At 51.6% G+C, this 57413-nt stretch carries 56 protein-coding genes and 1 pseudogene (2 of these 57 running past the window's edge); 22 read left to right on the top strand and 35 right to left on the bottom strand.

The features are described from left to right. A protein-coding gene (locus tag DUT67_RS00760; protein ID WP_113632506.1) for a GPO family capsid scaffolding protein crosses the window boundary here: on the bottom strand, positions 1 to 658 show its 5' portion. It extends 188 nt beyond the left edge of the window; the window shows 658 of its 846 coding nt (coding positions 1-658); its start codon is at positions 656 to 658; its stop codon lies off the left edge, out of view. A 146-nt stretch (positions 659 to 804) separates the two neighbouring features. Between DUT67_RS00760 and DUT67_RS00755 the strand changes: the two genes are divergently transcribed. Together DUT67_RS00755 and DUT67_RS00750 are read left to right on the top strand one after the other, a co-directional pair. Next, complete coding sequence (locus tag DUT67_RS00755; protein WP_113632507.1) at positions 805 to 2517, top strand: terminase family protein; 1713 nt, start codon at positions 805 to 807, stop codon at positions 2515 to 2517. Between the two features lie 2 nt (positions 2518 to 2519). Then, the gene (locus DUT67_RS00750) at positions 2520 to 3587 is read left to right on the top strand and encodes a phage portal protein (protein WP_113632508.1); all 1068 of its coding nucleotides are present in this window, start codon (positions 2520 to 2522) and stop codon (positions 3585 to 3587) included. Between the two features lie 410 nt (positions 3588 to 3997). Here DUT67_RS00750 and DUT67_RS00745 read toward each other — a convergent pair whose 3' ends face one another. From DUT67_RS00745 to DUT67_RS00705, 9 genes are all read right to left on the bottom strand, one after another. Beyond that, positions 3998 to 4990, bottom strand: coding sequence for a hypothetical protein (locus tag DUT67_RS00745; protein WP_211027432.1), 993 nt, complete (start codon positions 4988 to 4990; stop codon positions 3998 to 4000). A gap of 113 nt (positions 4991 to 5103) precedes the next feature. Next, positions 5104 to 7632 carry a replication endonuclease gene (locus DUT67_RS00740; RefSeq protein WP_113632511.1) on the bottom strand — a complete coding sequence of 843 codons (2529 nt, stop codon included), beginning with the start codon at positions 7630 to 7632 and terminating at the stop codon, positions 5104 to 5106. Next, on the bottom strand, positions 7632 to 7898 hold the full coding sequence (locus DUT67_RS00735) for a hypothetical protein (RefSeq protein WP_113632512.1): 267 nt from the start codon (positions 7896 to 7898) through the stop codon (positions 7632 to 7634). The genes DUT67_RS00740 and DUT67_RS00735 overlap by 1 nt, the downstream gene beginning before the upstream one ends. After that, positions 7891 to 8733, bottom strand: a complete 843-nt coding sequence (locus DUT67_RS00730) for a Dam family site-specific DNA-(adenine-N6)-methyltransferase (RefSeq protein WP_113632513.1) — start codon at positions 8731 to 8733, stop codon at positions 7891 to 7893. The genes DUT67_RS00735 and DUT67_RS00730 overlap by 8 nt, the downstream gene beginning before the upstream one ends. Then, on the bottom strand, positions 8730 to 8963 hold the full coding sequence (locus DUT67_RS00725) for a DUF2732 family protein (RefSeq protein ID WP_113632514.1): 234 nt from the start codon (positions 8961 to 8963) through the stop codon (positions 8730 to 8732). The genes DUT67_RS00730 and DUT67_RS00725 overlap by 4 nt, the downstream gene beginning before the upstream one ends. A 78-nt stretch (positions 8964 to 9041) precedes the next feature. Then, entirely contained in the window at positions 9042 to 9245 is a 204-nt protein-coding gene (locus DUT67_RS00720; protein ID WP_145984879.1) for a hypothetical protein, read from the bottom strand. A gap of 38 nt (positions 9246 to 9283) precedes the next feature. Continuing rightward, positions 9284 to 9481: a phage filamentation protein Fil family protein gene (locus DUT67_RS00715; RefSeq protein WP_113632515.1), complete on the bottom strand. Its 198-nt coding sequence runs from the start codon at positions 9479 to 9481 to the stop codon at positions 9284 to 9286. Beyond that, positions 9478 to 9714, bottom strand: coding sequence for a hypothetical protein (locus tag DUT67_RS00710; protein ID WP_113632516.1), 237 nt, complete (start codon positions 9712 to 9714; stop codon positions 9478 to 9480). The genes DUT67_RS00715 and DUT67_RS00710 overlap by 4 nt, the downstream gene beginning before the upstream one ends. A gap of 1 nt (position 9715) precedes the next feature. Then, positions 9716 to 9988, bottom strand: coding sequence for a Cox family DNA-binding protein (locus tag DUT67_RS00705; protein WP_039541990.1), 273 nt, complete (start codon positions 9986 to 9988; stop codon positions 9716 to 9718). A gap of 238 nt (positions 9989 to 10226) precedes the next feature. On the opposite strand from DUT67_RS00705, the gene DUT67_RS00700 reads away from it, so the two are divergent. The 3 genes from DUT67_RS00700 to DUT67_RS00690 all read left to right on the top strand — a co-directional run bounded on the left by DUT67_RS00700 (position 10227) and on the right by DUT67_RS00690 (position 12302). Beyond that, a complete protein-coding gene (locus DUT67_RS00700; RefSeq protein ID WP_113632517.1) occupies positions 10227 to 10694 on the top strand; it encodes a hypothetical protein in 468 nt (155 codons plus the stop codon). 261 nt (positions 10695 to 10955) lie between these two features. Next, positions 10956 to 11249, top strand: coding sequence for a DNA-binding transcriptional regulator (locus DUT67_RS00695; RefSeq protein WP_113632518.1), 294 nt, complete (start codon positions 10956 to 10958; stop codon positions 11247 to 11249). A 69-nt stretch (positions 11250 to 11318) separates the two neighbouring features. Further along, positions 11319 to 12302 (top strand): tyrosine-type recombinase/integrase, encoded by a 984-nt coding sequence (locus DUT67_RS00690; protein ID WP_113632519.1) that lies wholly within the window; start codon positions 11319 to 11321, stop codon positions 12300 to 12302. Between the two features lie 254 nt (positions 12303 to 12556). On the opposite strand, the gene cpxP is transcribed toward DUT67_RS00690, so the two are convergent. Next, entirely contained in the window at positions 12557 to 13081 is a 525-nt protein-coding gene (gene cpxP / locus DUT67_RS00685; RefSeq protein WP_048263107.1) for a cell-envelope stress modulator CpxP, read from the bottom strand. Positions 13082 to 13234: 153 nt separating this feature from the next. Here cpxP and cpxR point away from each other — a divergent pair, with 153 nt between their 5' ends. From cpxR to DUT67_RS00665, 4 genes are all read left to right on the top strand, one after another. Continuing rightward, positions 13235 to 13933 (top strand): envelope stress response regulator transcription factor CpxR, encoded by a 699-nt coding sequence (gene cpxR / locus DUT67_RS00680; RefSeq protein WP_048263111.1) that lies wholly within the window; start codon positions 13235 to 13237, stop codon positions 13931 to 13933. After that, positions 13930 to 15300, top strand: a complete 1371-nt coding sequence (cpxA, locus tag DUT67_RS00675) for an envelope stress sensor histidine kinase CpxA (RefSeq protein WP_011095776.1) — start codon at positions 13930 to 13932, stop codon at positions 15298 to 15300. Before cpxR ends, cpxA begins: the two co-directional genes overlap by 4 nt. 164 nt (positions 15301 to 15464) lie before the next feature. Beyond that, positions 15465 to 17639: a hypothetical protein gene (locus tag DUT67_RS00670; protein WP_113632520.1), complete on the top strand. Its 2175-nt coding sequence runs from the start codon at positions 15465 to 15467 to the stop codon at positions 17637 to 17639. Then, the gene (locus DUT67_RS00665; protein ID WP_113632521.1) at positions 17609 to 18418 is read left to right on the top strand and encodes a DUF3142 domain-containing protein; all 810 of its coding nucleotides are present in this window, start codon (positions 17609 to 17611) and stop codon (positions 18416 to 18418) included. The genes DUT67_RS00670 and DUT67_RS00665 overlap by 31 nt, the downstream gene beginning before the upstream one ends. A gap of 30 nt (positions 18419 to 18448) precedes the next feature. Here the strand turns inward: DUT67_RS00665 and DUT67_RS00660 are convergent, their stop codons facing one another. Then, complete coding sequence (locus DUT67_RS00660) at positions 18449 to 18913, bottom strand: tRNA (cytidine(34)-2'-O)-methyltransferase (RefSeq protein ID WP_113632522.1); 465 nt, start codon at positions 18911 to 18913, stop codon at positions 18449 to 18451. 321 nt (positions 18914 to 19234) lie between these two features. Between DUT67_RS00660 and DUT67_RS00655 the strand changes: the two genes are divergently transcribed. Beyond that, complete coding sequence (locus DUT67_RS00655) at positions 19235 to 19531, top strand: hypothetical protein (protein ID WP_113632538.1); 297 nt, start codon at positions 19235 to 19237, stop codon at positions 19529 to 19531. Positions 19532 to 19546: 15 nt separating this feature from the next. Here the strand turns inward: DUT67_RS00655 and DUT67_RS00650 are convergent, their stop codons facing one another. From DUT67_RS00650 to DUT67_RS00595, 12 genes and pseudogenes are all read right to left on the bottom strand, one after another. Further along, a complete protein-coding gene (locus tag DUT67_RS00650; RefSeq protein WP_048263120.1) occupies positions 19547 to 20503 on the bottom strand; it encodes an AEC family transporter in 957 nt (318 codons plus the stop codon). 280 nt (positions 20504 to 20783) lie between these two features. After that, positions 20784 to 21533, bottom strand: a complete 750-nt coding sequence (gene ugpQ, locus DUT67_RS00645) for a glycerophosphodiester phosphodiesterase (protein WP_113632523.1) — start codon at positions 21531 to 21533, stop codon at positions 20784 to 20786. Further along, on the bottom strand, positions 21533 to 22606 hold the full coding sequence (locus tag DUT67_RS00640; RefSeq protein ID WP_113632524.1) for a sn-glycerol-3-phosphate import ATP-binding protein UgpC: 1074 nt from the start codon (positions 22604 to 22606) through the stop codon (positions 21533 to 21535). The genes ugpQ and DUT67_RS00640 overlap by 1 nt, the downstream gene beginning before the upstream one ends. Positions 22607 to 22880: 274 nt before the next feature. Beyond that, on the bottom strand, positions 22881 to 23726 hold the full coding sequence (gene ugpE, locus DUT67_RS00635; protein WP_113627061.1) for a sn-glycerol-3-phosphate ABC transporter permease UgpE: 846 nt from the start codon (positions 23724 to 23726) through the stop codon (positions 22881 to 22883). Positions 23727 to 23752: 26 nt separating this feature from the next. Beyond that, positions 23753 to 24640 (bottom strand): sn-glycerol-3-phosphate ABC transporter permease UgpA, encoded by an 888-nt coding sequence (gene ugpA / locus DUT67_RS00630; RefSeq protein ID WP_005976454.1) that lies wholly within the window; start codon positions 24638 to 24640, stop codon positions 23753 to 23755. Positions 24641 to 24712: 72 nt separating this feature from the next. Then, on the bottom strand, positions 24713 to 26047 hold the full coding sequence (ugpB, locus tag DUT67_RS00625) for a sn-glycerol-3-phosphate ABC transporter substrate-binding protein UgpB (RefSeq protein ID WP_113627062.1): 1335 nt from the start codon (positions 26045 to 26047) through the stop codon (positions 24713 to 24715). Positions 26048 to 26179: 132 nt separating this feature from the next. Beyond that, a complete protein-coding gene (locus DUT67_RS00620; RefSeq protein WP_048263129.1) occupies positions 26180 to 26662 on the bottom strand; it encodes a GNAT family N-acetyltransferase in 483 nt (160 codons plus the stop codon). Further along, complete coding sequence (locus DUT67_RS00615; protein ID WP_039521400.1) at positions 26653 to 26931, bottom strand: DUF1778 domain-containing protein; 279 nt, start codon at positions 26929 to 26931, stop codon at positions 26653 to 26655. The genes DUT67_RS00620 and DUT67_RS00615 overlap by 10 nt, the downstream gene beginning before the upstream one ends. A 109-nt stretch (positions 26932 to 27040) precedes the next feature. Beyond that, on the bottom strand, positions 27041 to 27457 hold the full coding sequence (locus DUT67_RS00610; RefSeq protein ID WP_113632525.1) for a hypothetical protein: 417 nt from the start codon (positions 27455 to 27457) through the stop codon (positions 27041 to 27043). Position 27458: 1 nt separating this feature from the next. Then, a pseudogene (locus tag DUT67_RS00605) lies at positions 27459 to 28153 on the bottom strand (hypothetical protein). A 116-nt stretch (positions 28154 to 28269) separates the two neighbouring features. Continuing rightward, positions 28270 to 29031: a DNA-binding transcriptional repressor YgbI gene (ygbI, locus tag DUT67_RS00600; RefSeq protein ID WP_113632527.1), complete on the bottom strand. Its 762-nt coding sequence runs from the start codon at positions 29029 to 29031 to the stop codon at positions 28270 to 28272. Then, the gene (locus DUT67_RS00595; protein WP_113632528.1) at positions 29028 to 29216 is read right to left on the bottom strand and encodes a hypothetical protein; all 189 of its coding nucleotides are present in this window, start codon (positions 29214 to 29216) and stop codon (positions 29028 to 29030) included. Before DUT67_RS00595 ends, ygbI begins: the two co-directional genes overlap by 4 nt. A 151-nt stretch (positions 29217 to 29367) precedes the next feature. Here DUT67_RS00595 and ltnD point away from each other — a divergent pair, with 151 nt between their 5' ends. The 8 genes from ltnD (at position 29368) to DUT67_RS00555 (ending at position 40892) form a co-directional block, all read left to right on the top strand. Further along, complete coding sequence (gene ltnD, locus DUT67_RS00590) at positions 29368 to 30282, top strand: L-threonate dehydrogenase (protein ID WP_113632529.1); 915 nt, start codon at positions 29368 to 29370, stop codon at positions 30280 to 30282. Continuing rightward, on the top strand, positions 30279 to 31553 hold the full coding sequence (gene otnK, locus DUT67_RS00585; RefSeq protein WP_113632530.1) for a 3-oxo-tetronate kinase: 1275 nt from the start codon (positions 30279 to 30281) through the stop codon (positions 31551 to 31553). The genes ltnD and otnK overlap by 4 nt, the downstream gene beginning before the upstream one ends. After that, positions 31550 to 32206, top strand: coding sequence for a 3-oxo-tetronate 4-phosphate decarboxylase (otnC, locus tag DUT67_RS00580; RefSeq protein WP_113632531.1), 657 nt, complete (start codon positions 31550 to 31552; stop codon positions 32204 to 32206). Before otnK ends, otnC begins: the two co-directional genes overlap by 4 nt. 33 nt (positions 32207 to 32239) lie before the next feature. After that, positions 32240 to 33028 carry a 2-oxo-tetronate isomerase gene (gene otnI, locus DUT67_RS00575; protein ID WP_113632532.1) on the top strand — a complete coding sequence of 263 codons (789 nt, stop codon included), beginning with the start codon at positions 32240 to 32242 and terminating at the stop codon, positions 33026 to 33028. A gap of 190 nt (positions 33029 to 33218) precedes the next feature. Then, a complete protein-coding gene (locus DUT67_RS00570) occupies positions 33219 to 34577 on the top strand; it encodes a GntP family transporter (RefSeq protein WP_113632533.1) in 1359 nt (452 codons plus the stop codon). A gap of 300 nt (positions 34578 to 34877) precedes the next feature. Beyond that, positions 34878 to 36557: a methyl-accepting chemotaxis protein gene (locus DUT67_RS00565; protein WP_113632534.1), complete on the top strand. Its 1680-nt coding sequence runs from the start codon at positions 34878 to 34880 to the stop codon at positions 36555 to 36557. A 277-nt stretch (positions 36558 to 36834) separates the two neighbouring features. Further along, positions 36835 to 38505, top strand: coding sequence for a methyl-accepting chemotaxis protein (locus DUT67_RS00560; RefSeq protein ID WP_113632535.1), 1671 nt, complete (start codon positions 36835 to 36837; stop codon positions 38503 to 38505). Between the two features lie 716 nt (positions 38506 to 39221). Next, positions 39222 to 40892, top strand: a complete 1671-nt coding sequence (locus tag DUT67_RS00555) for a methyl-accepting chemotaxis protein (protein WP_113632536.1) — start codon at positions 39222 to 39224, stop codon at positions 40890 to 40892. A 77-nt stretch (positions 40893 to 40969) separates the two neighbouring features. Here the strand turns inward: DUT67_RS00555 and DUT67_RS00550 are convergent, their stop codons facing one another. Beyond that, positions 40970 to 42298: an IS4 family transposase gene (locus DUT67_RS00550; protein ID WP_113628163.1), complete on the bottom strand. Its 1329-nt coding sequence runs from the start codon at positions 42296 to 42298 to the stop codon at positions 40970 to 40972. Between the two features lie 624 nt (positions 42299 to 42922). On the opposite strand from DUT67_RS00550, the gene DUT67_RS00545 reads away from it, so the two are divergent. Continuing rightward, the gene (locus tag DUT67_RS00545) at positions 42923 to 44569 is read left to right on the top strand and encodes a methyl-accepting chemotaxis protein (RefSeq protein WP_113627072.1); all 1647 of its coding nucleotides are present in this window, start codon (positions 42923 to 42925) and stop codon (positions 44567 to 44569) included. 421 nt (positions 44570 to 44990) lie between these two features. Here the strand turns inward: DUT67_RS00545 and DUT67_RS00540 are convergent, their stop codons facing one another. From DUT67_RS00540 to DUT67_RS00515, 6 genes are all read right to left on the bottom strand, one after another. Beyond that, on the bottom strand, positions 44991 to 46181 hold the full coding sequence (locus DUT67_RS00540; protein WP_048263157.1) for a PLP-dependent aminotransferase family protein: 1191 nt from the start codon (positions 46179 to 46181) through the stop codon (positions 44991 to 44993). A 29-nt stretch (positions 46182 to 46210) separates the two neighbouring features. Further along, the gene (livF, locus tag DUT67_RS00535) at positions 46211 to 46912 is read right to left on the bottom strand and encodes a high-affinity branched-chain amino acid ABC transporter ATP-binding protein LivF (protein ID WP_107168658.1); all 702 of its coding nucleotides are present in this window, start codon (positions 46910 to 46912) and stop codon (positions 46211 to 46213) included. Between the two features lie 5 nt (positions 46913 to 46917). Beyond that, positions 46918 to 47688, bottom strand: coding sequence for a high-affinity branched-chain amino acid ABC transporter ATP-binding protein LivG (gene livG, locus DUT67_RS00530; protein WP_113627073.1), 771 nt, complete (start codon positions 47686 to 47688; stop codon positions 46918 to 46920). Further along, complete coding sequence (locus DUT67_RS00525) at positions 47685 to 48959, bottom strand: high-affinity branched-chain amino acid ABC transporter permease LivM (RefSeq protein ID WP_048263164.1); 1275 nt, start codon at positions 48957 to 48959, stop codon at positions 47685 to 47687. Before DUT67_RS00525 ends, livG begins: the two co-directional genes overlap by 4 nt. Next, positions 48956 to 49882 (bottom strand): high-affinity branched-chain amino acid ABC transporter permease LivH, encoded by a 927-nt coding sequence (gene livH / locus DUT67_RS00520; RefSeq protein ID WP_011095804.1) that lies wholly within the window; start codon positions 49880 to 49882, stop codon positions 48956 to 48958. Before livH ends, DUT67_RS00525 begins: the two co-directional genes overlap by 4 nt. Positions 49883 to 50038: 156 nt before the next feature. Continuing rightward, entirely contained in the window at positions 50039 to 51151 is a 1113-nt protein-coding gene (locus DUT67_RS00515) for a branched-chain amino acid ABC transporter substrate-binding protein (RefSeq protein ID WP_113627074.1), read from the bottom strand. Between the two features lie 404 nt (positions 51152 to 51555). On the opposite strand from DUT67_RS00515, the gene panM reads away from it, so the two are divergent. Next, entirely contained in the window at positions 51556 to 52002 is a 447-nt protein-coding gene (panM, locus tag DUT67_RS00510) for an aspartate 1-decarboxylase autocleavage activator PanM (RefSeq protein WP_113627075.1), read from the top strand. An 89-nt stretch (positions 52003 to 52091) separates the two neighbouring features. Here panM and rpoH read toward each other — a convergent pair whose 3' ends face one another. The 4 genes from rpoH to ftsY form a co-directional block, all read right to left on the bottom strand. Continuing rightward, a complete protein-coding gene (gene rpoH, locus DUT67_RS00505; RefSeq protein ID WP_113627076.1) occupies positions 52092 to 52949 on the bottom strand; it encodes an RNA polymerase sigma factor RpoH in 858 nt (285 codons plus the stop codon). 332 nt (positions 52950 to 53281) lie between these two features. Further along, positions 53282 to 54250: a permease-like cell division protein FtsX gene (ftsX, locus tag DUT67_RS00500; RefSeq protein ID WP_113627077.1), complete on the bottom strand. Its 969-nt coding sequence runs from the start codon at positions 54248 to 54250 to the stop codon at positions 53282 to 53284. Then, positions 54240 to 54911 carry a cell division ATP-binding protein FtsE gene (gene ftsE, locus DUT67_RS00495; RefSeq protein WP_012772843.1) on the bottom strand — a complete coding sequence of 224 codons (672 nt, stop codon included), beginning with the start codon at positions 54909 to 54911 and terminating at the stop codon, positions 54240 to 54242. Before ftsE ends, ftsX begins: the two co-directional genes overlap by 11 nt. Positions 54912 to 54916: 5 nt before the next feature. Then, positions 54917 to 56362 (bottom strand): signal recognition particle-docking protein FtsY, encoded by a 1446-nt coding sequence (gene ftsY, locus DUT67_RS00490; protein ID WP_113627078.1) that lies wholly within the window; start codon positions 56360 to 56362, stop codon positions 54917 to 54919. 348 nt (positions 56363 to 56710) lie between these two features. Here ftsY and rsmD point away from each other — a divergent pair, with 348 nt between their 5' ends. Then, positions 56711 to 57286, top strand: coding sequence for a 16S rRNA (guanine(966)-N(2))-methyltransferase (gene rsmD, locus DUT67_RS00485; RefSeq protein ID WP_048263168.1), 576 nt, complete (start codon positions 56711 to 56713; stop codon positions 57284 to 57286). A gap of 29 nt (positions 57287 to 57315) precedes the next feature. Beyond that, positions 57316 to 57413: the 5' end (the start) of a DUF1145 family protein gene (locus DUT67_RS00480; RefSeq protein ID WP_167389298.1), read on the top strand. It continues 178 nt past the right edge of the window; 98 of the gene's 276 nt are visible here — the first part of the coding sequence; its start codon is at positions 57316 to 57318; its stop codon lies beyond the right edge, outside the window.

Here is a 57413-nt window from a genome sequence, read left to right as displayed (position 1 = left end):
GCAGTTCACGTTGGCTTTTGGCGATCAGTTCAACCGCCTGCTTCAGCTCGCCGTTTTCTTTACTGAATCGTTGCTGACTGCCGGTTAGCAGCTCGGTGATGCGGGAAAAGAAGTTTCGGCCAGCGTCGCCATTTGGCGCATCGTCTTCAAATTCCAGCGTGATCGGCGTATCTGCGGCAGTGAAGAAACACTCAGGGCTAGTTTTTCGCCCGTCCAGCGGGCCTTTGCCGCCGCACTTGGCGTTAAACTCCAGAATGCCGACGCCCAGACTGGCGGGATCGTCTGTCATTCCCAGCCCCATCAAATAGGCCTCACCGGTGTCAGCGAAAGAGGGGTGAATTTCAATGCTGGGGTAAATCTTCTGGCGCTTGGTGTTCAATGCCACCATGTCATCAGTGGCATCAATCTTGATTTGTAGCGCTAACTTGCCTTTAAGCGGCCCGTCTTGGATCTCAAATTCACTCACTTCTTCCACGTCGCCATACGCCCGAAAATCGCTGGTTGGCGAGTAACCGCGAATGTGTTCAAGGTTCACGCGAGCACCGCGCACCTGTTTGTTGAAGTTTTTCGCCATCTGCGAAATGTGCGCACGTTCAAGAGTGCGCCCGTCGCAGGTCGCGCCTTCAACAGCGGCAAGAAACGGTTTTGAAATCGGCATGGTAATGCTCCGGTGATAACAGGGTGTCTGTCTGATACCTCTATCATCACCATGCTTCAGCACAGGCGCTATCGGTGCGGGTTGTTGCGGAACCACGACAACGGGAGCCGATATTTTGCCGCGCGCGGGCGCGATAGCCTGTATGTATGAATCTACTTCCCGATATCCGCACAGAAGCCAAAAGCCTTTACTGGCAGGCCTATAGCATCCCTCAAATCGCTCAGCGGCTGGGGGTGAGCAACAACACGCTCTATTCATGGCGACGGCGCGATAAGTGGGATGACAGCACGCCGATCCAGCGGGCACAGGAGCGCACGGAAGTCCGCTATTTACGGCTGATAGAGAAAGACGACCTCACGCCGCATGACTTTAAAACCATCGACCTGTTAGGCCGTCAGATGGCGCGTTTTTCACGCGATGAACGAAAAGATCAGGAAAAGGAGACACGGAAGAAAGCGCCGAAGAACCATTTTACGGACGAACAGATCGCAGAGTTGCGCGCCCTGGTACTGGAATCACTCTACGAGCATCAAAAACGCTGGTACAAAAAACGCAAGCAGCGTAATCGCGCGATACTGAAAAGCCGCCAGATAGGCGCGAGCTGGTATTTTGCTCGTGAGGCGCTGTTAGATGCGCTGGAAACCGGCACGAACCAAATCTTTCTGTCGGCCAGTCGGGCGCAGGCATACCAGTTCAAGCGGTTTATTCAACTGCTGGCGTCCAGCATTGGCGTGGAACTGAAAGGCGGTGACGCGATAGTGCTGTCGAACGGCGCAACGCTGTACTTCCTCGGCACGTCAGCGGCAACCGCACAGAGTTATACCGGCAATCTGTACTTTGATGAATTCTTTTGGGTTAGCAACTTTCTTAACCTGCGTAAAGTCGCGGCGGGGATGGCGACGCAAAAAGGGTTGCGCCGCACGTACTTTTCTACACCATCCAGTGAAGAACATGAAGCCTACACGTTCTGGACAGGGGATTTCTTTAACAAAAGCCGCCCTAAAGCGGAACGGGTAGAAATCGACGTCACCCACAAGGTTCTAAAGAAAGGGCTGTTGTGCGGCGATAATATCTGGCGGCAGATCGTCACCATTCATGACACGTTAGAGCAAGGTTTTGACCTGGTTGATCTGGATGAAATTAAATCTGAAAACAGCCCCGACGATTTTGAAAATCTCTACGCGTGCCGCTTTGTCAGCGTCGGTGAGCGTGCCTTTGACTATACCGCGCTGATTAACTGCGGTGTTGATGGCTATAACGATGATGTCTGGCCGGACTGGCGACCCTACACGCAGCGGCCGTTAGGTAACCGCCCCGTATGGATAGGCTACGATCCGAGCGGCGACAGCGGCACAGGTGACAGCGCAGGCCTGTCTATCGTGTCCCCGCCCGCCGTTCCTGGCGGTAAGTTCCGCGTTATTGAGGTACGGCAATTACGCGGCATGACCTTTGAAAAACAGGCTGAGGTCATCAAAGAACTGACCCACCAATACAACGTGCAGTTTATCGGCATTGATAGCACCGGCAACGGCAGCGCCGTGCATCAGCTTGTCGTTAAGTTTTTCCCCGCCGCCGTGAAATATCAATACTCGCCCAGCGTGAAACGTGAACTGGTACTGAAAGCCCAAATGCTGATCCGCGCGGGGCGTTTTGAGTATGACGCGGGGATGATGGAGCTGGCCCGTTCCTTCATGACGGTACGGAAATTTGTTACGCAGGGCGGCATGACGTCGTATGCATCAGACAGAACAAAAGGCAGCAGCCACGGTGACATTGCCTGGGCAACCATGCACGCGTTACACAATGAACCAATCGGCAGCGAGTCGGGCGGTAATGATGGATTTGTTGAGGAATTTTAACCATGTCACGTAAGAAACAGCACCCGCGCACGGCCAATCTACGCACCCCAGCCGCACAGGCCCCCGCAACGGGGGAATTGATCCAACAGCCGATTGAGTCACTACAGTCTTTCTCGTTTGGCGATGCACAACCCATCATGGACAGACGCGACCTGTTGGACTGCATGGAGTGCGCCAGAAATGGCCGCTGGTATGAGCCACCGATCAGCACCTACGGTCTGGCGCGAATGTTTGACGTTGCCGTGCATCATCAGTCACCGATACTGTTCAAGCGCAATGTCATCATGTCCTGCTACGAATCGCACCCGCTGTTATCGCGGCAGGATGCCAACGCGTTTGTACTCGATTTTTTGGTGTTCGGTAATGCCTATCTGGAACTGAGAAAGAACCGCATCGGCCAACCGCTGAAGCTAAAGCACACCCATGCAAAGTACACCCGACGCGGGGAGAATCTGGATCAGTACTGGTTTGTGACGTACTACGCCAACGATCACGAATTCGAGCCAGGCAGCGTGTTCCACGTTAAAAGCCCCAGCATTCACCAAGAGATATACGGCACACCGGAATATATGGCGGTGATCCAATCAGCGATGCTGAACGGTGAAGCCACGTTGTTCCGGCGTAATTACTACATCAACGGTAGCCATGCAGGGGTGATCGTTTACCTCACCGATCCCATAACTAACAATGCCGACGTCGAGCAACTGAAGAAGTCACTGAAAGATGCACGTGGTGGCGGGGCATTTAAGAACCTGTTTGTTTACGCGGCAGGCGGGAAGAAGGACGGCCTGCAAATCCTGCCGTTTAGCCAGATTGCGGCCAAAGATGAATTTACCGGTATTAAAGATGCAACCCGCGACGATATGTTAGCCGCGCACCGTGTACCGCCCAACTTAATGGGGATTATGCCGAACAATGCAGGGGGATTTGGTGACGTGGAGAAAGCCGCGAAGGTGTTCGCCATCAACGAACTCATGCCGATAATGGAAAGCCTGAAAGAGCTTAACGACTGGCTGGGGATCGAGGTACTTCGGTTCAAGCCTTATGCCCTGGCCGAAGGTGCAATGTAACCGCGAAAGTCATTCAAAACCATTCACCTAGCTATCAAACAGCAGACCGGACAGCCGCAAGGTTGCCCGGTTTTTTTACATCTGCGTAAAAGCGCATGAATGCCATTTTAAGCACATCAATAACCGAACAACGCCGCGATTGACCGAGATCGATACAGCGTAATAGCGACGTGATGAGGATGCAGCAGCATATGAACCAACATACCCCTCTTATCCCCCTCAGCGCGCGAGGGTTCCCCCGCCACGCCCGCACACGAAAATAGTGCGTTTTTATGCAGTTGTGCAGCAGGGGTAAACCCGCGCCAGATCTGGTGCGGGAAGGGGATAATAGCATCAATAAATTTGTGCATTGGTGTGCGGGGTTGTGCATTTCTTACGACTATGTACATTTTGCTATGCGCCGGCTGTTTTCAACTCAAGGAATCTTCCCATTTCATTGCTTGAAAGCCTCTACTTCTCAAAGAGTAAATGAAAAGATCACGGTATATGTCTTGTACAAACCCTTGTGTGTCGGAGTCTTTAATTACCACTTTTGCAACATTTTCCTGTGGATAATTTTCGATGACAACAATCACTGTTGAAAAACGAGAATGGTAATTGAGTAGTTCTAAAAGCGGTTCAAGAGACGCCTGAGTCTCTTTTACTTTTTTTTCCAGATCCTCGTATCTAGATTCGAACTGATACTCCACTTTTATTTCATGCTTAAAACTTCTGAATTCAGAGACAAATGCTGATGATGCTCTTTTGAGGTGTCTAGCAGCATCAATCAAGATGTGAGCTTCATGTTTACCATCTATTGTCGACTCATCACTTCCCGAAAATTGCTCCATGCTTCTCAAGGAATCTCCCCATTGCATTGCTTGAAAGCCTCTACTTCTCAAAGAGTAAATGAAAAGGTCACGGTATATGTTTTGTACAAATCCTTGTGGGTTGGAGTCTTTAATTACCACTTTTACAACATCTTTCTGTGGATCATAATTTTCAGTTTCAACAATCACTGTTGAAAGACGGGAATGGTAATTAAGCAGTTCTAAAAACGGTTCGATAGACTTCTGAGTCTCTTTTACTTCTTTTTCCAACTCTTTGTATGTAGTCTCATCATGACATTCAACTTCTATTTCATGCTTAAAACTTCTGAATTCAGAAACATTTGCTGATGATGCTCTTTTGAGTTTTTTGGTAGCCTCAATGAGGATGTTAACCGCATGTTTTCCATCTATTATAGACTCATTACTTCTCGAAAATTGCTCCATGCTTCTAAGGGGGCTATAAATGATGCCGTCGATAATAACGTACTTATTCGCAATCCATTTTGTAACCTGCTGAGGATTTACTCCCAGCTCTTTAGCAAACTTAGCTTGTACTCCGCCGTAATAGATGTCTATGTGTCTTGCAATGTCCATGAGTGACAACCTTATGTAGTGAGTGATAGTTGAATTCTGATTATAATCAAATTTGGTTATTTATAATCAAATTAAGTTATTATTCATTTATCACTAAATGTCAATATATAATTTCACCTCAATAGCTTTGTACTCAACGTGGCAATCCGGTGCAGCAGTGCCGCCGCTCTATCCTGATATTCCTCGTCTTTTTTCTTACTCGTCGGCGTTCGATACAGATAACCGTCAGAGCTGGCAATGTAGGAATAACCCGCGAGCGTGATTGCGCTGCCCATTTCCAGCCGCTGTACCTCACCGGCACTGATATCCCAGCCCAGTGAACGGGCGAAATCGGCAATGCTGGCGCGCCAGTCGTCCGACCGTTTACTAACAGTCTGTTTTTCAGTCGTTTCATGGGGCTGAGTTGTGGACGAGTGTTCGCTATGTCGGCTATGTCGCCGATCCGGCGGCTGTGATCGAAGTCGATTGAGCAAACCACGCCGCTCCGCGTCGGTCATGTGCTCAAAGTCGATGTTTTCTGGTTCTGACGTACTGCCAATCTCTCTATTGGCGGGTTCGGAAATGCTTACTTTTTCGTCGCCCGTAGAGTTATTGACAGAACTCCAAGCGTCGCCGGTGGGCGACGTAACAGCCAAACCATGCCCAGCGCTATTATTAGCGCCTGCGTCTGCTGCCTGTTTTTTGCGGATTTTCCACTTAACGAGACGGGTACAGATGCGCGATAGCTCACCCAAACGCGGGGAGAAAACACCAAAGATTTTTTCTGGTGTCTCGCCGTAGTCGTTTTGCTCGTCGGCTTCCTCATACGCTATACGCACGGTGTATAACTCGCGCGGGATCAGCACGCCGCCTTGCTTTTCGATGTAAGTAGCGAAACAACCTGCGTCCGCAGATGCCAGCACGGCATCCATTGCCGGATCGGCTAACTGAGAAGCGCCGCGCTTGAAGGTTCCGGCTTCTTTCTGTACTGCGGTAAGTTGGTTCGCCAGTTTGCGCAGCTCGCGCCAGACTGTGACTGGTGGCAGGCCGAACGGCTGAAACTGCCGGATGTTATGTTGAGACGCCCAAGCCATCGCAAACTTTGCGGTTTCGCGCAGAGGCTTTCCGGTTTCACCGTCCAATTCTCCATCCAACGCGTAACCATCAATATTTTTACTGATATATTTCGCGACGTATGCCGTAGCGCTGCCTTTTTTGGGGTCAAGACGCTTCGCTTTAAAGCGTGCGCCGGTATTACGTCCCAACTCAGCGCGGTCTACAGCGATGAAGTATTCACGCAGAATTTCAGTGATTTCTTTCCGGTCTTCGGGCGGCATGAATAGCAATACGTGCCAGTGCGGCGTAGCGTCGTGATGCGGTTCCGCAACGCGAAAGCCATACGGACGCAGGCCACGTCGGTTCAGTTTCGACATAGCCTTAGCCCACGTCTTACATAAATAACGCTGCCCCTGCCGAGGTGATGAGGTATCCCACTTGGGATTTTGATGACCGCTCTGAATTGTGGCGTGATAGCGCGACGGGCAAGTGATAGTAAGAAAAACACCCTCATCACTACGCGATATGGCAACCATTTCAACGCCTGCCATGCGCGTCATCAGTTCGTGACGGCGAATAACCGGATTACTAACGCTGGCGTACACCATGTTTTCCAGCGACGCGACGTTACCGTCTTCATCAACCAGTTCATGCGCCTTAAAGAACTCGCGGTTTTTGCGGCGTTGCTCCTGCCACTGATTCAGCGCATCAATACTGACGTAAGGCATGCGCTTTTTGTGGATCACGCCGATGGCGCGGAACTGGTTCTCACGCCATTCACAACGCAAACGCCATAATTTACGCCCCCACCAATCAGCATTTGTGATACGCAGAATGGCGGAATAAATACGGTTTCGTGACTCGTTATCGCCGATGATTACGCCCCAACACGGCGGCGTTACCCGTAGCGCCAGCACTTCACGCCCCAGATGCCAGAAAAGCGCCTGGATCTCGTCGTTGGTCATATCAGCGGGCAAAGTGTTGCCGCATTCGGTTTCAAACATTTCCGCGATGCTGGCTGCGATAGCATGACCGGCGTTAATCGCCTCATGTTTCGTAAACTCTGCCAAATGCTGCCAGCGTGCGCGCCAGTAACTGGCAAGCTCTGACGTGAAACCATCGCGCACACCTTGCTTGGCACGCACGGCATCCAGACGCAGCAGGGCTTTTTTCACGGTTCCCATGAAAAAGGCGCTGACGTGTCGCGGCTCGCGGTTCGCGCGCAGCCATTCTATTTTTTTCCTGTATGTGTCACGGATAAAAAACGGTTGTTCCAGCAAGCGCCCTTCAACACCTTCTGGCGTTTCCATCCAGTGTTGCAACATCGCATGATGCTCGTCCCGCTCAGCCTCTGCGAACTGGCGGCGCATCGTCAGTAACGTTGCGTTAGGCTCGAAATAGTCCAGCCTCGCGACGGCCTGATCAAAATCCAGATCGGAGAAAGCAGCGCGTGATACCAGCCGCTTAAGGTGTTGCTCAACTGCTGGGTGTGCCTCGGTGGTATTTGTGGCAGGAGGAGAAAAGGAGTCAGCGATCCCCTGTGGTATGGAGATCGCTGGACGTGGCGCATTCCACGGATAGGCCCACTGTTCAGAATATGCAACCATCAGAACGGCAACTCATCATCATCACAATCGATAACGTCATACCGCCATGTGACTGCACGCCCCGCCTTGAATTTGTACGCCTCTCTCGCCGTATCAAAGAAAAATTGATTATGGATAGAGTCTCCGCTATAGACATCGAAGGCTATAAAGCTAACAATCCAAAAATCGTGCATTTTCCAACGATCCAACACGCTCTCAACTACTGCATAAATCGTTGTATCTGCGCCACAAGCCTCATCTACATCAATAACGATAGGGTTAGGCATTGCGCAATCTCCCTGCCTTCAGCACGCCGATCACTTCTTTGGCTGCACCGCGAGTAATCGCGTTAGCACTGATAGAGCGCTGTACAGCTATTTCATGGAATTCAAACCCCTGATAAATCTCCCGCGTGGCGGGTGTATCGCTATTTGAAATAACTACTGCCGCGTCAGTTTCGTAACGAACGTGTCGTAGGTACTTAGCCAATTGGATGTGATGTTCGCGGGTAAATGCAGCATGGTGGTATTGCGTAAAATTGGCCGTGTCACTGGCGGGCAGATACGGCGGATCACAATAGATAACACTGTTTTCGTTTATCGCTTTCGCGGCCAGCACTTTTCGGAAATCTTCCGCAATAAAACAGGTTGTGGTGTCATTTGCTTTCTCTGCAAATAGCCTTATCTCTGCTTCTGGGAAATAAGGTTTTTTATAGTTTCCGAATGGGACATTAAAAAAACCAGCGTTGTTATATCGGCAAATACCGTTAAAGCAATGACGATTCAGGTACAGGAATAAAGCGGCCTTTAGCAGGTGTTCATCATCTGATATGGCGTTGAACATGTTCCGGTTGAGATAAAACTCGCTCTTGCCATTACCGTTTTTGAATAACTCTTTCGCAGTGTTGATAAATGCCTGAGTGGCATTCTTAGCCATCTGATATGTATTAATCAGATCGGCGTTAATATCAGCCAGCACATAACGGGGATAGTCGGTATTCAGGAACACAGACGCACCGCCGACAAAGGGTTCAAACAGCCGGTCACCCTTTGGCAGAAGCGGCAGCAAATCAGGCAGGACGCGGGTTTTCCCACCTGGCCATTTGATGAACGGGCGGATCATACGATTATGTCCTGCGACGATTGTTCAAACCGTTCAGCCTCTTTGCGCAGCAATTCGATAACTTCTGCGGCGGAATACTCTTTTTGTTGTGCGTGGAGGGCTAGCGCTGCCAGACGTTGAGAGAAAGACCAGTGCTGGTCTTTTTTTTCCTCCAGACGTGCCTTACCCAGCAAAGCGACAAGCGCATCACTGCCAGCTACTTGCATCTTTTTAACTTCTGCATTTCTCATCGTGATTTCCTTTTTTCAGGTAATAGAAAGCCCGGCGGGTTTACGCCTTTAATTAATTTACGAGGTGGCTATTTGAAATTAAAAAACGCCGCATCTCTTATTTCGACTGACTTCAATCAATCGGTTTTCAAACTCTCTTTTTAATTGAAAAATAAATTGCTTTTGTGCTTCTGATTCACCATCAAGAGACAATTCCCCGCTGGCCGTTTTTATTGAAAAGCCGCGTTCGCACATTTCGGGGATTATTCTTCCTAGCACATAGCACAACTGACTTTCAGTCATAACTCTTGCCTCTCTCGGCTTCTTAATCAGTTACGGCGTTATGCCGCAATACCCATCAGGCGGGCGAACCAGCGGCGCTTTTTAGGCGCTGGCATATAGGGCTTTTTGCTCCACGGCGCAAAATAATCCTGGGCGGGAGTTGGCTGGAAACGCTTGCCGTTTGGTAATTCCAACCAACCTTTTTCTTGCTGCGGGGATGGTGATTTTTCTTTTAATAAACGCGCTGTGCTAATCATGCTGAACCTCTCATGCCGTGCAGTTCGTTGATATAAGAAGTCGCTTGCCCTAACGCATCGAATAGCCCGAATGATTGATCGCCTTGACTGATGCGATAGCGAGTTATTGGATTAGTTGCCGTTCTTGGGCAGCGAATAATAGAAAAGCCGCGATAAATGCTGGTATGTTCGCTTAATTTTATTAACGCATGATCAATACCTGAAAATACCAGCCCTTTATTATCTCCCCCCATATTACAGCCCCAGCCACAACAGCCAGGCATCACGCTGTTCTTTCGGTCTGTTCATGTACGCGTCACGCATTGCGCGATTGAACTCCGGTATAAATACCCAATTTTCCGCGCGGCGCGGGTTTGGGTTTTCTGGGTTAACCCACGGAACCAGCGGCAGTTTGCCCGCATCAACCATCCCTTTTACTGCTGCGTCAGATTTGCCGATTAGCTCTGCAAACTTCTGATACGGCACAGCGTCAACTGGATAGCGAACCTCATAAACACCATCAGTCATTATTTTGACTCCCTATTATTAATTAATGGAATGTATGCCGGAATTTTTCACCACGTCCGGCGCGTGGGTTGTGGTAGGCTTCAAGTGCGAACAATCAGCCAACCACTCAAGGAATTAATATGATCCCAAATGCAACCAACATTCGAACTCTGGTAACGCCAGATAAAGACACTGACGATTTTCATGTCTTGCATAAACCTGCGCCGCCAGAGGAAAAAGACGACGAGGAATAATTACTATGAACAAACAGCCAACTGAATATGAAGTTCATTTCCGCATCTGGTACAGCTACTGGCTGGAGCGCATGACTGAAACACTTAATCGACGAATTGATGTTTCTATTAATGCGATAACTATCACGCTTGGATCCGCAATATTTGCGACTAGTCATTTCAGTTGGTTGTTTGGCGGCATCATTGCCGTTCTTAGTGGTTTTCGTATCGCTTGGCAATATGGGCAAAAAGCCGAATCGGCCAAGCAACAAGTAAAAAGATATTCCGCACTTATTGATGATCTCCCTACCATTACGATCGATGAAACTCGTGCAAGGCTGGCAATGCTTGAGGAGTTTGATAGTGCGGCCCTTAATAGCCTCTGCAACCCAGCAAGAAATGGGGCGTCTATTTCTCTCAAGCACAAGCACAGGGAAACCCTTTCCTTTGCTGAAAAAACTATTTCTCTTTTGGCTGGCAGTACACCCCGTTAATCCATCATCGTTCCGAGTAAATATGACAGGGCTGCTAATAACGGTGGCTTTGTCATTTCTTTCCATCCCTTCCCCCTATTAGCAATCTCTGTCACGCGTTCCGTTAATAGATCACACGTTCCGTGATACTCTCTTTCGATCGCCAACCGCTTACATTTGCTTATTGATGCTTATGCTTGCGGTTGGCTTTTCGCGCCTTTGTTGGTGTACATATATACCCCAATGACGGTGAATTTAGGATACATATAGGCACCATGTCAAATGAAATTAAGCGAAAAAGTGAAATCCCTGAGGGAAGCAGAGGGGCTTAGCCAAAGCCAATTCTGCAAAGTCATTGATTTATCAATTAACACACTAAAAAAATACGAGACCGGAAATTTTGAGCCTAGCGGCAATGCCTTACTTAAAATCACCACTCATCCGCGATTCCAAAAATACACTCTGTGGCTCATGACGGATAAAACAGCACCGGAAGCTGGTCAAATCGCACCGGCCCTCGCACACATTGGGCCAGACTCAACACAATCAGACCACTCAGAGAAACAGACTGGTTAACGCTTTATAAACATTACATTTTCACTATTTGTTACCAAGACAGTGAGATGACCGCCGGAGGGCTTTCTTATGGCAATTAAGAAGCTCGATGATGGTCGATTTGAAGTGGACATTCGCCCCATCGGACGGAACGGAAAACGTATCCGGCGGCGGTTTGATAAAAAGACGGAAGCGGTAGCGTTTGAGCGCTATACGTTGTCCAGAACGGACAAAAAAGAGTGGCAGCATGGTTACGGTGTTGAGCATCGCCAGTTAAGCGAACTGGTGGCGCTATGGTGGCTCTACCACGGCCAGAATGTAAAGAACGGACTGATTGAGCACCGCCATTTAAAACGAACAGTTGCACAGATGAATGACCCGGAGATCTGCCGCATCAATAAGCGCTCGATACTGGAATTTCGCACGATGCGATTAACAGGCGGCATTAGTTCATCAACGATCAATCGTGATATGTATCGGCTCTCAGGTATGTTTTCAGCGCTCACAAAGCTGGAAATCTACGCGGGAGAAAACCCGTTAAAAGGGTTGCCGCCCCTGCCAGAAAAGCAGCCTGCTGTTACGTTTCTGACAGAACCAGAGATCGCGAGGCTTTTATCGGTGTTAGATGGTGACGCATACAGACTGGCAGTGTTATGCCTGAGTACAGGCGCAAGATGGGGCGAGGCCAGCACACTACGGGCTGAACAGGTGATAAACAGCAGAGTAACATTCATGGAAACGAAAAACGGCAAGAACCGGACGATCCCCATATCTGAGGACGTTTCACGGATCATCAAAACCCGCGAAACCGGAAAGCTGTTTAAAGTTGACTATCCGGCGTTCTGCGAGCAAATCAGGGCAGTAAAGCCAGACATTCCAAAAGGCCAGGCATCGCACATTTTGCGTCACACGTTTGCCAGCCATTTTGTGATGAACGGCGGAAATCTGGTCGCTTTGCAGCAGATTCTAGGCCATGCAAGCATTCAGCAAACCATGACTTACGCGCACCTTGCGCCAGACTATCTGCAAAATGCTATTACACTCAACCCATTACGGGGGAAAAGTAGCATTTAAAAACGTCCACATGTTGTCCACACTAGCGGAAAATGGCCCATTTTTGACCACATTTTAACCGCTTGCAATTGCTTGTAATCGCTTAACATGCAATTGTTTTTAAAGGGTTTTACTGAAAAACCCATAAAAAAAGCCCTCCATCATGGAGGGCAAAAAGACAGGGATGGTGTCTATGGCAAGGAAAAACAGGGTGTGTACCTACTACACATTACTACTCGGACTGCACTACGTTACGACTTACTACACTCACACTACTACTCGGGACTATCTGTCTCAGTATGGTTTGTCATACCTGATGACGGCGCAACCATCTGATTAAACATGGATATCTGTTGCTGCATCTCTTTCATGCGTTGCTTATGCTTCAGTTCTAAGATCTCTTTCTGCGCTGGCGTCAGCAGGTTATACATTTGGTTGCGCACTCGGGTCATCTGAATCTGACGCTCAATCTGCACACTCATCATTCGGGTTATCTGCGCTCGCACCGCTGCTTCATCAAACGTTTCCGCCGTCACTAGCTTATGCATGGCTTTAACATCTTCGGTGTTAAACGCCGGCTTGTCCTGACGACTCTGGTGCATCAAATCGCGCATTTGCTGGCGCTGTTGCTCAGTCAGCCTCACGCCATCGAACATACCTTGCTGGCCGGATGCGCCTTTTGTGGCGGAATCATCGATATGCCAGCCGCTCGCCGGAGCGTCTCCACTTTCTGCTGCAAAGGCGGTAAAAGTGCCTAACATAAGCAGTGAAGCAAGAGATAAGGTTGCGAACTGTTGCATCAATAACTCTCCAGAGCGGTACGTCATTTTGTGAATCAATGAGCATGAGTCTACGCATCTTGCTGCAAACATGCGTCAGAGGATGTAAAACTACGTAAAGTCATGGAATAGCGCTAATCTATGTCGTATTTTGCCCTTGGAGGTAGAGAAAACATGAATAAAATTCTGCTGGTTGATGACGATAGAGAGCTGACATCTTTATTGAAAGAATTGCTCGAAATGGAAGGTTTTAACGTCGTTGTCGCCTACGACGGCGAACAGGCGTTACAGATATTAGATAACACCATTGATCTGTTATTACTGGATGTGATGATGCCGAAGAAAAACGGTATCGACACATTAAAAGAACTACGACAGCAGCATCAAACACCGGTCATCATGTTGACCGCCCGCGGCAGCGAACTGGATCGCGTTCTTGGTCTGGAACTGGGTGCAGATGATTATCTGCCGAAGCCTTTTAACGACAGGGAGCTGGTAGCGCGAATTCGCGCAATTCTCCGTCGTTCTAATTGGACCGATCAACAGCAGGCGGGCGATAACAGTGCGCCAACGCTGGAAGTCGATGGCCTGCGTCTGAACCCCGGACGGCAGGAAGCCAGCTTTGACGATATCGTGCTGGACCTGACAGGCACGGAATTCACGCTGCTCTATCTGCTGGCACAGCGGCTGGGACAGGTGGTTTCGCGCGAGCATTTAAGTCAGGAAGTGCTGGGGAAACGACTGACGCCGTTTGACCGTGCGATCGACATGCATATCTCGAACCTGCGGCGTAAATTGCCAGAACGTAAGGATGGCTTACCTTGGTTTAAAACGCTGCGTGGACGAGGCTATTTGATGGTATCGGCTGCATGATCAATAGTTTGACCGCCCGTATCTTTGCCATTTTTTGGTTAACGCTGGCGCTGGTACTCATGCTGGTTCTGATGGTGCCCAAGCTGGACTCGCGCCAGCTTACCGCCTTGCTGGAAAATGAGCAGCGGCAGGGCATCATGCTGGAACAGCACATTGAAGCAGACCTCGCCAACACACCAGCCAACGATCTGCGCTGGTGGTTGCGGCTGTTCTGGGTGCTGGAAAAGTGGGCTCCGCCGGGACAACGTCTTTTTCTGGTCACCAGCGAAGGTCGTATTTTCGGCGCAGAAAAGCATGAAACACCGATTGTGCGTAATTTTATCGGGCTGTCGGATAACGCCGACCACCCGCAAAAGAAAAATTACGGCCGCATTGAGCTTCTCGGTCCTTTTGCGATCCGCGATGGTGATGACAACTACCAGCTTTACCTGATTCGTCCTGCCAGCAGTCCGCAGTCAGATTTCATTAGTCTGCTGTTTGACCGTCCTTTACTGCTGCTTATCTTCACCATGCTGATCAGTTCACCGCTGTTGCTTTGGCTCGCCTGGAGTCTGGCAAAACCCGCGCGTAAGCTCAAGCATGCTGCCGACGAAGTCGCCAAAGGCAACTTACGCCAACACCCTGAGTTAGAGTCCGGCCCGCAGGAGTTTCTGGCAACGGGCGTGAGCTTTAACCAGATGGTCAGCGCGCTGGAACGGATGGTCACGGCACAGCAACGGCTGCTGTCGGATATCTCTCATGAGCTGCGTACGCCGCTGACACGCTTGCAGCTAGCAACGGCGCTGCTGCGTCGGCGTCAGGGTGAAGGTAATGAGCTGAACCGCATTGAGATGGAAACTCAGCGGCTCGACAGCATGATTAACGATCTGCTGGTGCTCTCACGTAATCAACACAAGAACGAACTGACCCGTGAGTTCCTGCGTGCCGATGAACTGTGGGGCAATGTGCTGGATGATGCCGCCTTTGAAGCCGAGCAAATGGGGAAAACGCTGGAAGTACCTTATCCTCCGGGACCGTGGACACTCTTTGGTAACCCTGCGTCACTCGACAGTGCGTTGGAAAATATCGTGCGTAACGCGCTGCGTTATTCTCACAATCACATCGAAGTGGCCTTCTCAGTGGATAATCAGGGCATCACCATCAAAGTGGATGACGATGGCCCCGGTGTCAGCCCGGAAGATCGTGAACAGATTTTCCGCCCCTTCTACCGTACGGATGAAGCACGTGACCGCGCATCTGGCGGAAGCGGTTTAGGGCTCGCCATTGTGGAAACCGCCATTATGCAGCACAAAGGCTGGGTAAAAGCGGAAGACAGCCCGCTAGGTGGGTTACGCTTAATCATCTGGCTACCGTTGCATCAACGGTAAGTCAGGCAAAATCGTTCCTACCGCCACATCCTCTCAGGTGCCCGCACGGGCACCTGTCACGTTCTGTTTATCTTCTCTGCATTGAGTTTTTTACGCGATTGCGTAGAGTAATCGTCACTCATGCCGAAAACAGGCAAGACCGTGTTGAATGAAGGATACTAACCATGAAAGGAGTAACGCTGCTGGCTGGCGTACTGACCGCGTTAATGAGCAGTCAGGCATTCAGTTCCAGCGATGGAGTTTGCGGCTTTTCCGACTCGGAATGTGGCGTATCCGCCCTGCCCTATTTGCAGCCAGGCAATGATACACGCGCTAACCTGATGCTGCTGCAAAGCCGCCTTCATAACATGTCGCTTCCGTTACCCCATCCGTTGCCCGATCAAACGCGTTCACGTATCGATCCTTTCACTGCCTACCGGGTCATGGGGATTGCGGCGACGGAAACACCTCAGACGTCAGAGTCAGGAGAGGATGTCACGGCTGATGCTCCTTATCTCTCGACGCTCAACAAAGCGAAGCAACTGAACCTTCCCTTGTCCGTTCAGGGTACGCTCTCCACGTTTTCGCCTGACGACAACGAAGGACGACATATTTCCAATGCACTCTCCACGCTGGAAGCGTTTTTTGACGTCCTGTTGGCAGACAAACAGCTCACCGAGGAACAGCGCACGTTGCTGGCACATCAGCGGGTAAATCTCCTCAATGCGCAGTATACCAAAGAGGCACTGGGTGAGGGTCTTGCAAGTCTGCCAGACGAAGGACACGTCGGCGCATTCAATCAGTATCTGTTCGCGATTCTAGCGTTTTATCAGGGTCACTTTGATGAGGCAGAAAGCGACTTTCAGGCGTTAACGTCTTCACCACAGCCGTGGGTTGCGGAAACCTCGCGCTATATGTTGATTCGCGTGGCAATCAATAAAGCCATGGAAAATGCGTTAGATGAATACAACATGTTCGATGCCAGCAAAGCCGATAAAACCGCTGCACAGCTGGCTATTCAGCATATTGGCGACTATCTGAAACAGTATCCAGACGGGCAATACATCGAATCCGCCAACGGGTTATACCGCCGCGCTTACTGGATAATCGACGATGTGAATGCCTTAGCAAAAACATACCAACACGAGTTGAATAACACCTCCGACATCGAAACTCTCCTTGAATTGAGTGACGAGATCGACAACAAGCTGCTGGAAAACAGGCAGTTCACCAGCGCCCCGGGCAGCGCGCCGTTGACGATGGTGCAAGATCTCAAGCGCTTGCGTTCCGATGAGGGATGGATGGCATTGCCCGCGTTATCCACCGATGAGCTGGCCGCGCAGAAACCGCTGTTTGAGCAAGACAATATGCAGGAAGCATTCAGCTACCTTCAGGCAGCACAGCTGTTTTATGGTCAAAAAGATTACGCTGCCGTGGTTAACAGCGTTCCCGCGACACAGGCGGGCGATCTCACAGATACCGTGCGTTTTAGCCTGCAAGTATTACGTGGTCGGGCGCTGGTGCGTCTGGAGCGTTGGGACGAGGCTGAAGCGCATTGGCGTCAGCTGTTAACGCGTAATATGGGATATAGCCAAAACCAGTTCCTACAGCTGGCACTCGCGGAAACGCTGGTCAAAGCGGGACACCCAGAGCGCGTATTTACCGCTGACAGTCCGGTGAAGAATCTGCGTTTTCGTTCTGCGGTGCTGAAAATCAGCGCCAACGCCGATCTGCTCCGTCAGCAAACGGGCTCACAGCAAACCCATGAAGAACGGGCTATCGCGCTACATACGCTGTTAACCAAATCCCTAACCCACGGTGATTACGCCAGCTATCTCAACGATGTTCAGTTAAGAAAAGACATCGCGCCGCTGGTTAGCAGCGAAAACCAGAGTTGGAATCAGGAAGATTTGACGGCATTTGACTGGGACGGCAGCGACACAGAGGAAGGCTACCAATGTCCGGCACTGGATAATGTGGTCACGACGCTGAACCAACGCCCCAATGATGCCCGTGCGATTAACTGCCTCGGCGAGTTTTTCCTGCGCACCAATAACAGCGTGGGCTTCGACTGGGGCGAAAGCAATATGCTGAGCGGGCTCACCAATGCGCCCGCCCAGTTTGCTGACACCGAATATAATCGTCTGGATGGTTATGTGCGGGTGATCGCCGATCCAAAAGCGCCGCCGGAAGACAAAACCTATGCCCTGTACCGCGCGGTCTACTGCTATGCACCAAGCGGCTATAACGACTGTGGCCCACAGGAAATCAGTAAGGCAACTCGCAAAGCCTGGTTTACCCAATTGAAAACCAAGTACAAAGGCAGCGAGTGGGCAGAAAAGCTCGATTATTACTGGTAACGCCGTTAATTGTGCTGGCCTGCCTGCTTTCGTTCTGTACTCAGGCCACTTCCGTTAACGCTGAGCCTTCAACCGTCAACGCTGCGCATCCCATCGTCGACGCGACACGCTATCAGGATTTCTGGTTGTGGGCAGCCGTGCGACCACAGCCGATTCTGCATCAGGCACAGACGCTGTATCTGCATCAGGGAGAAATCGCCCGCCGTCAGGGCAAGGTCGTTTTTCTGCGTCAGGGTATCCCACCCAGCCAGCTGCGCGTTAACCGCATCTGGCTGGCTTTCCGGATGACCACGCTGGAACTTTCCGATCGTCACCTGAACCGGATGCTAAAGTTACGGGAAAAGTGGCAGCGCCACGGTAATCAGGTTGTCGGGATTCAGATCGATTTTGACGCGAAAAGCTATCAATTAGCTGGCTACGTCGCGTTTCTGACGCAGTTGCGCGAGCGTTTACCCGAAGAGTGTCAGCTCAGCATTACAGGGTTGCTCGATTGGTCGAAAACCGGAGATGTCTCCACACTGAACCGCTTGCAGGGCAAACTGGATGAAGTGGTGGTGCAGACCTATCAGGGGCGCAACACCATTACCAACTACGCCGAATACTTACCCGCCCTGATGAAGCTAACGCTCCCTTTCCGGATAGGGCTGGTGCAAAACGGCAAATGGGAAAAGCAGTGGCAGCAGCGCCTTGCCACTTCACCGTATTATCGTGGGGAAGTGGTGTTTTTAGTAAATCAGCCGTCGAAGGCATCGCCATCACGCAGCCGTCTAGCTGAGTGACGATATGTAGCTACCGATCACGACAGATAACTACTGGCAACTGCCGAAGCCATTTTGCCGCCAGGCTTCATAGCTGATGATCGCCACCGCATTGGACAGATTCAGGCTGCGGCTGTCGGACTGCATGGGAATGCGGATACGGAAATCTGACTCGAAGCCGTTGCGAATCTCGTCTGGCAGGCCGGACGTTTCCGATCCAAACAGCAACACATCGCCCGGCTGGTAGGTCGGCTGATCGTAGGGGCGGCTGCCTTTGGTGGTACAGGCGAAAATACGTTTTCCGGGAACCGCAGCCAGAAAATCCTGATAGTTTTTATGACGACTGACGTTCGCCAGATCGTGGTAATCCAGCCCTGCGCGGCGCAGTTTCTTCTCTTCAAAATCAAACCCCAGCGGTTCAATCAAATGAAGCGTACAGCCGTTGTTGGCAACCAGTCGGATAATATTGCCGGTGTTCGGTGCAATTTGAGGCTCATAGAGCGCGATATGGAACATGAGATAGCGTCAACCACGAAGAAAAATTCCGCCGCAGTATAACGCATTCCCAGCACGTGCCCAAAAGCAAGGCGCACAGGAATGCGGATGATTCTGCACTCATGTCGATCGTTTAAGAACCAAGATACACGGATCGACCACGTGGCGAGGTATCCCTGCGGGAACCTCATCCCCGTGTTTCTCCTAAAAATGAGCTTAAATAATCAGCATCAGCTTACTTCGCACGACGTTTTCATTCGCAGCGATTACACTTAAGGAAACACGTCAGGGTAATGTACTGATGAAAACACGATGCAGGCATACAGCCTGTGTGGAGGTTTAATGAAACACCCTAAGACATTATTAGCCTGTGCCGCACTGTTCTGCCTGCCGCTTCTGGCGAGCGCCAACGCAACGCAAGCGCCTACGCCTCAGCAGCAGTTTGAAAGCGGCATCAGCAGTCAGAAACAGTTGCAGCAGAATATGCAGCAGAGCCAGAAGTTGCAGCAACAACAGTTGAATCAGCAGCTCCAGCAGCGTAATCAGCAGTTGCAGCAACAACGCCAACAGCAGTTACAGCAGGATTTACAGCGGTCGCAGAGAACCACGCCGCCACCGCCGATTAAGCCGAATCCTTGATACCACAGTGGCGGCCTATAACCGCACACCCATCAGCGTCAGAATCAACGGCGTGGTTAATGCCGCCATCGCCGTTGATAGCAATAGGCTTGATGCCACCGGGCCGCCCAGCACATTAAACTGGCGTGACATCAGGTAGACGTTGACGCCCACCGCCATCGACCCCAGCAGCACGACCGCACGCGTCTCCATTTCCGGCAGGCCGAGTGCAACCGCAATCCCCCAGATCACCAGCGGCTGGACCAGCAGTTTGATGGTGCAAATCGCGGTGCTGATCTGCCAACCATCACGCACGCGGTATTCTGCCAGCCCCATTCCCAGCGCCACCAGCGACAGCGGTGCGGCAATCTGCCCCAGCATGGCAAGCGGCTGGTCAACATACGACGGCAGCGGTAGACCCGTCAGGCTGAATACCGTACCGGACAGAATGCCGATAATCAGCGGGTTCTTCAGCACACCCAGCGCGGTTTTGGTAAAGCCCTGTAGCGACAGCGCGCCGTTACGCGCCCATTCCACTGACACCGTTACCAGCGTCCACAGAATAAGCCCATTAAACACCACGACCAGCGCGACGGACGGGATCGCCTCTTCACCTAGCATCAGCGTGGCAATCGGCAGCCCCAGCATTACGTTGTTGGAGAAGATGCCGCTCAGCGCGAAAAGCGAGCCGGAGACACCGTCGAGATGAAAGACTTTACGCGCCACAATGCGACCGAGGACAAACACCAGCAAGCAGCCGCCGAAAAAGGCGATCAGCAGCCGGGCATCCACCACCGGGCGTTTGGAGAAATCCGACATCAGGCGGAACAGCATCGCGGGCATTGCCACAGAGAAGACAAAGCGCGTCATGCCGTCGGTGACGGTGGTCGGCCATTTACCGTAGCGAATCAGGCTATAGCCGAGTGCAATGAGAACAAAAAGGGGTAACGACAGAAAAATCTGGTGCCAAAGCGAAACAATAAATGCGGGCATGAAGCCACTTCCTTATTACCGGCACCGAGTCAGAAAGAAGGTCCGCCGCAATAAAGATTAAAGATAATGCGGGGTATACCCTAAATAATTCGAGTTGCGTGACAAAACGTTAGCGTTTTGAACAACGTTATGCGTTGGCCCGCTAGGGCAAGGCTCATTTATGGCCTTGTAATGCGGCAATCGCGTGAATCCCCAGGAGCTTACTCAGGTAAGTGACTGGGGTGAGCAAGAGAAGACAACGCACAAGCAGCTTGAAGTATGACGGGTATAAAGGCAGACCTCAGCCGGTCGCGAAGTGTGCCCCGATTAAATCTATCCGGTCAGTACAGATGCAGTCAACGCCCCAATCCAGCAAAGTTTGCGCGCGATCAGGTTGGTTAACGGTATAAACCAGAATGCGCAAACCTGCGGCTTTCAGCGCCGCAACACGTTCTGCCGTCAGCAGTTTGTGATTCAGGTGGATGGACACACAGCCTAGACGCTGCGTTAACGCCAACCAGTCCTCTTCCCATTCATCCAACAACAGCCCACGCGGCAGTTCCGGTGCTGCCTGCTGTGCCGCTTCCAGGGCGTCGATAGAGAACGAGGACAGCAGCGGCGCGGCGGGATGGTCGGCCCATAGCTGACGTGCTGCCAGCGCAATCACGCGCCCAGTTTCAGTTTCATATCCAGTGGTGGGTTTAATCTCAATATTGGCCGCCATGCCGTACTGCACACAGCGTTTTGCCACTTCCGATAGCAGCGGCAGGCGTTCTCCGACAAATTTGTGACCGTACCAGCCGCCGACATCCAGCCCGACCAGTTTGTCCCACGACAACGCTCCCGCGATACCCCAGCCGTTGCTGGTACGCTCAAGTGTGTCATCGTGTAAGAGGAAAATCTGGCCGTCTTGCGACAGCTTGGCGTCAAACTCGATCATCTTGTGACCGAGGCTGGCACCGACATCAATCGCCGCCAGCGTGTTTTCTGGAGCCAGTGAACCGCCGCCGCGATGAGCGACAATGGCTGGGTAAGGCCAGATTGTTTCCATTATTCCATCCGTAATCCGCTTTGCGAATCAAACAGGTGCCATGATGACGTCGGCAAATGCAGCCAAAGCGTCGAGCCGATGGCGGGACAGTGCTCATAAGAGAGCCGCACAATCACGTTTTGCCCGCCCCACTTGCCGTGCGCTAAATTGTCCGCGCCCAGCAGTTCGAGTGTTGAGATCTGCAACGGGATACCACCGGTTTCACGCGTTGCCAGTTGAATATGCTCCGGCCGAACCCCCAGCGTCAATGCTTTACCGCGCCATTGCGGCTTCGGTTCAGGCAGCGCCAGCGCGATGTCTTCACCGATTTCAAAGCGGCAACCGTCATCGCTAATGCGTCCTGCCCACAAGTTCATCGCCGGTGAACCAATAAAGCTGGCGACGAACAGCGATGCTGGACGGCGGTAAATATCAGCCGGTGCGCCGATTTGTTCAGCGATACCTTTATTCATCACGATGACGCGCTGCGCCAGCGTCATAGCTTCGACCTGATCGTGCGTGACGTACAGGCTGGTGGTTTTCAGGCGTTGGTGCAGTTGCTGCAATTCCAACCGCATCTGTACGCGCAGTTTGGCATCCAGATTCGATAGCGGCTCATCAAACAGGAACACCGCGGGTTCACGCACAATCGCCCGTCCCATCGCCACGCGCTGACGCTGACCGCCCGATAGCTCACGCGGTTTACGTTGCAGCAGCGGCATTAGTTCCAGAATACGTGCCGCTTCTTCCACACGCTCACGAATCTGCGTCTTGCCGAAACCACGAATTTTCAGTCCGTAAGCCATATTGTCGAACACGTTCATGTGCGGATAAAGCGCGTAGTTCTGGAACACCATCGCAATTCCGCGATCTTTCGGTTCCAGATCGGTGACTCGTTGGTTATCAATGTAGATATCGCCGCTGGTGGTGCGTTCGAGGCCTGCCACCATGCGTAACAGCGTCGATTTTCCGCAGCCCGACGGTCCCACCATCACGACGAATTCGCCATCCGCAACGTCCAGATCGATAGGTTGGATAATCTGTGTTTTGCCATCGTAAGACTTGGTGACGGCCTGAAGTTTTAAACATGCCATAAGCGTTTCCGAAATTCGTCTCGATAAATCGCTGCTAAACCTGACGAGCGGTGCGGTGGTAATGGGTAGATCGTAAAGACGCTGTGAATACATCCCTGTACGCTCGGATTGCGCGGATATGAATCTCATCCCTGAGATTCCCCCTTTCAGGGCCGTCGCAAGCGACGTTCAAAAACGTTCCTGACGTTTTTGTCCATGGCGCAAACGCTTTACTCTTCTATCCCATTATCACCGTTCTCATTCTATGAAGAGGTTTACCAACGGTATGACCTATTTATTTTTCGCTGTCGACCAGACCGCGAACGAACCAGCGCTGCATCAGTAGCACCACCAGCAGCGGCGGCAGCATAGTTAGCAGCATCGCGGCCATCACCTGATTCCACTGAGTCGCACCATCACCGGAGGCAATCATGCTTTTAATCCCCGCAACCGCAGTGCCCAGATTGGCATCGCTGACGATCAGCAGCGGCCACAGATACTGGTTCCAGCCGTAGATGAACGTGATCACGAACAGCGCCGCCAGATTGGTCTTCGACAGCGGTAACACCATGTCGAAGAAGAAACGCATCGGGCTCGCGCCATCGATACGTGCCGCTTCCATCAGTTCATCCGGCAGCGTCATAAAGAACTGGCGGAACAGGAAAGTTGCAGTCGCCGACGCCATCAGCGGCAGCGTTAAACCCGTGTAGCTGTCCATCATGTCCAGCCGCGCGATCACTTCCACTGTTGGGAAAATACGTACTTCCACCGGCAACATCAGCGTCAGGAAAATCATCCAGAAGAACAGGTTACGCAGCGGAAAACGAAAATAAACGATGGCGTAAGCGGATAGGATCGATACGGTAATTTTGCCTACCGTGATCGCCAGTGCCATGACGAAGCTATTGAGCAGCATCAGCCCGAACGGTGTGGTGTTGTTGCCTGCACCGTGCAGCCAGATATAACGCAGGTTTTCCCACAGGTGTGAACCGGGGATGAGCGTCATCGGAGCCTGAAAGACTTCCTGATTATCCAGCGTGGCGGCCACAAACCCCACGTACAGGGGGAACAATACGGCGAGGATGCCGACGATCAGCATGACGTGGCTGAAAATATCTAACCCGCGACGATTCTCAATCATTGCCGTTGACCTTCATAGATTCACCTTCATTGATAATTCACCTTCCGCTCCACAAAACGGAACTGAATAACGGTCAACCCGATCACCAGCAGCATCAAGATCACCGACTGCGCCGCCGAACTGGACAGATCCAGCCCTGCAAAGCCTTCGCGATAAATCTTGTAGATCAGCGTAGTTGTCGACTGCACCGGCCCGCCTGCCGTCGCGGCATCGATAATTGGGAAGGTATCGAAAAAGGCATACACCAGATTGACGACTAGCAGGAAGAAGCTCACCGGCGAGATCATCGGCAGCACCAGATTGAAGAACCGTCGCACCGGCCCTGCACCATCAATCGCACCCGCTTCCACCAGCGAACGGGGGATCGATTGCAGCGCAGCGAGGAAGAACAGGAAGTTATAGCTAATCTGTTTCCACACCGATGCCAGTACGACTAAAAACATCGCCTGTCCGCTGTTCTGCGCGTGATTCCACGTATAACCAAGCAGCCCGAGGAAGTGGGTAATCAACCCGAGTCCAGGGTTAAACAGAAACATCCACAGCACGGCGGCGACAGCGGGTGCCACGGCATAAGGCAGAATAATCAAGGTCTGATACAGACGGCTGGCACGGATCACATAGTCCACCAGCGCGGCCAGAAAGAGTGAAATCAGCATGCCAAACCCAGCTACCAGAAAGCTGAATATCAGCGTGGTGTAAAACGAATCGAGGTAGTAGGGGTTATTGAACAGCTGCCGGAAGTTTTCCATGCCGACGAATTCGCTGGATAGCCCAAACGGATCCAGATTCTGCACCGAATACCACAGCGCCTGACCGGCAGGCCAGATAAAGAAAATCACGGTAATCAGCAGTTGAGGCAACACCAGCACGTAGGGCAACCAGCTGCTGCGAAAAACGGGGCGGGATGATGTCATGCGGTAACTCATTGCAAACAGAAAAGAAACAGGCCGATTCCTTTCGGCCCGGTATGACTCAACAGCAGCGTATTACTTCGTTGACTGCTCGAAGCGACGCAGCAGCGCGTTACCGCGTTCTACCGCGCTATCCAACGCCTGTTGTGGCGTCTTCTTGCCTGTCCATACGCTTTCTAACTCTTCATCCACGACGGTACGGATTTGCGGCATATTGCCCAAACGCATACCTTTGGTGAACGGCAACGGTGGTTTGTTCAGCATCTGACGCGTAGCGATATCCGCACCTGGGTTTTTCTCATAGAAGCCCTGCTTCTGCGTCAGCTCATACGCCGCAGTGGTGATCGGCAGGTAACCCGTTTTCTGGTGCCATTCAGCAGCATTTTCTGGTTTCGCCAGGAATTGCATAAACTCAGCAACACCTTTGTAGGTCGCAGCATCTTTACCGCCCATCACCCACAGACTGGCTCCGCCGATAATGGCGTTCTGTGGCGCGCCTTTCGCATCGGCGTCATACGGCATCATACCGACACCATAGTTGAACTTGGCATGCTCCCGAATGTTCGCCAGCGAGCCAGAAGATGCGGTCGTCATCGCACATTCGCCGTTATAGAACTTCTCGGTCGGCTCATCCTTACGCCCGAAGTAGGTGAAATCACCCTTCTTGTTCATGTCCTGCAACAGCTGGATATGCTTGACCTGCGTAGGTTTATTGAATTCCAGCACCGCATCGGTGCCGTCAAAACCGTTATTCTTGGTCGCCACAGGCAGACCGTTCCAGGCGCTGAAGTTTTCAATCTGAATCCAGCCCTGCCAGCCGCTAGCGTAGCCACACTTCATACCAGCAGCACGCAATTTGGCGGTGTAGTCAGCCATCTGCTGCCAGGTTTTCGGCGGCTGTTCTGGATCTAAACCAGCTTTCTTGAAGGCATCTTTGTTGTAGTACAGCACGGGGGTCGAGCTGTTAAACGGCTGCGACAGCAGGTGACCACTCTTCGCATCGGTGTAATAACCGGAGACAGTCGGTACAAACACCGACTCATCGAAATTAATGCCAGCGTCTTTGAAGACTTCATAGACTGGCTTGATGGCTTTACTTGCCATCATAGTGGCAGTACCGACTTCATAGACCTGCAAGATAGCGGGCGCATTTCCAGCGCGATAGGCCGCAATCCCGGCAGCCAGATTCTGTTCGTAGTTGCCTTTATAGACCGGTACAATTTTTACATCGGTGTGTTCTTTATTAAAACGGTCAGCCAGAGAATTTACTTCTTTCCCTAACTCGCCTTCCATGGAATGCCAGAAAGGAATGTCTGTCGCGGCCTGCGCACCGGCGCTCATCAGCGCGAATGCCACACACGCCGCTGCGGTGCGAATAGCATGTGTTTTACGAATTGTGTTGTTGAACATGCCTGTCTCCTGCAATCAATTAAGTTCGCCATCATCACGGCGTTTTTTATGCGAAGGTAAACATGACACGGGCGCATGACAGAAAAATAACTGGAAGATGACGGGAAAATGACAAGGAAAGGGGAGAAAGTTCTAAATTTTAATTGGATAGAGTAGTGTCAGGGGCTGCACTGGCGAGGGATCAAAGGCGAATTTAAGGTAGAAATTGCGCACGTTCTCATCCAGAGCGTGAACAACTAATGCTCTCACTCCCACTTGCAAAGCAATATTCTCTGTCCGAAATATTGCGTCTTTTAATAAAGCCACACCCAAACCTTTACCAGAATACGCTTGATCAATGGCAAGTCGCCCAAGGACAATGACCGGTAGTGATTCGGGGGCATTACGCCTATATGCACCAGGCGCTGTATTTCTCTGAACGCTACCTGTTGATAAACAATAATATCCAATCACCTGATGGGTGCCTTCAGCGCAAATGACATATACACGAGAAATCCCTGCACTATGATTTTTTAGCGCTTTCTTTTTTAGCCATTCATTCAAGCTCGGTTCTTGGCTGCAAAATTCAGCAAGGTTATGGCTGGAAGATAATGGCTCTGGTGCAGTTATTCCCATGGCGATTTACGGCTCATCAGATCGTTAATGCGAGCCTGACGCTCTGCGGTGATAGGCGCATCCAACTCGGCCAAAAATTCGTCAAACTGTTCGTTATCCAAAATAAACAAACGTTGATCCAACAAAATGTCCTGCGCCTCGCGGCAGGCTGCTTCAAGCATAAAATCGGTACGTGATTTTGACACAAGGTTTGCAGCCATATCGATCAAGTCCCGCTGGGAGGCTTTGGCTCGAATATTGATTGGCGCTTCTTTGGTTTCAGGTTTCATCATCATGCCTGTGTAGTGAATATCTATACAACTATACATGATGTGTACAAAAATGCTACACACCGGAACATCACCATACATTCAAACGCGCTTGCTGCTTTATTCAGGGCTATTTTCGTATGACATCAACGATAACGGTTTTCGGATCGTTGATGATTCCTATATGTACCGTTTTATCTGAATCCGTAGACTTCCAATACTCACCCGTCGTGTCTGTATAACTCAGGGTAAAACCAAGCGACTTCAAATAAGCGCGTATATTTGTCGCATCATTGGTATTTTGAAACGTAATATTGCTGACTTCCAACGCAGGGCCATCGACCGTTGCATAGCCAAAATCATAGACAGAAGAAATACGCGGGCAATTTTTAATGATCTCGTCCGTCAGCATTTCATATCGTCGGGTGTCCTGTTCCGTGTAGCGAGAACTCCCCTCCGTCAGAATAACCATGGCAGGCCAATAATAGATAATCGGCAAGGCAATTAGGATCGATACGGCGAGTAATATAATTATCTTTTTTTTCATTTTATTCAAAGAAATGCGTTATGATTTCAGTACCATCGTAGGATGCAATACCTACGTTTCCTGACTTAAAATCATTATAGGGTTGTATTGTTTGCATAAAAGAGGGGAGATACCCCAATCGAGGTTGAGCATGCGGCATCTTCTCAGGGTCTGGAAATAAAATAGGGCGGAATCCTATATTTTTGAAATTTCCGATAGGGCCATAAAAATCCCATCGTTTTAATGCTTCTTCTTTACTCACTGGCCGTAATAAATAAAAAGGGTTAGGAGTAGAAACCACTCGGTAAAAACCTAATAAATCTGAAACAAGATCTTCCCCACTAAATCCGCTATCTGTAACTAAATTGAATGGAAAAGAGGCCTGCATAGATTCAAACCGTTTCGCAACGGTGAGCATCATAGCAAGAGCAATGCGATGTCTTTCTTGAAGAGACCTTCCTTTTTTATCCGCCATTTAATAAACCGGTTGATAGTGACACTTCTTCTGAGCCCAATCATGCCTTGTTTATAGGTCACATCGTAGTATGGCATTCCGTCTTCAGTATTCTCTCCGACATACATTTGTTGAATAATATCCTTAATGTCGTCCCCTTTCGCATGGCCTAAATCAATCCAACCTAGCACCTCGGTATAAATCAACCCATATGTCACACCAGAGGCTTGTCGGCCATCAATAATTTCACTACGCACGCTCATTATTTACATTCCTTTGTTTTTCATGAGTTTATTTAATTAACGACATCACGATAATACGTTTATTTCCACATTGGACTCAAGACGATAGTTAGGCCGTCCCAATTTGGCTATCCTCCTCACCCCGCAACCAACACCTCCACCCCCATTTTACCTAGCGCCTCTTTGGCGGCGGCGGGCAGGCCGTCGTCGGTGATGATGCTGTCGAAGACGTTGAGCGGCGTGGCGAGATGGGTGGCGATGCGGCCATATTTTGAGGTATCGCACAGCAGGACGCGTTTTCTGCTGGCTTCTACTGCCGCACGTTTCACGACCACTTTGTCTTCGTTCGGCGTGGACAGCCCGCGCAGGCTCCATGAGGATGCAGAAATAAAGGCGATGTCGATAAACAGGTTGCGCAGCGCCTGCGCCACCGCTTCACCGATGCAGGATTGATTTTCCCGACACAGCGTGCCGCCCGTGTGGATCATACGGCACTGACTGGACTCAATCAGAAAAGCGGCAATCGCAAAATCGTTGGTGACAATCAGGAGATCGTCACGCTCGGCCAGTTCGCGCGCCAGCGATAGCGTGGTGGTACCTGCATCCAGATAAATGCAGCTATTCAACGGGATATGTTGCGCGGCCAGTTTCCCCATCGCCGCTTTTTGCTGGCTGAACATCCCGGACTTATCCTGATGCGATGGCTCAATCGCCAGCCGTTCGGGCGAACGCACGCCACCGGAGACGCTAAGCAGCAGGCCGTCTTGCTCCAGTTTTTGCACATCGCGCCGCACCGTCATGTGCGACACACCCAGCCGCTCAGTCAGCTCGTTAATGCTTACCGCGCCGCGTTCGGCGATCAGCGCCAGAATCTGTTGATGACGTTCTACTGGTATCACGCTGTCCGTTCCCTGTTTGATAATGCTGGTCTGATAAAGTCAGTTTGGTAAAGATTGTGAGAAACACTCCGTTTAATGACGATAATTACCATAAATTCACGCCACAAACCACGCCAGACATGACCGCTTTCATCATCCCCCAGCTCTGAAATAGACATAATCATCTGATAAATAAAAATAATCATGAAAATCACGCAGCAAACGGTGTTCAACTACACTGAATCATCACGACACCAATGTTAATTAATGTGATAAAAATCACCACAATTTGTTCTGACAGTCCTTATATTTAACACCAGAGAACAAAAAATCACTAATTTTAACAAGGCAACCACGATGAAAAAGACTTCTGATTATGCTGTCGCCGTTATCGGTCTGGGTTCCATGGGCTTTGGCGCTGCGGCGTCCTGCATCAACGCTGGCCTGACGACATACGGCGTCGATATCAATCCGCAGGCACTCGAAAGGTTACGTCAGGCGGGTGCAGCGCAGACTGACACGCGCATTGATGCTTTCGCTGACAAGCTGGATGCCGTGGTACTGCTGGTGGTGAACGCTGCACAGGTGAACGGGATTCTGTTCGGTGAGCCGCAGGTCGCAGCTAAGCTCAAGCCCGGCACCGTGGTCATGGTGTCTTCAACGATCTCCGCGCAGGATGCCAAAAATATCGAGCAACGCCTGGCCGAACATCAGCTCATCATGCTGGATGCACCGGTATCCGGCGGTGCGGTGAAAGCCGCCGCAGGCGATATGACGGTGATGGCATCCGGTTCCGATCTGGCGTTTGAGAAGCTGAAACCGGTACTCGATGCGGTCGCGGGCAAGGTCTATCGCATCGGTGAAGAGATCGGGCTGGGTGCAACGGTTAAAATTATCCACCAGTTGTTGGCAGGCGTACACATCGCCGCGGGTGCAGAAGCGATGGCGCTGGCCGCTCGCGCCGATATCCCGCTGGATATCATGTACGACGTAGTGACCAACGCTGCCGGGAATTCCTGGATGTTTGAAAACCGTATGCGCCACGTTGTCGATGGCGATTACACGCCGAAATCGGCCGTTGATATTTTCGTCAAAGATCTGGGACTGGTCACCGATACCGCCAAATCACTCCATTTCCCGCTGCCGTTGGCCTCTACCGCGTTCAACATGTTCACCGCCGCCAGCAACGCTGGGTTCGGCAAAGAAGACGACAGTGCAGTCATCAAAATTTTCAACGGTATTACGCTGCCGGAAAAGAAGGAGGCACCATGATCAAGCTAGGTGTGATTGCCGACGATTTTACCGGTGCTACGGATATCGCCAGCTTTCTGGTCAACAACGGGCTGCCGACCGTACAGCTCAACGGCGTGCCGCCGTCAGACTTTAAGGTCGACACACAGGCCGTCGTCATTAGCCTGAAATCACGTTCATGCTCAGCGGAACAGGCCGTGGCGGATTCACTTAACGCACTGGCGTGGCTGCAACAACAGGGCTGCCAGCAGTTCTACTTTAAATATTGTTCCACCTTCGACAGCACTGCGAAAGGCAATATCGGCCCGGTGACCGATGTGCTGTTAGAGCAGCTTGGCGAAACGCAAACTATCATCTCTCCGGCGCTGCCGGTGAATGGCAGAACCGTCTATCAGGGCCACCTGTTCGTGATGGATCAACTGCTGTCCGAGTCAGGAATGCGCCACCATCCAGTTACGCCGATGACTGACAGCAACCTGATGCGCGTCATGGAACAGCAAGCAGCCGGACGCTGCGGGCTGGTGCCATATGCCGTGATGGATCAGGGTGCAGACGCCGTCAAACAGCGGCTGGCACAGTTGAAAGAACAGGGTATCCGCTATGTGGTGCTGGATACGCTGAACGAACAACACCTGCTAACACAGGGTGAAGCACTGCACGACATGAAACTGGTCACTGGCGGTTCCGGCCTAGCAATTGGTCTGGCGCGCCAACTGGCAGACTCAACAAAACAAACCGGTTCCGCAACCGAGGCAGGTAAGCCGCAGCCCGGCGCAGGCGTTGTGCTATCCGGTTCCTGCTCAGTGATGACCAACAAGCAGGTCGCTCACTATCTGAAACAGGCGGCGGGTCGTGCCATTGATGTCGCCCGCTGCTTAGAAAGCGATGACGCTCAGCAAACCTATGTGCAGGAACTCGTCGACTGGGTGAAAGCACACCGTGACAACGCACTCGCGCCGCTGCTGTACGCCACCTCTTCACCCGATGAACTGGCGCAGATTCAACAGCGCTGGGGGGCAGAAGCCAGTAGCCAGGCGGTAGAAAAACTGTTTGCTGCCGTCGCCCACCAACTTCAGCAAGACGGCTTCCAGCGCTTCATCATCGCGGGCGGTGAAACCTCCAGCATCGTGGTGCAAACGCTGGGCATTCACGCGTTCCATATCGGGCCGTCCATTTCCCCCGGCGTGCCGTGGGTGCGTTCCACCAACCATCCGCTCTCGCTGGCGTTGAAATCCGGTAACTTCGGCGATGAAGACTTTTTTGCCCGCGCCCAAAAGGAGTTTGCCGCATGAGTGAAAATCACAACGGTACAGAAGCGGCACTGAGCAGCGAGCAGCGAGCACGCGCGGAAATGGTCAAGCTGGGCGCATCCTTTTTCCAACGCGGTTACGCCACCGGTTCTGCTGGCAATCTCTCCCGTCTGCTGGATGACGGTACATTGCTGGCAACGCCGACCGGATCCTGCCTCGGCGAACTGGATGCCGAGCGGCTGTCCAAAGTCAGCCTGAACGGTGAGTGGATCTCCGGGGATAAACCGTCGAAAGAGGTCAGCTTTCACCTGTCGATTTACCGTAACGATCCCGAATGCAAAGCGATCGTTCACCTGCACAGCACTTACCTGACGGCGCTCTCGTGTCTGGAAGGGTTGGATACGCAGGATGCCATCAAGCCGTTCACACCCTATGTGGTGATGCGCGTCGGTAAAGTACCCGTCGTGCCTTATTACCGCCCCGGCGATGCGCGGCTCGGTGAAGATCTGGCGAAGCTAGCCTCGCGTTATAAAGCCTTCTTGCTGGCTAACCACGGCCCAGTTGTCACCGGCAAGGATCTGCGTGCGGCGGCGGACAACATGGAAGAGCTGGAAGAAACTGCCAAGCTGATTTTTATTCTCGGTGACCGAAAAATTCGCTATCTCACCGCTGACGATATTGCTGAACTCTCTTGATAGGCCACCTTTTACTGAGCGATGGAGTTAACCATGCCTAAGTTTGCTGCCAATCTTTCTATGCTGTTTACCGACGTTCCGTTTCTCGATCGCTTTAAAGCCGCTGCCGATGCGGGTTTTACCTCGGTCGAGTACCTGTTTCCTTATGAATATCCGGCACCGCTGCTGGCGGAAAAGCTGCGGGAAAATGGCCTGGAGCAGGTGTTGTTCAATACTGCGCCCGGCAACATCGCCGCGGGTGAATGGGGCGTATCTGCCCTGCCCGACCGCATTGACGATGCCCGTCGGGACATCGATAACGCCTTGGAATATGCACTGGCGCTGAATTGTCCTTCAGTACTAGTGATGGGAGGTGTCGTTCCGCCCGATGAAGATCGCGCCACTTATCAGCAAACCTTCATCGATAACCTGCGCTACGCGGCTGATAAATTCGCACCGCACGGCATCAATATCATGATTGAAGCACTGAGTGCGAAGGTGAAACCGAATTACCTGTTCGCCAGCCAGTATCAGGCGCTGGAATTAGCCAATCTGATCGACCGGCCGAATGTTTATATTCAGTTGGACTTCTTCCATGCACAAATTGTCGATGGCAACCTGACGCAAATTATTCACGATTTAGATGGCCGCATCGGACATATTCAAATTGCTTCGGTTCCGGCACGGCATGAACCCGATGAAGGGGAAATTAATTATCCATTCATCTTTGCCGAATTGGATCGCGTGAATTATTCCGGCTGGATTGGCTGTGAATATAACCCGCGTGGAAAAACCGAAGACGGATTGAGCTGGGCTAAACCTTGGCTGGAGAAAAAACACTAACTCACTTATTCCAGGAAATAATATTAACACCAGAGACATATTCGTTAGACGCGAATAAATAAAAAAGAAAAGATCAGATTCCCGCATTATTCCAATGCGGGAGTCAGGTCACCCTTTTCTTCAAATAAAACAATAACCCAATACCTTTCAGCCTCTGAATTGAAAACAATGGGTCAATGAGGATAAGAATATGGCCACCTCGCTCTTGCTCTGCATCGCTATCGCCGGGGTATTACTCCTGCTGCTGATGGTCATTAAATTTAAAATTCAGCCCTTCGTCGCCCTGCTGGTTGTCAGTTTACTCGTTGCCTTAGCAACCGGTATTCCGACTGCTGAGGTGATGAAGGTGATTACCTCCGGCATGGGCGGTATTCTCGGCTCGGTGGCAATTATTATCGGCCTCGGTGCCATGCTCGGCAGAATGATCGAAGTGTCCGGCGGCGCGGAATCCTTAGCGCACCGCTTTGCCCAATTAATGGGGCCGGGATTGATGGTGGCAGCATTAACCATCGCCGCCTTTATTCTGGGTATTCCGGTCTTTTTCGATGTCGGCTTTATTATCCTCGCTCCGATTATTTACGGCTTTGCGAAAGTCGCTAAAGTTTCTCCGATTAAATTCGGGTTGCCCGTCGCAGGCGTGATGTTGACGGTGCATGTCGCACTGCCGCCCCACCCCGGCCCGGTTGCCGCTGCTGGCCTGTTGAATGCCGATATCGGCTGGCTGACCATCATTGGCCTGCTGGTGTCGATTCCTGTCGGTATCATCAGCTACTGGGCGGCCAAGGCCATGAACCGCCGTAAGTATGCGCTTTCCGTCGAAGTGTTAGAGCAGTTACAGTTGGCGAAACCGGAAGACAGCACGCCGGACACGGCACCCGCGTCTGCCCCTTCGGCTGGATTGATCGCCGCGCTGATCGCCATTCCTATCGCCATCATTATGCTCGGCACCGTGTCTGCGACCATTTTACCTGCCGGACATCCGGTGCGTAACGTCATGTCGCTGGTTGGATCTCCCGCCGTAGCGCTGCTTATCGCTCTGGCACTGGCGTTCTGGCTGATTGCCCTGCGTCGCGGCTGGTCGTTGGAAAAAGCCAGCGGTGTGATGGGCGATGCAATGCCTGCTGCTGCGATGGTCATCATGGTGACCGGTGCGGGTGGCGTATTCGGCAAAGTGCTAGTGGAGTCGGGCATCGGTAAAGCGCTGGCGGATACGCTGACCAGCATTCACCTGCCGCTGGTGCCTGCCGCGTTTATTCTGTCGCTGGCGCTACGAGCTTCACAAGGCTCTGCCACCGTCGCTATTCTTACCACCTGCGGCTTGCTGAGTGAAGCCGTCAGTGGCCTGAACCAAATGCAGCTGGTACTGGTGACGCTTGCTGCCTGTTTTGGCGGATTAGGCCTGTCGCACGTCAATGACTCCGGTTTCTGGATTGTCACCAAATATCTGGGGTTGTCCGTCGCCGATGGCCTGCGCACCTGGACGGTACTGACAACGATCCTCGGACTGGCTGGGTTCCTTTTCACTTGGGCGCTTTGGTTGGTCATGTAAGCGTCGCCGCGTTCCGCCACGGAAAACCGCTGACACTCAGCGGTTTTCCTCCTTATGCCAGAAAATACGCCCGTTTTATTCTTATATTCCACATCTGAATATCCAAGCGCTGCCGTTATAATCCATACGGGGTAAGAAACCACGCGTTCCCTTATCACCACGACACAAGTTCGCATGCCAATACATGATGTAATCGGAAATACGCCTTATTCCTGACCTCTCGTGGAAGTAGAAGTAGAAGATGCCAAATCCATACGGCATGAGCCTGCATCAGCCGATGAAAAATAATAAAGGAACACTATGAATTTTTTAGCAAAAATGAAGCTTGGCACCATGCTGGGTTCTGGCTTCGCCTCTGTCATCATCATCGGTTTGATGGTCGCCGTTCTGGGACGTGTGCATCTGCTCGATCTGAGCGAAGATATTGAGTCGCTGTCCGAAAAAAACCTGACCAGCCTGATCCTGATACAGGATGCCAAAAGCGGTTTTGATGCCGTGGCCCGTTCAGTGCGTACTATCGGCCTGACAAGCGACAGCAGCCGCATTCAGGAAGAAAAGCGCCTGATTGATCAGCAAATTGTCCGCAATACCGACATCCTGACCAAACTGTATTCTCACCTGTCTGAAGCAGAGTCTCGCGACTCGCTGGACCGCCTGACGCAGGCTCGCCCAGCCTATCGGGACGCAGTGAATAAAGCCGTAGAACTTGGCGTATCTGAAAATGCCGAAGAAAGAGCGCAAGCCGTGCAGCTCATGGTCAATGAAATGCAAATTACGCAGGCACCCGTTTTCGCCGCGCTGGACAGCATGACCGAATTGCAGAAGAAGCGGACAATGGAGATGACGACAAGCGCCATGCAGGAAGCTCGCTCAGATGGTAACACCCTGATCTTCTTCGCAGCGATTGCGGTTCTCGTTGGCATTCTGGTTTCCGTATTGATTACTCGTACGATCAAAGGCTTGTTGGGTGGCGAAGTGTCCTACGCCGCACAGATCGCCCAAGCGGTCGCACAAGGAAATCTGGCGGTAACCGTCAACTTGCGTTCCGGTGATGACCGCAGTGTGCTGGCAGCCATGAACGGTATGCGCAAAAGCCTGAGTAGCATTGTTGAACAGGTGCGCGAAAGCAGTGAATCTATCGCGACCGGTGCCAGCCAGATCGCCGCAGGCAGCACCGATCTTAGCCAACGCACGGAAGAACAAGCGGCCAACCTGCAACAAACCGCAGCGTCTATGGAAGAAATGAGCCAAACCGTACGCCAGAACTCGGATACCGTACGTAACGCCGCTCAACTGGCACAGGCCGCCAGTCATACCGCTGCTAAAGGTGGCGAAGCCGTCAGCAATATCGTTGTCACCATGAAAGAAATTACCGACAGCTCGCAGAAAATTGGCGACATCATCAGCGTCATCGACGGCATCGCCTTCCAGACCAACATTCTGGCGCTCAACGCCGCGGTGGAAGCCGCACGCGCAGGTGAGCAAGGTCGTGGCTTTGCTGTAGTCGCAGGTGAAGTTCGCTCGCTGGCACAGCGCTCCGCTACTGCCGCCAAAGAGATTAAAGAGCTGATCGGCCACAGCGTCGAGAAAGTCGAAGTAGGTTCCGCACTGGTCAGCGATGCGGGAACAACGATCGAAGAATTAGTGCGTCAGGCACGCCACGTTGCCGATCTGATCAACGAAATTGGCGTCACCACGCAGGAACAAGAATCTGGCGTCTCGCAGATTCATGATGCGGTGAACCAACTCGATCAGGTCACCCAGCAGAACGCCGCACTCGTTGAGCAATCCGCTTCCGCGGCCGATAGTCTGAGCGATCAGGCTGCCCACCTAGTAGAGCTGATGAGAGTCTTCATCGTTGAAGGTGGGTCGTCACAGCGTATTGCACCACAGCTGAAAAGACCGACCAGCGCAAAGCTTTCTCTCGCCAACCCTAAAGGCAGCGCGGGAAGCAGTAACCAAAACTGGGAACAGTTCTGATTTCAGGCAGGGGGATCGTGCATCCCCCTGTTTACTTTCACACCTATCCACCGCTAGCCCCCACACACAACACTTTCTGCTTTTTCTTATCATTGTGCGCCATGCCGCAGCAGCAAGAATTAAAATCAATGTTTTCCCAAAAAATGCCGATATTCCAGTATGGACTGGTCAGTTATTCATCAAAAGGATCGGAGACTGCGCCAGCACATTACTTCCGTAGCGCAAAAGAAAATCTGCTTAATAACAATAAATATTGTCAATAAGTCATGGGGATAACATGCAGCGTACAAAAAAAATGAAACTGGGTACTCAGGTCGGCTCGGGTTTTGCCATTGTTATTATTATTGGCCTATTAGTGGCTATCTTCGGCAGAACGCATTTGGTTGGCCTTGGTAATACGACTGACAACCTTGCCAAACACCATCTTGCCAATCTTATCGTGCTACAAGAATTGAAAGACAACCTGAACGTCACGATCAAAGCCACTTTGCGTATGCTTATCACAACGGAAAGAAAGGTATTGGAGGACAATCAAAAGCTGATTGAAGCCACCAGCGCCAGAAACGCAAAGCTCGTCACTCAACTGGAAGAAAATGTACAGGCAAAAGAGGTTCGTAATATTCTGGGCGAACTTCAGCAAAATCGCACTGAATTCGCCACCGTGGGCCGTCAGTCAGTCGCCCTGTCCCTCAACAATAAACAGGCCGAATCCATCGAGTTAGTCAAAACCCAGCTTGAGCCGATACAAACCAAGCTTTTTAACAACCTGAACACGATGATTCAGTTGCAGAAAGACTACACCACGCAAATCGCAACCAATGCGATTGAAGAGTCCTACTATGATGGCAATTCACTGCTGATACTGGCTGGCATCGCCTCATTGATTGGTGTGTGTATCGCCTGGCTGATTACTCGTCACATCAAGAAGCAATTGGGCGGTGAACCCGCCTATGCCACGCAGGTGACGCAGGAGATCGCACAGGGCAATCTCGCCATACCGATTGAGTTGGCAGCAGGCGACACGAGCAGCCTGTTGTCCGCCATGAACCACATGCGCAAAAGCCTGAGTGGTATTGTTGATCAGGTACGTGAAAGCAGTGAATCTATCGCGACCGGAGCAGGACAGATCGCCGCAGGCAGCACCGATCTCAGCCAGCGTACGGAAGAACAGGCCGCCAACCTGCAACAAACCGCAGCGTCCATGGAAGAGATGAGCCAAACCGTACGTCAGAACTCGGATACCGTACGTAACGCCGCTCAACTGGCACAAGCCGCCAGTAATACTGCCGCTAAAGGCGGCGAGGCCGTCAGCAATATCGTTGTCACCATGCAAGAGATTACTGACAGCTCGCAAAAAATTGGCGACATCATTAGCGTCATCGACGGTATCGCTTTCCAGACCAACATTCTGGCGCTCAACGCCGCGGTAGAAGCTGCACGAGCCGGTGAGCAAGGGCGTGGTTTTGCCGTGGTAGCAGGCGAGGTTCGCTCACTGGCACAGCGCTCCGCCACCGCCGCCAAAGAGATTAAAGAGCTGATCGGCCACAGCGTTGAGAAAGTCGAGGCGGGTTCCGTACTAGTCAGCAACGCGGGAACGACAATCGAAGAGTTGGTGCGTCAGGCGCGCAACGTTGCCGATCTGATCAACGAAATTGGCGTCACCACGCAGGAACAAGAGTCTGGCGTTTCGCAGATTCATGAGGCGATTAACCAGCTCGATCAGGTCACCCAGCAGAACGCGGCACTCGTTGAGCAATCCACGTCCGCCGCCGATAGTCTGAGCGATCAGGCCGCTCACCTGGTAGAGCTGATGAGAGTCTTCATTATTGAAAGCGGGCAGTCACAGCGTAATACACCTGAGCTGAAAAGACCCGCCAGCACGAAGCTCTCTCTCGCAAGCCCTAAAGGCAGAACAAAAAGCGATAACCAGAACTGGGAAACCTTCTAGCAAGGTGTAAAAAGACATGCAAAACCGCTGATCGATCAGCGGTTTTTTTATTCCTTTCTAACAGGAATATCTCACATCAGCACTTTTCCGCCACGTATTGAAGAAACCGGCTACTGTTTTCAATAGGGAAAAACAATTAATGAAAAATAAAAATTAGCAATTGGCTTTATATTAATCGAGGTAGAATAAAATCAATAAAGAACAAAAGAAATGGCAATCTACGATTATAAAACCATCAAATATATGATGGTAAAGTCATCATGTTGTTCAAAAAAAGTAACGAATGAAAAACACCCCCCCTCTTTATGGTTGAATAAATAAGCAAAAAATCATAACTGCAACGTTTATTAGCATGACTGTCAATTTAACATTACAGCAGGGTATCAGTTTATTTTCCCTTTAAACCATAGAGATATTGCGGCTTTTACTGCCGCCTTTTATACTCCTGCGCCATCATTTCTCTCTTATTACTCTATGCTCCTCCGCACCAGATACAGACATCACTTAGCGAAGTGCATGACGGATACCAGTAAACGCGGAATACGTTTATAGCCTAAAGGAAATGGGCAATGATTGAAGGAAAGGATTTACCTAAGATACTTAAAATCGTAACGCTACGGTATTTGCAAAATAAATACGTTTTCGCAACGTCGATTTCACATAAATAGCATGCCAGTACTCACCATATTCGTTCTCAACGTATAATTAGGGACACAATGAATCTCATCAAAAATAGCAGCCTGGGTAAAATGCTAGGGACTGGCTTTACTCTGGTCATCGCCATCGGTTTTCTGGTAGCGATATTTGGTCGTATCCAGTTAGACAAGCTCGGGGAAAACATCCAGGTGCTGTCGCAAGTCCGTATTACCAACCTCCTGATGATGCAAGAGTTTAAAGACAACATAAACACCAACGCGATCGCCGTCAGAAACCTGACGATGCAGGAAGACGATCGGCTAGTGCAGGAAGAAAAAACGCGTATCGAGGAGATGATCTCCCGCAATAACGCGTTACTCTCGAAAATACATGATAGTACCGCCGAGAAACATGCTCAGGAATTGGTCGCCGAACTCCAGCGCGTACGCCCGGCCTATAGCAGCAGCATGGCAAACGCCATCACGCTGGCAATGGCGAACAAGAACAGCGAGGCTCAAAACCTGTTATTAACAGACGTGCGGGCTAAGCAAGATGCTGTTTTCAAGGCCCTGAATGATATGGTCAACTGGCAAGAGAAGCTCACCGTTGAAATCGCCGACCAGTCTTTAAAAAACGCCACTAACGCGGGCTCGCTGATGGTCATCATCGCCCTGCTTTCTGTGGCGCTGGGAGCGATGATCTCATGGTGGATCACCCGAACCATTAAACGTCAGCTCGGGGGAGAACCCGCCTACACGCTGGAAGTGACACGCCAAGTTGCACAAGGGAATCTGGCCGTTACGATTGAATTGCGCGACGGAGACACCACCAGCGTACTCGCGGCGATGGAAGATATGCGTCAAAACCTGAGTAACCTTGTCGGTCAGGTGCATCAGAGTAGCGAATCGATCGCCACAGGCGCGACACAGATTGCGATGGGCAACACCGATCTGAGCCAACGTACAGAAGAACAGGCCGCGAATCTTCAGGAAACCGCCGCCTCAATGGAACAAATGAATACCACGGTGAAGCAGAATGCGGCAACCGTGCGCACCGCAACGGAGTTAGCCCATTCCGCCAGCACCACGGCGCAGAAAGGCGGCGATGCGGTCAGTAACGTTGTGCGTACCATGGAAGATATCACCGCCAGTTCGCGTAAGATCGGCGATATTATCGGTGTCATTGACGGCATTGCCTTTCAGACTAACATTCTGGCGCTCAACGCCGCCGTTGAAGCGGCCAGAGCGGGTGAACAAGGTCGTGGCTTTGCCGTGGTCGCGGGTGAAGTACGCTCTCTGGCACAGCGCTCCGCCTCTGCCGCACGTGAAATCAAGGACCTGATTAGCGTGAGCGTCGCCAACGTGGAAATGGGTGAGAAGCAGGTTAACGACGCGGGTATCACCATCAAAGAAATCGTCGAGAAGTCTCAGCACGTTGCTAACCTGCTCAATGAGATCGGTTTGACCACGCACGAGCAAGAACAGGGCGTTGCTCAAGTCAATGATGCTGTGAATCAGCTCGATCAGGTGACCCAACAGAACGCCGCACTGGTTGAAGAATCCGCCTCCGCCGCCGATAGCCTGAGCCAACAGGCCAGAACGCTGCTGGAATTAATGGGTGTTTTCAAACTCAACGGTATCCAGACGAAAGCGCCACGGCTGACGTCACAAGTAAATCAATCGGCAGCGCCAAGGTTGGCTCTGGCAGGCAAATCAGGTCGAACAAGCAGTGATAACTGGGAAACCTTTTAACGAGCGTGACCGATCGATAGCATCCTTCGGTCTCTTACCGTAAAAAAAGCCGCTGAATCCTCAGTAATGCCAGTCAGTTAAGCAACTGACTGGTTGTTTTTACAAGCTTTTCCGTATTTTTGCGGCCTTTCTTTTACCACTCGGGGGAAGGCCCTTTCCCGCCGCATCGGTAATTTTACCAGTTGACCCAGACTCTCCAGATCGCGCATCAGCTCCGGGATCCGGCCAGGTGAAGCTCCCTGTAAACTCATCAACATTCTCATGACCAACCCGCATGACTCTGAGAAGCTCAGTTGATTTGCCCAATATCCTTTCAACTGACTTGCCATCTTTATCATCTGATACCTCACCAGATTGTAGGCCAGCAGCACGCCCCAGAGTTCCTGCTCCACAAGCGCCGGTTTTTTGCTCCTCAGTGTCAGTCTGCTCAGTAACATCGTCTGCTTTATTTCACGGTATCCCAACTCTATTTCCCACCGATGGCCGTAAAGCTCGACCATTTCTCTACCCGGATAGCGCATGGCGTCTGTCATTGACGTCAGCAGATAATACGTCTTTTCTTTCCGGGTAAACGTCAGCAGCCGCGCCGTTATTTCCCTTTCCAGACCCGACCACTTCTTTCGTGCCTGAGGGCTGGTTTTCAGCTTTACCAGATAATCCCCTTTACCCAGCTTTCTTACCTCCTCGTACTGCGCCCCCTTTTTCAGCGGTATCATCCAGTGTCGATGCCTCCCTGCCTGATTCCAGGCATTCAGCAGGCCCAATGAGTAATAACCTTTATCAAGTAATGTCAATGTGTTATCACCGGTCTGGCTTATCAGTTGTTCAGCCAGCGTACACTCGCTTTCTTTCATTGTGCCGAAGGCGGCTGCCGTTAACAGATGGCTGGTCAGCTCCATCTGACAGACCATCTTTACCTGAGGGTAGAGTCCGGGTTGACCGGCATAGGTCTGACGCGGGAAAGCCGCATCATTCTCCGGCGTATCGGGTGTTCGCCAGACAACCCCATCCACAGCCAGCAGGGTCAGACCGCACCAGTGAGGGTGAGTGGTGGCACCGTGCCACAACTGCGCGGTTTGTGTGAACACACGGCGAACAGCCTCGCTCCCCAGTCTCTGCCGGGCCTGGATAACTGCGCTGGTTGCCACGAAGGGGCGGTCACCCGGCAGCATAATATCAAGGCGGTTAACTATCTGATGAAGCGGCTCTTTGCGCTCCAGCGCCATACCCACAATGCACCAGACCATCATTTCCAGCGGGAGACGGCGTTTACGCAGAGTGACAGTCCCGGACTCTTGAAGACAACGGGAGATGAGCTCCGGGTCAAGAAAGTCACCCAAAGACGTCAGGGGATTACGGGTGGAGTCGTAGCAGGAGACAAGATCAAGAGCCTGAGCAATACGCATAAAAAAATCCGGAAACGAAAGACATTTCCGGATTTTTACACAATGACTGGATCGTTCAACCGATCCTTAACTGATCGGCATTACTGAATCCTCAGCGGCTTTTTTATGGTATCGGGGTAGAAAGAATAAATAACAAGGTTAAAAAATCGACATTAATTAATAAATGTCACAATTAAAAATAATAAATTACAAAAAATAAATGATAAGAAAAGGATCTAATCCTTATTGGGTATTCCTGTATTGATTAATATTTATTGCCTATCTTAGTTGCTATAAGAAAATAATATTAATCACTCGGGCAATGAATAAATTAAGGGATTTTGTTACGTTTATTCCGCCATCAATATACTACGTTATTGTCTACACTTCATTTGTCATTCCCTTGGCCTGTAAATATTCTCAACAGGTATTCCCGATAGGTATGAAAGCGACGACCATTCCCTTCGCCAAGGCAGCGATTGGAGCATAAACGTCGCCAGCGTTCCTGTATCGGAGAAACACTGGGAGATAAGCGGAATGATGAAAGCAATGGAGTTCGTGGGGGAAATCGCGTCTGTACATCACCCCTAACATAAAATAACGACACCTGCCGTGTCAGACTTCAATAAATAAAAAAGGAATATCATGAAGAATATGAGTTTGGGAAAAATGTTAGGAACAGGCTTTACGCTAATTATCGTTATTGGATTCTTAGTCGCCATATTGGGCCGCGTTCAGTTAGAAAAACTTGGGGGAAACATTCAGATTCTGTCACAGATGCGTATTACCAATCTTCTGCTCATGCAGGAAGTTAAAGACAACGTCAACATAGCGGCACGCTCCATCAGAAATATTGCACTTCTGACCGACCAACAACAAATGAAGGTGGAAAAAGATCGCATTGAGCAAACCATCGCACGTAATAGCGATTTGCTCGTACAAATACGTAAAAATGCAGTAGATGACGAGGCTAAAACGTTGCTCGCCACGCTGGATCAGGCTCGCCCTGCCTATACCAACAGCATGAAAAAAGCCATCGACCTGGCTATGTCTAACGAACACGACGCATTTCGCAATTTTCTGCTGACGGAAGTGCGTGCCACGCAAGCAAGCGTATTCGACATTCTGGATAAAATGGTTGGAATGCAAAAACAGCTGACCGTCACGCTCGCCAATGAATCCGAGAATAATGCGTTACACGCTGGCACCCTAATGTTGATCATCGCGTTGTGTTCTGCCCTGTTGGGAGGCGTTGTTGCCTGGTGGATCACCCGGAAAATCAAACGCCAACTGGGTGGAGAACCCGCTTATACGCTGGAGATTACCCGTCAGGTTGCACAAGGGAATCTTGCCATCGCCATTGAACGGCGCGATGGAGACACCACCAGCGTTCTCGCTGCAATGGAGGAAATGCGCCAAAGCCTGAGCAATATCGTCGGACAAGTCCATCAAAGCAGCGAATCTATCGCCACGGGAGCCAACCAGATTGCAATGGGCAACACCGATCTCAGTCAGCGCACGGAAGAACAGGCCGCCAACCTTCAGGAAACCGCTGCCTCTATGGAAGAGATGAACACCACGGTTAAGCAGAACGCCGATACCGTGCGCACCGCGGCACAGCTCGCCAACTCGGCCAGTGCCGCAGCCCGTAAAGGAGGCGATGTCGTCAGCAACGTTGTGCGGACCATGGAAGAGATCACCGCGAGTTCACGTAAAATCGGCGATATTATCGGCGTAATAGACGGTATTGCTTTCCAGACCAATATTCTGGCACTCAACGCCGCCGTCGAAGCCGCACGAGCAGGGGAACAGGGACGCGGGTTCGCGGTCGTTGCCGGAGAAGTTCGCTCACTGGCTCAACGTTCCGCTTCTGCTGCGCGTGAAATCAAAGACCTGATTGGCATCAGCGTAGGAAAAGTGGAAACGGGTGGTCTGTTGGTTAACGAAGCAGGGGTGACCATAGCAGAAGTCGTGGATCAGTCGCAGCGTGTCGCCAACCTTATCAATGAGATCGGCCTGACCACGCATGAGCAGGAACAGGGCGTTTCTCAGGTCAATGATGCGGTGAATCAGCTCGATCAGGTAACCCAACAAAATGCCGCACTGGTTGAAGAATCCGCCTCTGCCGCAGACAGCCTGAGCCAACAGGCCAGAAATCTGGTTGAGTTGATGGGCGTGTTCAAAATCGACGGTATCCAGCCACAGCGAACCGCACCACCAGTGGCTACGCTGTCCAGACCGAAATTGGCGTTAGCTGGTAATTCGAGTAGTACAAACTGGGAAACCTTTTAACCCACGTCACTTTTCGGTACAACTGGTAAAAAGCCGCCCTCCAGGGCGGCTTTTGGCTAAACTTTTTTACCCAACGGCATCAATTGAATCGTCGCCATCAGTGCCGCGGTAAAAAACATGACTATTGATAACAAATCAGGGGCATAGAACCACGATGTGTACGCGATGTGTACCTCTGAGTTATTTAAAGCACATAAAACTGCATGAATTAAATGTATTCCCATTGAGAGCTCCTTTTAAAAAATGGAAGCGGTCGAATCTGTAGCCGCAAATTCATTTTACGCCCATGAGAAAGGGGGTCGAAATCGCACACCTTTGCTCCCATATAACGTCTCAATGACCAAGAACCGTTGCCTACATACAAAAAAGCCGCTGAAATATCAGCGGCTTTTTACATCAACGGGTTGCCTGTTATCGGCGATTACAGCGCACGGCGCAGGCGAGCGACTGCTTCATGCATTTGCTCATCCGTTGCGGTCGCAAAGGACAGACGCAGCGTTGAGTAGTCGATGTTGTCTGGGAAGAAGAATTCGCCCGGTACAAAGACCACGCCCTGCTCCAGCGTCTTTTTCAGCCATTCCGTCGTGTTGAAATCGTCCTGACGGAACTTCGCCCACAGGAACATCCCACCTTTCGGCTGGTTAAAGGTGATCACATCACCCAGTTCCTTCTCAACCAGCTGTGCCAGCAGTTCACCTTTATGCTTATAGGCGTGGCGAATTTTTTCGATCTGCGTCTCCAGACGTCCCAGCCCCAGATAGCATTCTGCGACGGTCTGCGACAGTGCGCTGGCGTGCAGGTCAGCGGCCTGTTTGATAATCGCGACCTTGTGCAACAGCCAATCCGGCAGAATCGCCCAACCAAGACGCAGACCCGGAGCCAACACTTTCGAGAACGTGGAGGTATACAGCACGTATTCCGTGCTGCCCAGTTTATCCTGCGCCAGTTGGAACAGCGTCGGGTTACGCTCATCGGTGAAACGCAACTCACCATAGGGATCGTCTTCGATAATGACAAAACCGTAGCGCTCCGCCAGTTGAACCAATTGCAGGCGACGTTCATAACTCAGCGTAACACCGCTCGGATTACCGAAATTCGGGACAATATAAACGCCCTTGATGCGCTGTTTCTTCAGCAGCTCTTCCAGCTCATCAACCACCATGCCGTTGGCATCGGAAGATACAGACATCACATTCGCCTGCGCCAGTTCCAGCGTTTGCAGCGCCGCCAGATAAGTCGGGCGTTCAACGACGAACACATCACCGGGATCGATCATCGAGCGCATAATCAAGTCCAGCGCCTGCTGCGAACCTGCCGTCACGACAATGTCGTCGCCGCGTGTTTTTACGCCACGCACAGCACACAGCTCAGCAATGCGATCACGCAACACGCTACTGCCTTCGGTTAAGCCATACTGGAATGCCGTTTTTGGCTGTTCGGTAATCGCTAACTGCGTGGCCTGACTTAAGCCTTCGAAATCAAACAATGCATCTGACGGAATCCCACCAGCCAGCGAGATAATATTTTCCATCTTGCTGTGTTTCAGCAGTTCACGGATGGCGGAACTTTTTAACTGAGCGATGCGGTGCGCTAACAACCCTTCAATGGCCATGTATTCTTAACCTTTCAACAAAACTTCAATTATCCGCCCAGATAGGCCGAACGTACCGCTTCATTAGCTAACAATGCCGCACCGGTATCTTCCAACACGATATGACCATTTTCAAGTACATAACCCCGGTCAGCCAGTTTCAGCGCCTGATTGGCATTTTGCTCTACCAGGAAGATGGTCATACCCTCTTCGCGCAATTGTTGGATCGTATCAAAAATTTGCAGAATGATAATCGGTGCCAGCCCCAGCGACGGCTCGTCCAGCAGCAGCAAACGCGGCTGGCTCATCAGCGCACGGCCAATCGCCAGCATTTGCTGCTCACCGCCGGACATGGTGCCGGAACGCTGGGCGCGTCGTTCATACAGACGCGGGAACAGATCGTAGACGCGCGCAATGCGCTCCTGATACTGATCGCGCTCGGCAAAGAATCCACCCATCGCCAGATTTTCTTCTACCGTCATACGGGAAAAGACACGACGGCCTTCCGGCACAATCGCGATCGCTTCGCGCATAATCTGCGCCGTCTGCCAGTGTGTGATGTCCTTACCGTCAAACGTAATAGTGCCTTCCGTCGCGCGCGGATCGCCGCACAGCGTGCCCAGCAGCGTCGTTTTACCGGCACCGTTAGCACCGATCAACGTGACAATCTCGCCCTGATTAATATGCAGGCTAACCTGATGCAGCGCCTGAATTTTTCCGTAGTGGGCAGAAACCTGATGTAATGACAGCATAAACGTTATCCTTCACCCAGATATGCACGGATGACATCCGGGTTGTTACGAATTTCAGCGGGAGTGCCTTGTGCCAGCGGCGTTCCCTGATTGACGACATAAATCCGGTCGGAAATCCCCATGACCAGCTTCATATCATGTTCAATCAACAAAACGGACACCTGATGGCTATCGCGCAGTTCCGCAATCAGCTGATTTAACTCGTCAGTTTCTTTCGGGTTCAAACCAGCTGCAGGCTCATCAAGCATCAATAGCTCAGGTCGCGTCACCATACAGCGGGCAATTTCCAGACGGCGCTGCTGACCGTAAGCCAGATTCCCCGCCTGACGGTTCGCTAAATCCAATAGGCCGATACGCTCCAGCCACACGGCCGCGCGCTCTTGCGCATCGGCTTCCGCACGACGAAAGCTTGGCGTTTTCAACAGCCCGGCAAACACGCCGCTTTTCAGGTGCTGGTGCTGCGCGACCAACAGGTTCTCGATCACCGTCATTTCACGGAAGAGGCGAACATGCTGGAACGTGCGCACCACGCCCATGCGGGCAATAGCCTGTCCGGGTAACCCTTCCAGATGGCGATCGCGCAGCATGATGGTGCCGCCACTTGGGCGATAAAAACCGGTCAGGCAGTTAAAGACCGTGGTTTTCCCCGCCCCGTTCGGGCCGATCAGCGAGACGATTTCGCCAGCATGAATGTCCATTTCAACATTGTTGACCGCCAGCAGGCCGCCAAAACGCATCATCAGACCTCTGACTGATAATAATGGCTGCGTGCTCATGCTTGCTCTTCCTTCTTCGCGACTTTCAACTTCATCTCAGGACGCTTCATCGGCAGCAGGCCTTGCGGACGCCAAATCATCATGAGCACCATCAATGCACCCAGCAACAGCATGCTGTATTCATTCAGATCGCGCATCAGCTCACGAGACACGACCAACAGAATCGCAGCGAGAATGACCGCAAACTGCGAACCCATTCCGCCCAGCACAACAATAGCCAGCACAAAGGCCGACTCAGCAAATGTGAATGATTCCGGGCTGACAAACCCTTGACGCGCGGCAAACAGCGTACCCGCAAACCCAGCAAACGCGGCGCTGATAGTAAAGGCAGTCAGCTTGATACGCGTTGGGCTCAGCCCCAGAGAACGACAGGCGATTTCGTCATCACGCAGCGCTTCCCAGGCACGTCCCAGCGGCATCCGCAGCAGGCGGTTAATCACAAACAGAGTCAACACGACCAACAGCAGCGCGACCAGATACAGGAAGATAATGCGGTCACTGGGGTCGTATTGCAGACCGAAGAAATTATGGAACGTATCCCAACCGCCATCGCGTGCGTTGCGGCCAAACTCCAGGCCAAAGAAGGTCGGTTTAGGGATCTGGCTAATGCCGTTCGGACCACCGGTAATTTCGGTATTATTCAGCAATAAGATACGGACAATTTCGCCGAACCCGAGCGTCACAATCGCTAGATAATCACCGCGTAAACGCAGCACTGGGAACCCCAGCAGGAAGCCGGACAGCGCCGCCACCATGCCCGCCAGCGGCAAACTTTCCCAGAAGCCCAATCCGTAATAGTGGTTTAGCAACGCATAGGTATACGCGCCGATGGCGTAAAACCCGCCGTAGCCCAAAACCAGCAGACCAGATAGACCCACTACGACGTTCAAGCCCAGACCCAACATCACGTAAATCAGCGTGAGGGTAGCGATATCTACCGTTCCGCGCGAGACCAGAAACGGCCAGGCGATAGCGGCGATAATCAACGCCGCAGCGAGTATCTTCTGGCGTGGCGTACTGCCATCAAAACTTGGCAACACCAGTGACGGAGCGGAAAACTTCTTGATGCTTTGCTGAAAGAACGGGCGAATCAACTGGAAGAAGAACACCACGATGCAGCCCGCACCAATCCAATACCAGCGAACTTCACCGGCACCATGCACTACCAGTTTGGTGCCATCCAGCGACAGTTGCATGCCCATTAAAAACGAGGCCAGCACTAGCAGCATGAACGCGGAAACAAACGCATTAAGCAGGTTGAGCTGTTTCATACCTTCTCAACCTCCGGGCGACCCAGAATGCCGGTTGGCATCACCAGCAGCACTACAATCAGCAGCGCAAATGACACCGCATCTTTGTATTCCGTGCTCAGGTAAGCAGACGTCAGCGCTTCGGCTACACCCAAAACCAGCCCGCCGATCATCGCGCCAGGAATGCTGCCAATCCCGCCCAGCACCGCAGCCGTAAAGGCTTTCATCCCAGCCATGAAGCCGATATAGGGATTGATGACACCGTAAAATTGCCCCAGCAGCACGCCTGCAACGGCAGCCATGAGGGCGCCAATGACGAAGGTCAGTGAGATGACGCGATCGGTGCTGATACCCAGCAGGCTCGCCATTTTCAGGTCTTCAGCACAGGCACGGCAGGCGCGTCCCATGCGGGAATAGCGAATAAATAGCGTCAGCGCCAGCATGGCAAGGAACGTAACAATCCAGATAGTCAGCTGCATGGTGCTGATGGTGGCGGCAAAGCCATTGCTTTCACCCAGCACCCACTGGCCGGTCACCAGACTCGGCAGCGCAACATCACGCGAGCCCTGATTCAGGCTGACGTAGTTTTGCAGGAAAATCGACATCCCGATGGCAGAAATCAGTGCAATCAGACGCTTTGACGTTCGCACGGGGCGATAGGCCACCCGTTCGATACTCCAGCCATAGGCGCTGGAAATCACCACAGCGGCAACGAAGGCGACGCTAATCAGGAGCCAGCCAGCATCGATGCCCATCATCATCAGGGCCGCAATAACAATAAAGGAGACATAGCTACCGATCATATAAACCTCGCCGTGCGCGAAGTTAATCATGCCGATAATGCCGTAAACCATGGTGTAGCCAATGGCGATCAGCGCATAGGTGCTGCCCAACGTCAGGCCGTTGAACATCTGCTGAAGAAAGTAGAGGAACTGCTCGGACATACCTTAACCTTAAATGCCGCCCCCGCGCCTTGCGGCAACGGGGGCTTCGGTATTGAGGGATAGTAGTGGTACACACTCAGAAAGCGGAGAATGTTCTCCACGCCGAAGAGGCAGACAGCGGTATATTCACCCGCTTCTGCCTCCCCTGCATGATGATTATTTCACTGCGCTGGAAGTACCGTCTTTGTGCCACTCAAATACGCCAAATTCAAACCCTTTCAGGTCACCTTTTGCATCCCAGCTTAATGGTCCCATTACGGTATCCACGGAGTTCGCTTTCAGATCCGCGACCAGTTTTTCCGGCTCATCGCTACCGGTACGTGTCATCGCGGTGGTCAGTGATTGCAGCGCAGCGTAGGTCGTCCAGACGAACGGACCGGTTGGGTCCAGTTTCTTGGCTTTCAGCGCATCTACAATCGGTTGGTTAGCAGGAACCTGATCGTAACGCTTCGGCAGCGTCACCAGCATGCCTTCAGATGCATCGCCTGCGATGTTAGACAGCGAAGAGTTACCCACGCCTTCCGGGCCCATGAATTTGGTTGTCATACCAGCCTGACGAGCCTGACGCAGAATCTGTCCCATTTCTGGGTAGTAGCCGCCGAAATAAACAAAATCGACGTTCTCTTTCTTCAGACGCGCAACCAGCGTAGAGAAATCTTTATCACCCGCCGTCACACCTTCAAACAGCACAACATTCGCACCGGCTTTTTTCAGGCTATCCTGAACAGAGCGGGCCAGGCCTTCACCATATTGCTGCTTGTCATGAACCACGGCGATACGCTGAGGTTTGATGGTTTCTACAATGTATTTTGCTGAGGTCGGCCCCTGATCGGAATCCAGCCCCGTCGTGCGCAGCACCATTTTGTAGCCGCGCGTGGTCAAGTCGGCGTTGGTTGCCGCAGGCGTAATCATGATCACGCCTTCTTCTTCATAAATATCAGACGCAGGCTGCGTGGAGGAGGAACACAGATGACCAATCACATAACGGATACCGTCATTGATGACTTTGTTCGCTACGGCAACCGCCTGCTTAGGATCGCACGCGTCATCATATTCAACGCCAACCAGTTTGTTGCCGTTTACGCCGCCTTTAGCGTTGATATCGGCAATAGCCTGACGCGCACCAATGAACTCCATGTCGCCATATTGCGCAACTGGGCCAGACATTGCGCCAACAACCGCAACCTTAATATCAGCAGCGCTGACTGCGTGGCTAAACGCCGCAGCCATACAACCCATCAGCAATACTTTACCTTTACTGAATTTCATTCTTTTTACCCCATCTGTCATTATGGATATTGCCGAAAACCTGACCGCCTTCTGCCATAACCTGCTATTTTCTTATAAGTAAGAAAGGCTTAGGTTATTATTAGTAATGTTTTTTAAGAAGGCTTTATTTTTCATATTATTAAACAGGAATTTTATGCTGCAAATCAACTCACACTGTCAGAAACAAGCGGAGCAAACAGCACAAAACACCAGATGCAAAAACCAGCATTCAATTTATATATAGTCAGATATTCTAGTTTATGCATTAATTGTTGATGGATTACTCGAAAAACAAAGAATGAGAAAAACATTTGCCCTATTAACCATAACGCTCAAATTACACAACCGTTCCACTACAATACAACTACATTATTCTTCACTCACATGATGGAGTGCCGATAAAAATGAAACTAACCATTGAATGCCTAACCCAATTCAGCCCCCAGGATAAAATTGACCTGGCGAAAATCTGGCCGCATCAAAACATTGATTTATTAGAAGCGGGACTTAAACCGACTCGACAACTTTTTGCCGCGCGGTTTAACGATCGGTTACTCGGAGGAGTGCTGGTTGAAATTGCGGGGGACTATGCAGAGCTGAGCGATATGATGGTACGTGAAGTTACGCGTCGGCGGGGCGTAGGACAATTTTTGGTTGATGAGGCACGCCGTCAGCTTCCTGAAGTGAACGAGTGGTGGCTGGCCACGGCTAATCATGCCGCCATCAAAGAAGAAGTGCTGGCGCGTTTTATGGTGTCTTGCGGTTTCTCACCCGTATCAGGCGGCTGGCGCTATATTCGCAGAAAAGAAACGCCGATAGTTTTTGACGAACTCAACCCAGAGAAACCATAAACACATCTCCACGGCCTGACATTCACATCGTACAAAAACAAAACGACCGGGCATTACCCGGTCGCTACAGAAAGAGGCGATGAGCGCGATTAGGCTTCTATCGCTGCTCGCAGTTTTTTCATCGCATTCTTTTCTAACTGACGCACACGCTCTGCAGAAACACCGTATTGGTCGGCCAGCTCCTGCAAGGTAGATTTATTGTCATCATCCAACCAGCGGGCGCGAATAATGTGCTGGCTACGTTCATCCAGCCCTTCCAGCGCGTAGGTAAGCTTATCGGCCGCATGCGCATCCCAGTTATCTTCTTCAATGCCATCGGCAAAGTCAGACGATTTATCCTGTAGGTAAAGCATTGGCGACATCGCTTTGCCGTCGTGCGAATCCTCTTCTGGCGTCGGATCAAACGTCATGTCCTGCGCCGCCATGCGGGATTCCATCTCGCGCACGTCTTTGCTGGTCACACCAAGTTCACGCGCTACCAGTTCGACTTCATCCTGATTAAACCAGCCGAGACGCGTTTTCGTCTTCCGCAGGTTAAAGAACAGTTTACGCTGTGCTTTGGTGGTCGCCACTTTCACGATACGCCAGTTACGCAGCACGTATTCATGAATTTCTGCTTTGATCCAATGCACGGCAAAAGAAACCAGACGCACGCCAACTTCAGGATTGAAGCGACGTACCGCTTTCATCAGGCCGATGTTCCCTTCCTGAATCAGGTCCGCCTGCGGCAGGCCGTAGCCGGAATAGTTACGGGCAACGTGAATAACAAAACGCAGGTGTGACAGAATCAGGTGCTTAGCAGCCTCCAGATCGCCCTGATAATGCAGTCGTTCAGCCAGCGCCCGCTCTTCCTCCGCCGTCAGCATCGGATAGGCATTGGCGGCACGAATATACCCTTCCAGACTGCCCTGGGGAACTAAGGTGAAAGTTTGCATATCTTTGGTCATTCAACCCTCTCAGTTGCTCTACTCGTCATATTGCAGTCGGCTATCTTAGCACTGCTTCGCCGCATCGTTTTGCGCGAAAATGGCAAAATGCGGCACCTTAAAGCGTATTTATCGAATACCTTAAAATCCGTCTATTCAGACTGTGATTTCGCTCGCAAGTTCCTATCATTTTATTCAACTCATGCCAGAGATCAAGCAGGAGACGAACAAGACGTTAATACGCGAAAAATCAAGGGGAAAACGCAGCGGAAAGTACAAAGAAGAGATGTCGCTGAGGAGGTTTCCCCTGCAATACGGTCTGAATTACAGGGGATAATTATACCAGAAAACGCTTACTGTGGTGTAAAACGGCGTAAATGTTGCACGGTTGCCAGCCAGGCGGCCAGCCAACCAATCATGCCAGCGATTAGCAACAGCAGCAGGGACTCATCCCAGCTCAACCCTTTAACGGCAAACGTCGTACCGAAAACAGCGGCAACCTGCGCCACCACGGCATCCAGCTTCCAGACCAGCGCCTGCGATAGAATCAGCGACAGCACCGCACCGCCCACGCCCATTGCCGCACCGCCATTCAGGAACGGGCGCAGAATAAAGCCGTCCGTTGCACCAATCAGCTTCATGACGTTGATCGTTTCACGACGGCTGAAAATACTCAAACGCACGCTGTTGCCGATCACCAAGAAAACGGCAACAACCATCAGGACGCCAATCATCGCGGAAATTTGCCCGACGAGGTTGGTCAGCGCCACCAGCCGAGCAAACCAACTGTCGTCCATCCGTACTTCAGCCACGCCCTGCGTCGATGCCACGCGGTCGCGCAACGTTGTCAGCGTGGTGGAATCCTGAAAACTCATTTTTGGCGTAATGATCGCGACTGCGGGTAACGGGTTTTCTTCCAGCATATCCAGCGCGCCGCCAAAACCAGACCAGTTGCGGAACTCGCCCATCGCTTCATCGCGCGACAGATAATTGACTTTATCGACGCCATCTTCAGATTGAAGCTGCGTGATAACCGCCTGCGCCGCGTTGTCATCCAGCGATTTATCCAGATACACCGTTAGCTGAGGCGATGGATACCACTGTGTGGCAGCCTGACTCACGTTTTTCCATACCAGATAGCAGATGCTAGGTAGCGCCAACGAGATGGCGATGACCATCACGGTCAGGAAAGTCGCCAGCGGCTGGCGCAGCATATCAGCCAGCGTGTTGGTCCAGGCATAGCGCCACTGTTCCTGCCAGCCACCGCGCAGTGCTTTCGCTTTTGCGACAGGCTTTTTCGCATTACGGACGTTATTCGCCATCGTGGTTTCCCCCCACCATGCGGCCATCCGACAGCGTCAGCACACGGTAATTACGGCGGGCGATCAGCCCGGTATCATGCGTCGCCATCAGGACCGTGACGCCAACGCGATTGAACTCTTCAAACAGGCGCAAAATGCCTTCTGACAGCGCCTCGTCCAGATTGCCGGTCGGTTCGTCCGCCAGCAACACGGCGGGTTTGTTAACCACAGCGCGCGCAATGCCTACACGCTGTTGTTCACCGCCGGACAGTTGGATAGGATAATTCTTCGCTTTATCCAGCAGGCCAACTTTATCGAGCGCTGCGGATACCCGACGACGAATATCCTCACTGCTAGCGCCCGCAATAATGAGCGGCATCGCGACGTTGTCGTAGACCGTACGCTCCATCAGCAGGTGGTGATCCTGAAAGATCATACCGATTTGACGCCGCAGGAACGGGACTTCGCGTTTTTTCAGGCGGCTGATATTATGGCCGCCAAACAAAATCTGACCCGCACTCGGACGTTCAATGCCACAAATCAGTTTCAGCAGGGTACTTTTCCCTGCGCCGGAATGGCCAGTCAGGAACGCCATTTCCGCTGGGCGCAGATGGAAATCTACCCCTTGTAATGCCTGACGCCCACCGAGGTAAGCTTTACTGACCTGTTCAAAACGAATCATCCGTTTTAATCCTCTCGGGCAAAAAGTGCCTCAATAAAATCGTCGGCCTTGAATGGCCGTAAATCTTCAATACCTTCACCGACCCCAATATAGCGGATAGGAATAGCAAACTGGTCGGCAATGGCGAAAATCACCCCGCCTTTCGCGGTACCATCCAGCTTAGTCAAAGTAATACCCGTCAGCCCGACCGCTTCATTAAACAGCTTGGCCTGACTCACTGCGTTCTGCCCGGTGCTGGCATCCAGCGTCAGCATCACTTCATGCGGCGCGTCTTCGTCCAGCTTCTTCATCACACGCACGATCTTTTTCAGCTCTTCCATCAGGTACGCTTTATTCTGCAAACGCCCAGCGGTATCCGCGATCAGGACATCCACACCGCGCGCTTTCGCTGCCTGAATCGCATCGAAAATCACCGATGCCGAATCCGCTCCTGTGTGCTGCGCTATCACCAGCACGTTATTGCGCTGTCCCCAGACCTGAAGCTGCTCGACTGCCGCGGCACGGAAAGTGTCACCTGCCGCCAGCATCACGGATTTGCCCTGCGCCTGGAACTGGCGTGCCATTTTGCCGATGGTGGTGGTTTTACCCACGCCATTAACGCCAACCATCAGAATGACATACGGTGTTTTGCCTTCGATATTCAGCGGGGCATCCACCTTAGCAAGAATCTCTGCCATTTCTTCTTTCAGCTTAACAAAAAGCGTATCAGCATCTTTCAGTTGGCGACGACTGGCATGTTCCGTCAGGCTGGCGATGATCTTACGGGTCGTCTCGACCCCGACATCCGCAATCAGCAGTTGTTCTTCCAGTTCATCAAACAGATCGTCGTCGATTTTCTTACCACGAAACAATCCGATAAATCCGGAACCGAGATTCTGGCGCGTTTTGACCAGACTGCGCTTCAGACGAGCGAAGAAACCTTCTTTCGTCGGGCGTTCTTGTTCTTGCACAACGACAGGTTCGTCGTCCAGCGGCTCACTTTCCTGTTCTTCGCCCTGTACTTCTTGCTGAGTGGTATCCTGCTCATCGTCAACCAGCGCTGCGATCTCGGCCTGCACGATCGGATCGGCGATATCCCGATCAAGCACGTCATGATCGATCGGTTCACGATCGTCTGCCGCAACGGTATTCCCACGTTCAGCAACGGATGCGGTCAGCTCTTCTGCATCAGCCTTTATATTTTCTATGTCTTCTTCAACAACAACGTCTTCTTCAACAACAGTGTCTTCTTCAACGACTCTAGTTTCTTCAACTACGGATTCTTCCGGCAGCGGTTGCGCTACGCGCTCCGGCGTAGGCTCAACGGTTTGGTGAGTCGATGCGGCGGCATCCGGTTCAGCAGCGGGCGCATCTTCAACGGCCGTCTTCTCTTGCGGCTGCTCTTCTTGTTTTTCTTCCTGTTTCCCAAGTCCCAGCCAGGAAAAAAAACCGCGCTTCTTTTCTTTTGACATGTGTAATCGCGCTCCACGCTGCTCACCGCAGCGAATCAATCAATGAAAATCATATTTAAACAACAAGTTTAACACTTTCCTGCCGACAGCAACACGCAGCCAGCGGGAGCAATTACAGACAATTCCCCGCGCTACCGACAATCTTCGTAACGAAAGGCAATGTCCGTTACGAAGTGTGTCAAACGCCGTGCGTGATCGAAAGCCCGCAGACCGCACAAAATTTTGGCTTAAGCGCCTTAACGTCCATCTTAACATTCCCTCTACACGTAACCGCCGCTAGAATAGCGCCAGAAATTTCCTGCCCGCATCCACACAAGATGATGCGGCACAACAATAACCCTGTGAGCTATGGCTAAAAAAAATGCATCGTCAGCCGCCGGACAAATCCGAATCATCGGTGGTCAATGGCGCGGCAGAAAACTTCCGGTTCCTGATAGCCCCGGTTTACGTCCCACTACCGACCGCGTGCGGGAAACGCTATTTAACTGGCTAGCCCCCGTCATTCAACAGGCACGCTGTCTGGACTGCTTTGCCGGCAGCGGCGCGCTCGGACTGGAAGCCTTATCCCGTTATGCTGCGCACGCCACATTATTGGAAATGGAACGTGCAGTCGCCCAGCAATTAACGCAGAATTTGGCACTGCTTCGGGCGGAAAACGCCGAGGTGGTCAATACTGATGCCCTGAGCTGGCTGGCAAAACCGGGCACACCGTTTGACGTCGTGTTTCTCGATCCACCGTTCCGCAAAGAGCTACTGAACAACACGCTCGCGCTGCTGGAACAACAGGGCTGGCTGGCACCAGATGCGTGGATTTACGTGGAAACCGAGGCGGAAAATACGCAGCTAACCATCCCGGAGAATTGGCAACTGCACCGTGAGAAAATTGCGGGTCAGGTCGCCTACCGTTTGTACATCCGTCAGTGATCTTCGCAGCAATGTAAGGGTAAGAGATGATTTTGATTAACCTTGGCAGATTATTGATGCTGGGCGTGTGGGGATTTCTGTTGCTTAACCTGATTCAGCCGTTTCCCAAGCCGTTGAATATCTTCAT

This window comes from Pectobacterium peruviense (assembly GCF_003312355.2).
Taxonomy (GTDB): Bacteria; Pseudomonadota; Gammaproteobacteria; order Enterobacterales; family Enterobacteriaceae; genus Pectobacterium; species Pectobacterium peruviense.
This window is presented reverse-complemented; position numbering and strand designations above follow the sequence as displayed.

Bases quoted from the DNA above. Each gene is read 5' to 3' on its own strand.
- DUT67_RS00640 (WP_113632524.1), bottom strand. From the start codon at position 22,606: ATGGCATGTTTAAAACTTCAGGCCGTCACCAAGTCTTACGATGGCAAA.
- DUT67_RS00750 (WP_113632508.1), top strand. From the start codon at position 2,520: ATGTCACGTAAGAAACAGCACCCGCGCACGGCCAATCTACGCACCCCA.
- DUT67_RS00740 (WP_113632511.1), bottom strand. From the start codon at position 7,632: ATGGTTGCATATTCTGAACAGTGGGCCTATCCGTGGAATGCGCCACGT.
- rsmD (WP_048263168.1), top strand. From the start codon at position 56,711: ATGGCTAAAAAAAATGCATCGTCAGCCGCCGGACAAATCCGAATCATC.
- DUT67_RS00525 (WP_048263164.1), bottom strand. From the start codon at position 48,959: ATGAAACAGCTCAACCTGCTTAATGCGTTTGTTTCCGCGTTCATGCTG.
- ftsY (WP_113627078.1), bottom strand. From the start codon at position 56,362: ATGTCAAAAGAAAAGAAGCGCGGTTTTTTTTCCTGGCTGGGACTTGGG.
- cpxR (WP_048263111.1), top strand. From the start codon at position 13,235: ATGAATAAAATTCTGCTGGTTGATGACGATAGAGAGCTGACATCTTTA.
- ugpA (WP_005976454.1), bottom strand. From the start codon at position 24,640: ATGACATCATCCCGCCCCGTTTTTCGCAGCAGCTGGTTGCCCTACGTG.
- DUT67_RS00695 (WP_113632518.1), top strand. From the start codon at position 10,956: ATGAAATTAAGCGAAAAAGTGAAATCCCTGAGGGAAGCAGAGGGGCTT.
- DUT67_RS00730 (WP_113632513.1), bottom strand. From the start codon at position 8,733: ATGATCCGCCCGTTCATCAAATGGCCAGGTGGGAAAACCCGCGTCCTG.
- otnK (WP_113632530.1), top strand. From the start codon at position 30,279: ATGATCAAGCTAGGTGTGATTGCCGACGATTTTACCGGTGCTACGGAT.
- DUT67_RS00565 (WP_113632534.1), top strand. From the start codon at position 34,878: ATGAATTTTTTAGCAAAAATGAAGCTTGGCACCATGCTGGGTTCTGGC.
- livF (WP_107168658.1), bottom strand. From the start codon at position 46,912: ATGCTGTCATTACATCAGGTTTCTGCCCACTACGGAAAAATTCAGGCG.
- DUT67_RS00710 (WP_113632516.1), bottom strand. From the start codon at position 9,714: ATGGGGGGAGATAATAAAGGGCTGGTATTTTCAGGTATTGATCATGCG.
- livG (WP_113627073.1), bottom strand. From the start codon at position 47,688: ATGAGCACGCAGCCATTATTATCAGTCAGAGGTCTGATGATGCGTTTT.
- ugpQ (WP_113632523.1), bottom strand. From the start codon at position 21,533: ATGGAAACAATCTGGCCTTACCCAGCCATTGTCGCTCATCGCGGCGGC.
- DUT67_RS00515 (WP_113627074.1), bottom strand. From the start codon at position 51,151: ATGAAATTCAGTAAAGGTAAAGTATTGCTGATGGGTTGTATGGCTGCG.
- DUT67_RS00700 (WP_113632517.1), top strand. From the start codon at position 10,227: ATGAACAAACAGCCAACTGAATATGAAGTTCATTTCCGCATCTGGTAC.
- DUT67_RS00615 (WP_039521400.1), bottom strand. From the start codon at position 26,931: ATGAAACCTGAAACCAAAGAAGCGCCAATCAATATTCGAGCCAAAGCC.
- ugpE (WP_113627061.1), bottom strand. From the start codon at position 23,726: ATGATTGAGAATCGTCGCGGGTTAGATATTTTCAGCCACGTCATGCTG.
- otnI (WP_113632532.1), top strand. From the start codon at position 32,240: ATGCCTAAGTTTGCTGCCAATCTTTCTATGCTGTTTACCGACGTTCCG.
- DUT67_RS00595 (WP_113632528.1), bottom strand. From the start codon at position 29,216: ATGATTATTTTTATTTATCAGATGATTATGTCTATTTCAGAGCTGGGG.
- cpxA (WP_011095776.1), top strand. From the start codon at position 13,930: ATGATCAATAGTTTGACCGCCCGTATCTTTGCCATTTTTTGGTTAACG.
- rpoH (WP_113627076.1), bottom strand. From the start codon at position 52,949: ATGACCAAAGATATGCAAACTTTCACCTTAGTTCCCCAGGGCAGTCTG.
- DUT67_RS00655 (WP_113632538.1), top strand. From the start codon at position 19,235: ATGAAACACCCTAAGACATTATTAGCCTGTGCCGCACTGTTCTGCCTG.
- DUT67_RS00725 (WP_113632514.1), bottom strand. From the start codon at position 8,963: ATGAGAAATGCAGAAGTTAAAAAGATGCAAGTAGCTGGCAGTGATGCG.
- DUT67_RS00650 (WP_048263120.1), bottom strand. From the start codon at position 20,503: ATGCCCGCATTTATTGTTTCGCTTTGGCACCAGATTTTTCTGTCGTTA.
- ftsE (WP_012772843.1), bottom strand. From the start codon at position 54,911: ATGATTCGTTTTGAACAGGTCAGTAAAGCTTACCTCGGTGGGCGTCAG.
- livH (WP_011095804.1), bottom strand. From the start codon at position 49,882: ATGTCCGAGCAGTTCCTCTACTTTCTTCAGCAGATGTTCAACGGCCTG.
- DUT67_RS00670 (WP_113632520.1), top strand. From the start codon at position 15,465: ATGAAAGGAGTAACGCTGCTGGCTGGCGTACTGACCGCGTTAATGAGC.
- DUT67_RS00720 (WP_145984879.1), bottom strand. From the start codon at position 9,245: ATGACTGAAAGTCAGTTGTGCTATGTGCTAGGAAGAATAATCCCCGAA.
- DUT67_RS00545 (WP_113627072.1), top strand. From the start codon at position 42,923: ATGAAGAATATGAGTTTGGGAAAAATGTTAGGAACAGGCTTTACGCTA.
- DUT67_RS00690 (WP_113632519.1), top strand. From the start codon at position 11,319: ATGGCAATTAAGAAGCTCGATGATGGTCGATTTGAAGTGGACATTCGC.
- ugpB (WP_113627062.1), bottom strand. From the start codon at position 26,047: ATGTTCAACAACACAATTCGTAAAACACATGCTATTCGCACCGCAGCG.
- DUT67_RS00745 (WP_211027432.1), bottom strand. From the start codon at position 4,990: ATGGACATTGCAAGACACATAGACATCTATTACGGCGGAGTACAAGCT.
- DUT67_RS00735 (WP_113632512.1), bottom strand. From the start codon at position 7,898: ATGCCTAACCCTATCGTTATTGATGTAGATGAGGCTTGTGGCGCAGAT.
- DUT67_RS00555 (WP_113632536.1), top strand. From the start codon at position 39,222: ATGAATCTCATCAAAAATAGCAGCCTGGGTAAAATGCTAGGGACTGGC.
- DUT67_RS00660 (WP_113632522.1), bottom strand. From the start codon at position 18,913: ATGTTCCATATCGCGCTCTATGAGCCTCAAATTGCACCGAACACCGGC.
- DUT67_RS00755 (WP_113632507.1), top strand. From the start codon at position 805: ATGAATCTACTTCCCGATATCCGCACAGAAGCCAAAAGCCTTTACTGG.
- DUT67_RS00540 (WP_048263157.1), bottom strand. From the start codon at position 46,181: ATGGCCATTGAAGGGTTGTTAGCGCACCGCATCGCTCAGTTAAAAAGT.
- DUT67_RS00705 (WP_039541990.1), bottom strand. From the start codon at position 9,988: ATGACTGATGGTGTTTATGAGGTTCGCTATCCAGTTGACGCTGTGCCG.
- DUT67_RS00620 (WP_048263129.1), bottom strand. From the start codon at position 26,662: ATGGGAATAACTGCACCAGAGCCATTATCTTCCAGCCATAACCTTGCT.
- DUT67_RS00610 (WP_113632525.1), bottom strand. From the start codon at position 27,457: ATGAAAAAAAAGATAATTATATTACTCGCCGTATCGATCCTAATTGCC.
- cpxP (WP_048263107.1), bottom strand. From the start codon at position 13,081: ATGCAACAGTTCGCAACCTTATCTCTTGCTTCACTGCTTATGTTAGGC.
- ltnD (WP_113632529.1), top strand. From the start codon at position 29,368: ATGAAAAAGACTTCTGATTATGCTGTCGCCGTTATCGGTCTGGGTTCC.
- DUT67_RS00550 (WP_113628163.1), bottom strand. From the start codon at position 42,298: ATGCGTATTGCTCAGGCTCTTGATCTTGTCTCCTGCTACGACTCCACC.
- panM (WP_113627075.1), top strand. From the start codon at position 51,556: ATGAAACTAACCATTGAATGCCTAACCCAATTCAGCCCCCAGGATAAA.
- DUT67_RS00570 (WP_113632533.1), top strand. From the start codon at position 33,219: ATGGCCACCTCGCTCTTGCTCTGCATCGCTATCGCCGGGGTATTACTC.
- ftsX (WP_113627077.1), bottom strand. From the start codon at position 54,250: ATGGCGAATAACGTCCGTAATGCGAAAAAGCCTGTCGCAAAAGCGAAA.
- otnC (WP_113632531.1), top strand. From the start codon at position 31,550: ATGAGTGAAAATCACAACGGTACAGAAGCGGCACTGAGCAGCGAGCAG.
- DUT67_RS00715 (WP_113632515.1), bottom strand. From the start codon at position 9,481: ATGATTAGCACAGCGCGTTTATTAAAAGAAAAATCACCATCCCCGCAG.
- DUT67_RS00560 (WP_113632535.1), top strand. From the start codon at position 36,835: ATGCAGCGTACAAAAAAAATGAAACTGGGTACTCAGGTCGGCTCGGGT.